Raw genomic sequence first — 55,799 nt, 5'->3', positions numbered from 1 at the left:
AGCAGACCCTGACGATGCTCCACAGGGACGAGGGGCCGTGGTTCGCCGCGATCATGCACGCCACGCTGGCCCACCTGGTCATGCAGCTCGGCGACCGCCGGCGGGCGGTCGGGCACGCGCGAATCGCCATCCCGGTGCTGAGCCGGCTCGGCGCCACCGACGACGAGACCCAGCTCCGTGCGGTGCTGCTGGTCGCCGCGCTCGCCGACGGCGACCTCGACACCGCGGAGGCCGAGCTCGCCGTGATCACCCGGATCAACGACAACGAGGCGGTGCTCGGCGGGACGGCGCTCGTCCTGGGGTGCACGGCCGAGTTCGCCCTCGCCCGCGGCGATACGGCCGCCGCGCTCGCGCATTACCGCCTGGCCGTCCAGCGGGCGCGCGACCTGCGGCTGCCCGGGATGCCGCCCGAGGAGACCACGATGTGGACGATCAGCGCGGAGTCGATCGCCCTGACGGCGTACGCGTACCACGCCCCGCAGGAAGACGTCCGGTACGGCGAGGAGCTGTTCTCCACCGTCATCGGCTACGACCTGCTGACCGTGAAGAACCCGGTCCTCGACTACCCGGTGTGCGGCATGATGCTCTTCGCGCTCGGCGCCTGGGGGCTGCTGCGGGGAGCCCTGGCCCCCCGCGACGCGATCGAGCTGCTGGTGCTGGCCGAGCGGTTCTCGTACAACAACAGCCTGCCGAGCATGGCCTTCGAGCGGATCGAACCGCACGCGGAGCGGGCCGCGCCCGGGATGATCGCCGCCGTGCGGGCCGGGTACGGCAGCCGGCGCGGCTCCGACCTGCTCGACGAGGCGCGAAGTCGCGTCGAACAGGTCCGCGGCCGTCACGGGCGGCGGTCACATGTGCCGTTTGTAGCTGCTCACCGACAGCGGCGCGAAGATCGCGATGACGATCACGCACGCCAGGAGCGTCCAGGCCACCTCTCCGCTGACGGTGGCGTTGTTGGCGAGGTCGCGGGCGGCCGTGACCAGGTGTGAGACCGGGTTGATCCGGACGAACGCCGCCAGCCAGCTCGGCAGGGTCTCGATGGGGACGAACGCGTTCGACAGGAACGTCAGCGGGAACATGATCATCATGGAGATGCCCTGCACGGCCTGGGCGCTCCGGGCGATCGTGCCGACCCAGGTGAAGACCCACGCCAGCGACCAGCCCGTGATGATCGACAGCAGGATCGCGGCGAGCACGCCACCCGCGCCGCCGCCAGGGCGGTAGCCCATCACCAGGCCCATGCCGAAGGTCAGCGTGGCCGCGATCGTGTAGCGCAGCAGGTCGGCCACCATCGGACCGGCGAGCGGCGCGATCCGGGCGATCGGCATCGACTTGAACCGGTCGAAGACGCCCTTCTCCATGTCCTCGCGAAGTTGGGTGCCCGTGGCCATGCACGTCGTCAGCACGGTCTGGGCGAGGATGCCGGGAATCATCAGGGGCAGGTAGCTCTGCACGTCGCCGGCGATGGCGCCGCCGAAGATGAAGGCGAACATCGCGGTGAACAGGATGGGCTGCAGCGCCACGTCGAAGAACTGCTCCGGATTGCGTCGCATCTTCTTGAGCGCCCGCCACGCCATCGTCAGGGTCTGACTGAACGTCTCGCCCGGGGAGACGCGCCGGCGCGCGGCCGCCACGCGCTCGGCGGCGCGGACCGCCTCGCGGGCGGGTGCGATCGTGGTGCTCATCGGTTCTCCTCCGTGCCGGTCTCGTCGTCCCCATCCGTCCCGTGGCCGGTGAGGACGAGGAAGACCTCGTCCAGGCTGGGCTTGTCCACGCTCACCGAGGAGATCGACACCCCGGCGGTACGCAGCGCGATCAGTACGTCGGCGGCCAGGTCGGCCTGGTCGAGCGCGACGTTGAACCGGCCCGGCTCCCGGCTGAGTACCGGGTCGGAGCCGAGCACGCGCCGCACGACCTCCACTGCGACGGGCACCTCGGCCGGGTCGGCGAGCAGCAACTGCAGGGCGGAGTTGCCGACCGCGGTCTTCAACTCGTCGGGGGTGCCCTCGGCGACTTTGCGGCCGTGGTCGATGACGGCGATGCGATCGGCGAGCTGGTCGGCCTCGTCCAGATACTGCGTGGTCAGCAGCACCGTGCAGCCGTCGGCGACCAGGCCGCGGATGGTGTCCCACATCTGGCCGCGCGTGCGGGGATCGAGACCGGTGGTCGGCTCGTCGAGGAAGATCAGTGGTGGCTTGGTGATCAGGCTGGCCGCGAGGTCGAGGCGCCGGCGCATGCCGCCGGAGAACTGCGCGATCGGCTTGTCGGCGGCCGCCTCCAGACCGAACTGGCCCAGCAGCTCGCCGGCGATCCGCCGGGCGCGTGGTGCGGCGATGCCCTGCAGGCGGCTGAAGAGCCAGAGGTTCTCGCGGGCGGTCAGGTTCTCGTCGACCGACGCGTACTGTCCGGTGACGCCGACCAGCTGGCGGATCACGTGCGGGTTGCCGGCCACGTCGACCCCGAAGATCTCGGCCCGGCCCGCGTCGATCGGCAGCAGGGTGGCCAGCATCCGGAGCATGGTGGTCTTGCCGGCGCCGTTCGGGCCGAGGACGCCGAAGATCTCACCGGGGTGTACGTCCAGGTCGATCCCATCGACGGCACGGTGCTCCCCGAAGGTCTTCACCAGCCCTTCCGCACGTACGGCCAGCTCTGTGCCCCTGCCGGGGGCCGGGCCGCCCCCGGTGCGTCCGAGTTCTGTGATGCTCATGGCTTCACTGTCGGGGGCGCCAGTTTCACGGCACCCTCGACCAGGTTTCACCGGTTGCCGGGAGCCGTCACGCGGCAGCGGCTCGGGGATCCACGCGTCAGGAGGTCAGCGACAACCCGACCGAAGCCGCCACCCGCTCCTGGTGCTGGAGCAGCTCCGTCAACGCCCCCAGGTCGTACGCGGTCACCGTCTGGTGCAGCCCCAGGTGGATGTCGGCTTCGCGAAGCCGGACCCCACGCCTGGTCGCGTAGAACACCGCCTCGTCGCTGCGGAAGAACGACCAGCCGGGAAACGTGGCTTGGAGCGTCTCGACGTCGTAGCTGAGAGTTGTCATGCGGTCACTCTAGCCAGCACGCCAAATCGGTGGATATCCCATGGTCAGGAGTTAACGGAATTATGGCTGTTCCGCGTTGCCGGCACATCGAGGCTGGCATACTCGCCGCGTGCCATCCCGTGTCCCCCGCGAGCATGTGCGCCATCTCGGCGGTGCCATTCCCACCCTGGTGCTCTATTCGGCCGAGCCAATCGTGCAATTCCCCATATTTCGGCTTTCGACGGGCCGGCCGGCCGTCTGCACGGGCTGGACGTTCCGCGCCGGCCTGACGGTCTCGATCATCAACGGGCCGGGCACGTTCGAGCTCCTGGTCGACGGGATCAGCGAACCCGACGAAGTGGACATGGGCCTGGCCTGGAGCAATGCTGTGGAGCGGGCCGGCGGCGCGGTGGTGATGGTCGTCGACCGGCGGTGCATGACATTCGATTGGACGGCCGCGGCCGGCACCGGACGGGTGCGGGGCGGATTCGTGCCGGCCATGAGAAAGTCACGCTGAAGCGAGCCACGCAACGGGAGCATAAGAGCGAGCCCACCTGTCGACTATCGACTGGCATATCCCCTGTAAATCCTCCCCTATTCTCTAACTGTATGCATTAACCTAAACACCGTGGGTAACGAAGTCACCGCTCGTGTCCTGCGCCGCATCGGCAGAAGAGGCGCCTCCCTCGCGTTCGTCGGGCTGGTGAGCCTGGTGATCGCCGCCTCGCTGGCGTTCGCGCCGCCCGAGCAGCGCGCCACCCCCGCCTACGCCATGCTCGCCTCCATCGCCCCGCTCATCGTCTGGGCCGTCGCCTGGGGCGCCATGGGGTTCCTCTGCCTGGTGCAGACGTTCATGCGCTCCGACCGCGTCGCCTTCGCCGCCGCCACCGCGCTGATCCTGCTGTACGGCCTGGTCAACCTGATCTCGACCTTCACCGGCGCCAACCCGCGCGGCTGGGTCGCCGGGGCGGTCTGGCTGGGGTTCGGCGGCTGGATCGCGCTGATCGCCACCTGGCCGGAGGCCGCGGCGACCATCGACCGCCTGCCGGGAGCGGACTCGTCGGCCGTCATCGTCGCCGACTCGGCCGGGCTCATCCAGTCCTGGAACCCGCAGGCCACCGGCTTATTCGGATGGAGCACGGAGGAGGCCGTCGGGCGTCCGATGACGTTCCTGATGCCGAGGCGCTTTCGGGCGCAGCACGCCGCGGGCCTGACCCGGGTGCGCGACTCGGGCCGCTCCGAGTTGTCCGGGCGGATCATCCCGCTGGTGGGCCTGCATCGTGACGGCAGCGAGTTCGCCATCGCGCTGACGATCAACGCCTGGCACAGCGACGACGGCATCACTTACACAGGCGTGATCCAGGCAGTCGGAGGTGGCGATGCCAGCACTGAGTGACATTCTGCTCCAGATCTCCGTCGGTGCCGTCCCCCTGGGCGTGGCCTATCTCGCCTTCCGGTCGGCCACCGACGCCAACAAGAAGACACAGCAGACCGCGCTGCTCCAGGCCGAGCGCCAGGCCGAGCTGGAGCACTCCAAGGTCGACGCCGAGGCCTTCCTGCGGGCCAAGACCATCTACGAGGACGCGCTGAGCCAGCTGGAGAAGCAGCTCGCCCGGATGCAGGGGCAGTCCGACCAGGTGACCGCCGACCTGGCCAGCGAGCAGAGCTCCGCGACCGCGATGCGCGACCAGATCCGCCGCCTCCAGGCCCAGATCCGCGCGCTCGAACGTACCGTGGTGGCGTTGCGGGCGCAGCTCGTCTCGGCGGGGCTCGCCCCAGCGCCGGTCTCCGAGGCCACGGGTCCCTACGTGACCCGGCCCAGAGCCTCGGACTAGACATCGGCCGCGCCGATCTGTCACCATTCGTGCCATGATCGTGAGAAAGGACGACGCCACCCTCATCTGGTGAGCGTTCTCTTGCAGCGGGAAGCTGCAGACATCCGCGAAGAATGGCTGGGCTCGGCGTTGTCGACGCTGCCCGCCGACCGTCCGGCCGCCGAGGCGGCCATCTCGGAGCTCTATCGCCTGATCGGGCTCGCTCCACCACGTTTCCACTGGGTGCCGTCGCCGCTCGCCGCCCTGATGACCCGGCCCGCAGGGGTACGACCGGCCGAAAGCGCCGAGCGTATGCCCGCCTGGCCGCTGCCCGCCCGGTTCACCACGCTGATGAACGAGCTGTGCCGCGAGCTCGACAGCCAGGTCACGTGGGTGCAGCGGCCACTGGACCAGGTCATCCGGCAGACCGTCCGCGGCTCACTCACCCAGTCCGTCGCCCGCGCGCTGCTCCCGGCGCTGGAGGCGGTGCACGACACCCCGTTCTACCAGGTCAGCCGCTGGTACGGCACCTTGTCCCCCGCGTGGGTCGCCCACTACGACGCCCTGCGCCGGATCGCCGGCGCGGTCTTCACCGCCGAGCAGCTCTGGCGGCTCGGCCTGTGGGTGGCGGCGGCCAAGTCGTGCTCCTGGTGGTGGCCCCATGAAGGCGTGTGCGTAATCGCCGAACGGCCTGTCTCCCTGCGGACCGAGGTGGCGGGCGACGACGGGGAGGTGCGGCTGCACTGCCCGGACGGCCCCGCGATCCGCTACACCGACGGCTGGGACCTGCACTCCTGGCACGGCACGCGGGTCCCCTCCTGGGTGGTCACGGATCCGACCGTGCGGCGCATCGCCGAGGAGGCGAACGTCGAGGTCAGGCGGTGTGCGATCGAGAGCCTCGGCTGGTCCTCCTACATCGAGCAGGCCGGGCTCAGGCTCGTCGGCTCCGCGCCCGATCCCGGCAATCCCGGCTCCGAGCTGCGGCTCTACGACATGCGCGGGGCCACTCGGGTGATCCTGGCGGTCAACGGGTCACTCGAACGCGACGGGCTGCGCCGACGATACGGGCTGACCGTTCCGGCCTTCCTGGACGACCCGGTGGCCGCCGCCGGCTGGACCTATGGACTGTCCGCCGGGCAGTACTCAATGCTTCTCCGCCGAACCTGAGGTGATTCCCATGACTGTGACGCTCGCTTCCCTTTCCCGGCAGACCGGACTCACCGTGCTCGACCATCTTGAGCAGTCCGTCCGCATCCCCGTCGTCGACGGCCTCCAGGCCCAGGGCGACCTGATCGTCATCCCGCTCTCCGTCGTCGCCACCTCCGTGGAGTGGCCCAGGGACGGCTGGCACGAGGTGCCTCCCGAGGGGGTCGAGCTGCTGCGCGGCACGGCCGGGGGCAACCCGCACACGCTCGTCGCCGAGCCCGGCACCTGCCGGTGGACCAGGCGGGTGACGGACAGGGACCTGCTGGCCATCGGCATGTTCATCGCCTCGGCGGTCGTCTACCTGCTACATCCCGAGCACGGCGCGACAGGCTGCGCGCCCGGCACGTACGTGGTGCGCCGCCAGCGCGAGCACGACGGCCGGCGGACCCGCCGGGTCGCCGACTGATACGTCCGATCTCTACGGCGTCAGGCCGTGCGCCTCCGCCAGCAGCTCGGCCGAGCGCAGCCACGCCTTCCTGTCGACCGCGGAGAACACCACGATGAGCTCGTCGGCCTGGACCCGCTCGCCGAACCTGGTCAGGTAATCCTCGACCTCACCCGGGTCGCCGACCGCCGAGTACTTCGCCATTCCGGCGATCTGCTGCCCGGCCGGCGACTCCAGGATCATGTCGGCCTCCTCGGGCGTGAACGCGCGTCCCCGCCCGAGGAACCGGCTCACCCGGTAGCGCATGGCCTGCACGAACTGCTCCTGCGCCGCCTCGGTGGAGTCCGCGGCGACCACGTTGAGCGCGGCCATGACGTACGGCCGGTCGAGCTGCGCCGACGGCTGGAACTCGCGCCGGTACAGCGCGACGGCCTCCTCCAGCGCGGCGGGCGCGAAGTGCGAGGCGAACGCGTACGGAAGCCCGAGCGCCGCGGCGAGCTGCGCGCCGAACAGGGAGGAACCGAGGATGTAGAGCGGCACGTTGGTGCCCTTGCCGGGCGTGGCGTGAATGCCGGGAATCCGGGTGTCGCCCGTCAGATACCCCTGGAGTTCCAGAACGTCCTGCGGAAACGCGTCCGAGGAGGCGGGGCTGCGGCGCAGGGCGCGCATGGTCGGCTGATCACTGCCGGGAGCACGGCCGAGACCGAGATCGATGCGTCCTGGATGCAGCGTTTCGAGGGTGCCGAACTGCTCGGCGATGGTCAGCGGAGCGTGGTTCGGCAACATGATGCCACCGGCGCCGAGGCGGATCGTCCGGGTATGAGCGGCGATGTGAGCGATGAGAACGCTGGTCGCCGAGGAGGCGATGCTGTCCATGTTGTGGTGCTCGGCGTACCAGATGCGCTGGTAACCCAGCTCCTCGGCCCGCTGGGCCAGGGCCACGCTGGCGGTGAAGCTGTCGCTCGCCGTCTCCCCCTCGCCGATGTGCGCCAGATCAAGGATGGACAACGGCAGAGCCATGAGTACGCGCCTTTCACAGAGCGATTCGACCTGGCTCTGTGCAACAGCCGGAAAGGTGGCGTTATTTCCGGCGTGAGCCCCTGCGCGTGGTGCGCAGGGGCTCACGGGGTTTCAGGAGGCCGTGCAGGTCACCGTGGAAGGGGTGCCGTTCTGACCGGTGTGGTTGGCGAGGAAGCCGAACGTGGCCGACGCGCCGGCGGCGACGGCGCCGTTCCAGGCGAGGTTCGTGACGCTCACGGTGCCGGTGCCGGACAGGGTGCCGTTCCAGAGTTGCGAGATCGTCTGGCCGTTGGGGAAGGACCAGCCGACCTTCCAGCCGCGGATGCCGGACGAGCCCGTGTTCTTGACGCTCACCTCAGCCTGGAAGCCGTTGTTCCACTGACTCGTCACCTTGTACGTCGCCGTGCAGCCGCCGGGACCCGTGGTGGGGGTCACGGTCGGGGTGACCGTAGGCGTCACGGTCGGGGTCACGGTCGGGGTGACGGTGGGAGTGACCGTCGGGGTGATCGTGGGTGTGGGCGCCGCGATGGCCAGGTCGTACGCCCGCTGCGGCACGAACTGCCCCGCCCCCGCGATGCACCCGTCCGCCTCGCCCGGAGGCTTGGCCCAGAGGTAGGCGTCGATCGCGGAGTCACCCGTGCTGGTGGTGCTCCAGATCCCGGTCGCGCGGCCCGCCGGGTCGCACCACTCGCTGCCCGCCGGACCGTTGCCGTTGCGGCTCGTGTCGATGACCGCCTTGAGCCGGGACACGCCGGTCGCCGCGATGATGCTCTTGGCGTACGACACCAGCCCAGGGGTCGCGCGGTAGTTGGAGGTGTTGACCGCGATGCCGTCCGCGCTGTTCGCCACGTCGGCCCCGTTCAGCCTGGACGCGGCCTCGGAGGCGGACAACCAGGCGTCGTGCCCGATGTCGAAGTAGACCTTGGCCTGCGACGACGTGGCCCTGAACCGCTTGCCCGCATACGCCATGGAAGCCTTCACCTCGGCCTGCTGGGCGGCGTTCATGCAGTTCGTCATGATCGCCAGGGCGTCGGGCTCCAGGACGATGCTGGCCGGCCGGCCGCCGAGCCCGGCCGCGATCTCGTCGATCCAGGCCCGGTAGGCGGCGTGGTCGGGCGCGCCGCCCGCGCTGGCGCCGCCGCAGTCACGGTTCGGCATGTCGTACACGATGACGATCGGGATCTTGCCCGCCGCCGCGGCGGCGCCGACGTACGCGTCCACCTGGCCGCGCACGGCCGCCGGGTTGTACGTGGCGAACCACCGGCCCTGCGGCACGGCGGCGATCCGGTCTCTGATCACCGCGGTACGGCTGTCGCCGGGGTTCGCGGCGACCCACTTGGCCGCGTTCGTCTGTGGATCCACGTAGAAAGCGGAGTCGGCGGCCTGGGCGGTGGACGACGTCAGGACGACCGCGCCGGCCGCGGCCGTGGCGGCCGCGGTGGCGAGCAGCGCCAACATGGACCTTCTGCGAGACATGAAATCCACTCCGTCCGTTGTGTGGGAGCGCTCCCACCGGCACCCGGATGGTAGGTAGACGTCACCGCCCGCTCAAAGACCTCCGATCGTTGCCCAGAACGTTTCCGCAGGCCAGCCCCCGCTTACCCGGTGAAACTTTCACTCGGCCAAGCAGGCTTCGAAGATCGCGGTCAGGCGGTCGACGTCGGCCTCCGTAGGCGTCTCCGGGCCGACGCGCCGACGCATGGCCCCGATGCCGAGCACCATCGCGGTGGCCATCCGAGCCCTGGCGCGCGCGTTCTCGTTCTCGCCGAGCTGGGCCTGCAGCGGCTGGAGCACCGCTGTGAGCAGCCGCTCGCGGGCCACCTCCTGCACCTCCGGATGGCGGGCGGAGCGTTCGAGCGTGCGCAGGATCGGGCTCTCGGGCGGATACTGCATGCGCTCGGCCGCGTACTCGGCCAGCCGCCTCGGCAGCCCCTCCCTGCCGCCCTCGAACAGCGCGGTGAGCGTGGGCTCGCCCTGCAGAACCGCGCCGAACAGCCCGGCCTTCGACCCGAAATAGCGGCCCACCAGCGCGATGTTCGCCTCCGCCGCTGCGGCGATCATGCGGACGGTCACCTGCTCGTAGCCCTTCTCACCGAACAGCGTCCGGGCCGCCTGCAGGATGCGCTCGCACGTGGCCTCGCGGTCGCGTGGCCTGGCCTCCGTCACCTGGAGATTCATGCCCGCACTCTACAGAACGGACACCCACTTACCGCGCGGCTAGTAAACATGCGTATACTCAGCTCGGTCAATTGTGTAAGAAGGGGATGTGTTGTCTTGGTAGCCCAAGCGCAGGACGCATCCTCCACGAAGCGGCAGTACACACACCGCGAGATCCTCGAGGTCATGTCCGGGCTCATGCTCGCGATGCTCACGTCGATGATCTCGACCTCGGTGGTGGGCACGGCACTGCCGACGATCGTGGGGGAGCTCGGCGGTCAGGATCAGTACTCATGGGTCGCCTCGGCGACCATGCTGACGATGACGGTGTCCACACCGTTGTGGGGCAAGCTGTCCGACCTGTTCGGTCGCAAGCTGCTCTTCCAGACCGCGTTGGGGCTGTTCGTCGCGGCTTCGCTGGTGGCTGGACTCTCGCAGGACATGGGCCAGCTCATCGGGGCGCGGGCCGTGCAGGGTCTCGGTGTGGGTGGTCTGTCGGCTCTGTCGCAGGTGATCCTCGGGGACATCGTCTCGCCCCGCGAGCGCGGCCGGTACTCCGGCTACATGGGGGCCGTCTTCGGCATCTCCACGGTCGCGGGACCGCTGCTCGGCGGCTTCATCGTGGACGCCGACTGGCTCGGCTGGCGCTGGTGCTTCTACGTGGTCGTCCCCTTCGCCATCGTTGCCTTCCTGGTGATCCAGAAGGTGCTCAAGCTGCCGGCGGTCAAGCGGAACACCTCGATCGACGTCTGGGGCGCGACGACGATCACCGCCGCCGCGAGCGCGCTCATGTTGCTGCTGACGCTGGGCGGCAACGAGTTCGAGTGGAACTCGTTCTGGACGTACGCCCTGTCCGCGTTCGGGCTGCTCATGCTGGCCCTGGCGGTGTTGTCGGAGCGGACCGCGCGCAACCCGATCCTGCCGCCCCGGCTGTTCCGCAACCGCACGTTCGTGCTGACCAGCGCGGCCTCGCTGTTCGTCGGCATGGCGATGTTCGGCGCGATGATCTACCTGCCGCAGTACCTGCAGATCGTCAAGGGGCTCAGCCCGACCAACTCCGGGTTGATGACGCTGCCCATGGTGGTGGCGCTGTTCGTGTCCGGCGTGATCTCCGGCAAGATCGTCACCCAGACCGGCCGGTGGAAGATCTTCCCGGTCGCCGGCCTGCTCATCGTGGCCCTCGGGTTGTTCCTGCTGTCCCGTCTGCACGTGGACTCCAGCCAGTGGCTCATCGGGCTCGACGTGGCGGTCCTGGGCGTCGGGCTCGGCCTGTCCATGCAGATGCTCATCCTGGCCGCCCAGAACGGCTCCGAGCTGCGTGACATGGCTTCGACCACGTCCGGCGTGTCGTTCTTCCGCTCGCTGGGCGGCGCCGTCGGCGTGGCCGCGTTCGGCGCGATCCTGACGAGCCGGCTCAAGGACGAGATGGCGAGCATGCTCGCGGCGGCCGGCATCTCGGTGCCCGGCGGCTCGGAGGTCAAGCTCGGCAGCCCGGCCGCCATCCAGCAGCTCCCCACGCCGATCAAGAACATCGTGCTGGAGTCGTTCACGCGGGGCCTGGAGACCGTGTTCATGGTCGGCGTGCCCATCGCCGTGCTCGGCTTCGTGGCCGCGCTCTTCCTCAAGGAGCTGCCCCTGCGCGGCTCCACGACGACGCCCGCACCCGTGGCCGCGCCGCTCAACAAGGACGACCTGGTCCTGGCCGGACTGCTGCTGGAGCTCATCGCCCAGCGCATCGAGCGGGCCAACGGCGAACGCTCCGCGCTGCTCACCGCGGTCGCCGGCATGGCGCCGCCCGACGATCGCACCGAGCGCGAGCGCGCCAGGTCGGTCGCCCAGGACGTGTTGCGGCCCACCTCGCGCGCCTTGATCGCGCAGGCCACACCCCCGCAGAAGGACCTCGTAACAGGAGGAATCTCATAATGATTCGCAAGTTTGTGGGCGCCGTCGCGGCAGCCCTGGCCGTTCTGGCCGGGTTGTGGCTGACGATCGCGCCCTTCGCCCTCGGCACCCAGCCGGAGGACGCCGACTGGACGAATGCCACCCAGTCCGAGTTCTTCACCGGCTTGGCCGTGGTGGTCGTCGGCCTGATCGGCGCGATCAGCTTCGCGCTGGCCATCTATGAAGACCTGGTCGTACGCGAGCTGGTGGTCGTCAAGCCACGCCGGGCCGAGCCCGAACCCGAGCCCGAGCCCGTGCCGGTCGCGCCGCAGGCGTCGTCCGCCGAGCTGGCGACGTTGCTGGCCCCGCTGGTCGAGGCGCTGCGTGAGGACATGAACAAGGCCGGCCGCAGTGGCGAGCACCGCCAGAACGGCAAGACCGCCCTGGTCGGAGTGGAGGACAACTGATGAAGGCCAAGCTGGGTGTTTCCGCGCTGATCCTGCTGTTCGCCGGCGGTCTGTGGCTGATCGCCGCCCCCTTCGCGGTCGGCTACCAGCCGAGGGGCGGAACGTACGTGGACGCCACGTTGAACGACCTGTGGCTCGGCGGCGCGCTCTCCGCGCTCTCGTTCGCCGCACTGGTGGTCTACGCCGCCGACGCCCTGCGCGAGCTGGCTCGCCGCGGCAAGCACGCCGACAACTAACGCGAGCGATGCCGTGTTCGGCGGTGACACAGAGCCGGGCTGGGAGCCGCTCGCGGGCAGGCTCCCAGCAGGACGGTTCGAAATCGGTAAGGACGGCGCCGGCCTGCTCGTAGTGGGTTTCGACGGATCGGGCCCGAGCCGCAACGCGCTCGCGTACGCGGCCGGGCTGGCCCGCAGGGACCACGCGGCGCTGCTCATCGCCTTCGTGGAGTCGCTCAACAGCGCCTCCCTGTGGTTCTTCGCCGGGTCCCCGATCATTCCCGACTCGGCGGCCGACCTCACCGATGACCTGCGGGACGAGCTGCGGGGCGCGGGAGTGCCGTGGCGGTTCGTCAGCGTGCGCGGTGACACCGCCCGGGAGCTGGAGACGCTGGCCAGCGCCCACATGGCCGACGCCATCGTGGTGGGCCGCTCGCGGTCCACGTGGCTCGGCTCGGTGGCGGCCAGCCTGGCGAAACGGTCTCACCGTACGGTGCTGATCGTCCCCTGATCGTCCCCGACCTCGCGCCGCACCGCGCGATAGCCTGCTGACCAGGTGAGACGTCGCATATGGTGGCCAGATGAAACGAGCTGCTGCCATGGCGTTCGTGGTGCTCGCGTCTGTTTCGTGCGGCGCGGGAGATCCGGTCTCCTCGGCCCCGCCCGCGCAGGAGCCCGTGACGTCCGCTCCCATGGGTGACACGCCCGAGCCGACGGCGCCCGCCTCGCCGGCGCCGAGCGCCACGGCGCCGCCGGCGTTCCAGGCCAAGGTGTCGAAGGTCTCCCGAGACCGGCTGCCGTACTCCTGGCAGACCGGGTGCCCGGTGCACTACCGGGATCTGCGGCTGGTCACGCTGACGTACTGGGGCTTCGACAACAAGGCGCACACCGGTGAGCTCGTCGTGCGCAAGACGGTGACCGACGACATCGTGACCGTGTTCAGGAGACTGTACGGCTGGCGGTGGCCGATTTACCAGATGAAGCTGGTTGACGCGTTCAAGGCCGACGACTTCGACTCGATCGACGCCAACAATACCTCGGCCTTCAACTGCCGCCGGGCGACCGGGTCCAGCAATTGGTCCAATCACGCCTATGGCCAAGCAATCGACATAAACCCCCGCGAAAACCCATATGTCACCGCAAGCGGCAGCACAGCACACCAAAACGCCAAAAAGTTCACTAAGCGCCCAATGAAGGGAAAAGGTGTTATCAATCCAGGTGACAAGGTTGTCAAGGCGTTCGCCGCGGTCGGCTGGGAGTGGGGCGGCTACTGGTCCGGCACCAAGGACTTCCAGCACTTCTCCAAGGGCGGCGGATGAGCGGCGCGCGCGAGGACTGAGAGAATCACCCCATGGTGGCTAAGGACGGTGACGGCTGGGCCGAGTGCGCCCAAGGCCACAGGCACTGGGGGCTGCACGGCGCCTCCGGGCTCCTCGTCGTCCATCATGACGACCTCGGCGTCCCGTACGTGCTCATGCAGAAACGCTCCTGGTGGAGCCACCACGGCAACACGTGGGGGCTGCCCGGCGGCGCCCGGGACAGCCACGAGGACGCCGTCGCCAGCGCGCTGCGCGAGGCTCACGAGGAGGCGGCGCTCCAGGGCGAGATGTTGCGCGTGCAGGGCGTCTACCTCGACGACCACGGCGGATGGACGTTCGAGACGGTGATCGCCGAGTCGGCCGAGCGGGTGGCCGCCGCGCCGGCCAACGGCGAGAGCACCGAGCTGCGCTGGCTGGCGCTGCCCGAGATCGCCGACCGGAAGTTGCATCCGGGCTTCGCCGCGACGTGGAGCGAGATCCAGGAGACGATCAAGCCGGAGACGATCGTGCTCGACGTGGCCAACATCGTCGGCGCGCAGGCCGAGCACGGCTGGTGGAACGATCGGCTCGGGGCGGCGACCCGGCTGCTCGACGCCGTCTCGAAGCTCCGGCTGACGCATCCGGTGTTGTCGCAGTGGTTCCCGCGGGTGGTGGCCGTCGTGGAGGGCGCCGCCAGGACCGCGCCGGCCGTGCCCGGGATCCAGGTGGTCGCGGCCACCGGGAGCGGCGACGACGCGATCGTCGACGCGGTGCGGCAAGCCCGGCCGTGGGAGCGCGTGGTGGTCGTCACCGCGGACCGGGGCCTGAAGGAGCGGGTGGGCGAGCTGGGAGCCGAGACCGCCGGCCCGAAGTGGCTCCTGGGCCAGCTCGGCGGATGAGCGCCCAGGTCGCGCGGCTGAAAGCTCAGCGACCGGGACCGGAACGCCCGCAGCTTGAAGCTCAGCGACCGGAGGCCGGCGCGCCCGAAGCTCGAAGCTCGATGTTCAGCGACCGGAGGCCGACGGGCCCGAGGTTAGAGTTCGGCGGGCTGGACGCTGTCGAAGGCCGGTTTGAGGCCCGTCACGTCGAGCACGCGTTGCAGCACCCCGTGCACGCCGACCAGGCGTAACGATCCGGCGTGCGCGGCCACCCGGCGCTGGTGCTCCACCAGCACCCACAACCCGCTGGAATCACAGAACTCCAGCTCGGTCGCATCGACGACGACCTCCACCCGCCCTTCGCCGAACAGCTTCACCAGACACTCTTTGAGCAGCGGCGCCGTCAGCTTGTCGAGGTCGCCGTCCAGGCGCACGCGCGTGCTCGCCGGACCGCGCTCCGCCTCGACGTTGAGATCCGCCACCTCCTGAACGTACACCCCCGTCATCACAGCCGCTATCGTGGTTTCCGCACGGGAGGGTTCGCATAGTGGACGAGTGCAGCCGCCTTGAAAGCGGCCAGGTCAGCGATGGCCTCGTGGGTTCGAATCCCACACCCTCCGCTCACTCGCGGATGCCCGCGAAGCCGTCGCCCACGCAGGCGGCGAGCTGGAGATAAGCATCCCGGGTCGGCTCCTGCAGCCGGTCCAGGTCGATCTCCGCGCCCTCCTCCAGATGCGGGTCGTACGGCACCCGGATCACCGCGCGGCACCTGGCGGCGAAGTGGGCCTCCAGCTTCTTGATGTCGACCGCCGACTTCGACCGCGGCCGCACGCTGCACAGCACCACGGTGGCGTTCTTCACCAGGTCGCCGTAGTGATGCGCCTCCAGCCAGTCGAGCGTCGCCGAGGCCGCCCTGGCGCCGTCCACCGAGGGTGAGCTGACCAGCACGATCTGGTCGGCGAGACCCAGCACGCCGCCCATGGCGGAGTGGAGCAGGCCGGTGCCGCAGTCGGTGATGCAGATGGAGTAGAAGTTCTCCAGCACCTGGGAGACGTCCTGGTAGTCGGAGCCGCTGAACGCCTCGGACACCGCGGGATCGCGGTCGGAGGCCAGCACTTCGAGCCGCGAGGGCGCCTGCGAGGTGAACGCCCTGATGTCGACGTAGCGCCTGACCTGGTCGCGCTCGTTGAGCAGGTCGCGCACGGTGGCCGAGGTCTCCAGGACGAGCTTGTCGGACAGGGTGCCTCTGTCGGGGTTGGCGTCCACGGCGATGACGCGGTCGCCGCGCGTCGCGGCCAGGGTGGCGCCGAGGCCGACCGTGGTCGTGGTCTTGCCCACGCCGCCCTTCAGGCTCAGCACGGCGACGCGGTGGTGCCCGGCGGTCACGGGGGTGCGGGCCCTGCTCAGCAGTCCGCGGCGGCGGCGTACCTCTGGGGGCTCGCCCGGCTTGATCCAGCCTCCCGACGCCTTGTACACCATCCGGCGCCAGCCCTTGGAGGGCGCGTTACGCCTTCCGCGCAGCAGGAACTCCGGGTCGAGGCTGTCGGCGGTCGGCTTGCCGGTGACCGGCGGCCTGGGCGGGGCGGTGAACACGGGGATGGGGGCGGGACGGCGGCGGCGCTCAGGGGGCGGCGGGATCTCGCGCTCCGCCGGGCGCCATTCGGGCTGCTCCGTCCGCTGAGGGCGCTCGTGGGCGCGCTGTGTCCACTGGGGGCGCTCGTGGGGGGACTCGGTCCACTGGGGGCGCTCGTGAGCCGGCTCGGTCCACTGGGGACGCTCGTCGGGGGTGGCGCTCCGGGGGTGCTCCTCGGGCTCCGGCTCCGGGTCACTCCACTGAGGCGGCTCGTTCCTGGGCAGGGTTTCCGGATCTCCCCAGAGCGGACGGTCAGTGCTCGTGCCAAGAGCGGGAGTGGCGGACGCGGCGGGCTCGGCGGGTTCGGCGGGCTCCCTGGGTTCGGGGGACTCGGTGAAAGCCCACTGCGGGCGCTCGCCGGCCGCGATCGAGTCCCACTGCGGGCGGTCGATGCTGGGGACGGTGTCCGAAACCCATTGCGGACGTTCGCCGCTCGGCAGCGCGTCCGAAACCCACTGCGGGCGCTCGTTCCGCGGCTGCGTGTCCGCCCACCCGTCCCGCTGCTCCTCCTGAGGAGGCTCCTCCTCCGTGGGCTCCTTGACCGCCTCGGGCTCGTCGGCCGTCGCCGGCTCAGCGGCGGGCAGGTCGACGGAGCGCAACCACGGCTGCTTCACGGCCTCCGGCTCCTGCGGGAGCTCCTCCGGCTCCTCCGGCCGCTCCTCCGGCTGGAGTCCCGGCTGGTGCTCCGACTGCTGCTCCGGCTGTGCGGGCGGGGTGAACGAGAGCGTGTGGTGGGTCTCGGTGTCGTCGGGACGCGGCAGCGGCTTCAGCGGAGCCAGGAACGGGTCCTCCACGGGGGCCGTCGGCGGCTCCTCCTTCGTGGCGGCCCCGGACTCGCCGAGCCACTCAGCGGCCTCGCTCTCCCGCTCGGGGAGCTCCTCGGCGCCGTACACGGAGTCGGCGGCGGCGCGGAACAGCGGCGGCGGCGGCGTGTCGTGCTGAGTGGGCACCAGCAGCCAGGGGTCCTGAGGGTACGGCGAAGCGATCGGATCGTCGGCAGCGGCCGCCGCCGACGCGCCGACGGAGACGGGGGTCTCCTCCGTCTCCTTGATCGCGTCAAGCCAGGCGAGCTGTTCCTCAAGCGATTCTTCTCGATCGTGTCTTGCCACCGTGTTCCCCCTCGGGTGGGTCTAAAGGGGCAGCAAATACCTTGCAGGTTAACGCCCTGGGCAACCGGGGATCCCGCCAACCCACAACTTCTTTGCCCGGCTACCGTGGTTCGCATGCGAGCCATCGAGATCGCCCGGCCGGGCGGACCAGAGGTGCTGGAGTGGCGCGAGGCGCCGGAACCGCAGGTCGGACGCGGTGACGTGCTCATCGACGTGGCCGCCTCGGCGGTCAACCGTGCTGACGTCCTGCAACGTCAGGGAGCGTACGAGCCGCCTCCGGGCGCGCCCCCCTACCCGGGGCTGGAGGTCGCCGGCGTGGTCGCGGCGGTGGGCGCGGACGTCGAGCAGTTCAAGGTGGGGGACGAGGTCTGCGCGCTGCTCGCCGGCGGTGGTTACGCCGAGCGCGTAGCCGCTCCGTGGCAGCAGGTCATGCCGGTGCCCGAGGGAGTGTCGCTGCGGGAGGCCGCGGGGCTGCCCGAGGTGGCCTGCACGGTCTGGTCCAACGTGTTCATGGTCGGGCGGCTGCGCAGGGGCGAGACGCTGCTGGTGCACGGCGGAGCCAGCGGCATCGGGACGTTCGCGGTGCAGCTCGCCAAGGCGCTCGGCTCGTACGTGGTCACGACGGTCGGCTCGGCGGCCAAGGGCGAGCGCGTCAAGGAGCTGGGCGCCGACGAGGTCATCAACTACCGCGAGGAGGACTTCTCCGACAAGACGCAGGCCGACGTCATCCTCGACATCATGGGCGCGAAGTACCTTCAGGGCAACGTCAAGGTGCTCCGCACCGGTGGCCGGCTGGTCGTCATCGGGCTGCAGGGCGGCCGCAAGGCCGAGCTCGATCTCGGCGCCCTGCTCGCCAAGCGCGCCTCCGTGCACGCCACCGCGCTCCGCTCGCGTTCCGTGGACGACAAGGGCGTCATCGTACGCAGCGTCGTGGACAACGTGTGGCCGCTGGTCAGCGCGGGAGCGGTGCGCCCCGTGGTGTACGCGGAAGTGCCGATGCAGGAAGCCGCCGAAGCACATCGAATGTTGGATTCAGGGGACCACGTCGGCAAGATCCTGCTAGTACGGTGAGTGTTATGAATGCTGAGGACAACAACACCCCCCACATCGTGGTGGTGGGCCCCGACTTCCAAGGTCAGGGCGATAGCGGCGAAGAGGACCGCTCGGTGACCAACCTGGTCGAGCAGCCCGCGAAGGTGATGCGCATCGGCAGCATGATCAGGCAGCTCCTTGAGGAGGTGCGCGCGGCTCCGCTCGACGAGGCCAGCCGCAAGCGCTTGAAGGAGATCCACGAGTCCTCCATCAAGGAGCTTGAGGACGGCCTGGCGCCCGAGCTGGTCGACGAGCTGGAGCGCCTGTCGCTGCCGTTCACCGACGAGAACGGCACGCCGCCGAGCGAGGCCGAGCTGCGCATCGCGCACGCTCAGCTCGTCGGCTGGCTCGAAGGGTTGTTCCACGGCATCCAGACCACGCTGTTCGCGCAGCAGATGGCCGCGCGTGCCCAGCTTGAGCAGATGCGCAGGGCGCTTCCCGGTGTGCCGGGAGACGACCAGCCGCAGCGGCCGCACGGCTCGGGCCCCTACCTGTAGTGGCGCAAGCGCCTACTGCGACCGGCCGCTGGACGCGACCACCCGCGGTGGCGCATCGCGCCTGCTGCGATAAACCGCTGGACGCGGTCATTCGCAGCGGCGCCTGCTGTGGATAACCGCCGGCCGCGGTCATCCATAGAGTTCTTCGATGACTTGGGCGACGCCGTCGTCGTCATTGGAAGCGGTCACGTGATCGACCGCCGCCAGCACGGTGGGATGCGCGTTGGCGACCGCGTACGACGTGCCTGCCCAGCTCAGCATGGGCAGGTCGTTCGGCATGTCACCGAACGCGACCACCTGCGAAGGTTTGACCTCGTGCTGCCCGGCGAACGCCGCCAGGGCCGTCGCCTTCGTCACGCCCTGTGCGCTCATCTCGATCAGCCCCCGGCCGCTGGAGTGAGTGGGGGTCACCAAATGACCCACCAGCTCATGCACGGTCGCCTGTAGCTCGTCCGGGTTCATGCCCGGATGCAAGGCCAGCAACTTGGCGCATGGGCGCGCACTCACCGACTCCACCCGTACCGCTCTCCCGGCCTTGTCCAAGCCGCCGATCGGGAAATCCGACTCATGCGCAAATCCGGATTCATACTCGACCGAAAATACGAGGTCGGACACGTTCGCTCTTAGCTGAGCGACGACTTCCCCGAGTACGTCCGCAGCGATGAGGTGAGATTCCACTATCCGTTCGGTATGAAGATCGTAGATCAGGGCTCCGTTTGCACAGATGGCGACGCCGCGGTGACGTACGGCACCGGCCACTCCGCCCATCCAGCGGGGCGGACGACCTGTGACGAACACCAGCACGGACCCGGATTCCTCGACTTTGGCGAAGGCGGAGACCGTGCGGGGAGACACGGTTCCGTCGGTGCGCAGGGCGGTACCGTCGAGGTCGGTGGCCACTAGGCGCGGTGCGGGAAGGCTCTGCATAACACGTTCCAGTTTGCCCGGTGATGCCGTCTGACAGAAATCTTCGTTGGGACGGGAACACGTAAGCGCCAGAATGGTGTTAGATGGCATGGCGTTGTATTAGCTGATCCCGTAGTGAAAACCAGCATGACTTTGTCTGAGCCACCCCGGGTGCTTGCTGTATACGACACACCGGGATCCACGAGGTGTGGTTCCCATAGATTCACATCCTGAGGGAGAGCTTTTATGGCTCAGGGAACCGTCAAGTGGTTCAACGCCGAGAAGGGCTTCGGCTTCATCGCGCCGGACGGCGGTGCGCCGGACGTGTTCGTGCACTTCTCCGAGATCGTCGGCAACGGCTACCGCAGCCTTGAAGACGGCCAGCGGGTCGAGTTCGAGATCACGCAGGGCCAGAAGGGGCCGCAGGCCTCTCAGGTCCGAGCCATCTGACCTGTAGCAGCGAGATAGACCGGGGTCCGCATTCCAGCGGGCCTCGGTCTTTTGCTTGTGTCGGGTTGGTCACGGATGCGACAACCCTTGAACCACAGGGCCCTCCCATCCATCGACCTGTATATGAAGTCCGCGTGGTCATGTCACCCGGCTACCATCGCCGGGGCGATCCTGCTCCTGGTCAACGATCACCTGCTCAAGCAGGTCTGGCCCGGGTTCCTCACGGGCAAGCTCAGTGACGTCGCCGGGCTCGTCGTGGCTCCCGCGCTGCTGGCACTGCTGTTCTGGCGGCGGGCCGACCTGGCCGCCATCCTGCTCACCGGAGCCCTCTTCACGCTCGTGAAGACCACGGAGACGGGCGCCGAGATCGCTTCCCATGCCTGGACCCTCGTGGCGGGCCCTTCGCGCGTCCTGGCGGATCCCACGGACCTCCTGGCCCTGCCGGCGCTGGCGCTGGCGTGGTGGGTCCGCCGGCGCAGCCTCCACGAGCGCTCCCCCCGCTGGCGGATCATCGCCACGATGCCGCTGGCCGTGCTCGCCGTGACCGCCACCGCGGCCGCTCCCGCGCCCCCCTACGCCGACGCCGTGGAGGTGAACGAGAGCGGCGGCCGGATCACCGTCCACTCGGCCGACGTGACGGCGTGGTCCTCGGAAGACGGCGGGCGCACCTGGTCGCGGGGAGGCGACCACGAGGGCCAGGTCATCCGCAGCGCCCAGTGCGTGCCCTGGCAGGTCGCGCGGTGCTACCGCGTCACCGACGGCCGGCTGGGCGTGGAGCAGTCGGACGACGGCGGCACCACCTGGGAGCCGTCATGGGCGCCGTCCGCGGACGACCTGCGCCGTCTGGGCAGGCGGTACGAGGATCAGGCCGCCCTGCGTTCCGTCGCCCTGGCCGTGCAGAAGCAGCCGGACGGGCACATCGTGGTCGTCGCGAACGGCCTGGACGGCATCCTGATCCGCGACCCGTCCGGAACGTGGCGGCGCGTGGGCTGGCCGGGCGAGGATCCCGCCGAAGCGGTGGACGTCAGCCCCGAGCTGAACGTGGCGCTGGGCCTGGCGGCGTGCCTGCTGTTCGGCAGCATCGGCGCGGGGCTGCGGCGGCACCAGCGCGCCTACCTCTGGTTCGCCGGGGTGGGCAGCGGTGGCGTCTACCTCATCCTGCTCGGATGGGACAGGTTGTGGGCCGACGGGCCGCAACTGCTCCTGCTGGGCGGGCTGATGACCGTGGTGGGCGTGGTGGTGTGCCTGGCCCTGATGTTCGCCGGCCGGGCGAGACCGGCGCCCGTGGCCGTCGGGATCCTGGGCGCGCCGGTGCTCTTCGCCGGTGTTTTCACGCCCTTCTACGGCTGGTCGATGGGCGTGCCGGGGCCCTACTGGCTCGCCGTCGCCCTGGCCGCGCTCATGGCCGTCCTGGTGGTCGGGGCGAGCGCCGCCCTCATCAGGAGAGACGCCCGCCACGCGCACACCTATCTCTTCGACGGCTCCAGCACGTCGAGCCCCACGTAGGGGCGCAGCGCCTCGGGAACCACCACAGAGCCGTCGGCCTGCTGGTGGTTCTCCAGGATGGCCACGATCCAGCGGGTCGTGGCCAAAGTGCCGTTGAGCGTGGCCACGTGCTGCGGCTTGCCGTCCTTGTCGCGGAAGCGGACGGCGAGCCTGCGGGCCTGGAACTGCGTGCAGTTGGAGGTCGAGGTCAGCTCGCGGTAGCGGCCCTGGGTGGGAATCCACGCCTCGCAGTCGAACTTGCGGGCGGCCGACATCCCGAGGTCGCCCGCCGCCGTGTCGATGACGCGGTAGGGGACCTCGATCTTGGCCAGCATCTCCCTCTCCCACGCGAGCAGGCGCAGATGCTCCTCGTGCGCCTCCTCCGGGCGTACGTAGGAGAACATCTCGACCTTGTCGAACTGGTGGACCCGGATGATGCCCCTGGTGTCCTTGCCGTACGAGCCCGCCTCACGACGGAAGCACGACGACCAGCCCGCGTAGCGCAGCGGCAGCTCGTCGCCGCCGAGGATCTCCTGCCCGTGGTAGCCGGCCATGGCCACCTCCGAGGTGCCGACCAGGTAGAGGTCGTCGTCGGGGAGGCGGTAGATCTCCTTGTCGTGGGCCACGTGGAAGCCGGTGCCCTGCATGGTCTCCGGCTTGACGAGCACCGGCGTGATCATCGGCGTGAACCCCGCCTCGATCGCCTGCTGCATGGCCATGTTGAGCAGGCCGAGCTGCAGGCGGGCGCCGACGCCCTTGAGGAAGAAGAAGCGGGAGCCGGACACCTTGGCGCCCCGCTCCATGTCGATCGCGTTGAGCGCCTCGCCCAGCTCAAGGTGGTCCTTGGGCTCGAAGTCGAACACCCGCGGCTCGCCGTGGGTCTCCAGCACCACGTAGTCGTCCTCGCCGCCCGCCGGGGCGCCCTCCTCGACGATGTTGGGCACCGTCTGCAGGAGCTCGTCCAGCTCGGCGGCCAGCTTTTCCGCCTCCGTCTCGGCGGTCTTGACCTGGCTTGACAGGTCCTTGGCCCGCTGGAGCAGCGCGGCCTTCTCCTCGCCCTGCGCCTTGGAGACCGACTTGCCCAGACTCTTTTGCTCGGCGCGCAGCGACTCGAACGAGGTGAGCGCGGATCGGCGGCGCTCGTCGAGGTCGAGCAGCGTGTCGACGACGGAGTCGTCCTCACCGCGGGCACGCTGCGACGCCCGTAGCCGGTCGGGATCCTCACGAAGGGTACGCAGGTCAATCACAAAGAAAGGCTACCGGCGGATGGAGGCGTTCCGCCCCCGGATTACCGGGCACCGCCGACCGCCTTCAGGCCAGGCCGGCCCGCACCCTCGCGAGCCAGTCGCCCGCCTCGGCGAACTCGGCGTCGGCTGTGCCCCGCTTGATCAGCGGCGCGACACCGTCGGCCCGCGGATAGCTCCCCAGGAAGCGCACTTCGCCGCAGATGCGATGCAGCCCGGAGATGGCCTCCCCGACACGGGCGTCGGCTACGTGCCCCTCGAAGTCGAAGTGGAAGAAGTAGCGCCCGATGCCGTCACCGGTCGGCCGCGACTCGATGCGCGTCAGGTTGACCCCGCGCACGGAGAACTCGGTCAGCATCTCCAGCAGCGCGCCTGGATGGTCGTCAGCGAGGAACACGACGAGCGTGGTGCGATCGGACCCGGTCGGCTCCGGCAGCGGCCCGGGACGGCTCACCCTGATGAACCTGGTCACGGTGTCGGACCTGTCGCCGATGTCGCCGGCCAGCTCCACCAGCCCGTAGTGCTCGCCGGCGATGCGGGCGGCGATGGCGGCGTCGTACGGGGAGCCCGGCAGCGACACCTCCTGAGCAGCCGCCGCCGTCGAGGGCGCGGACACCACGACCGCGTCGGGCAGCTCTCGGGAGATGAAGGCGCGGCACTGGGTGATGGCGGCCGGATGCGTGTAGACCCGCTTGATGTGGGGGATCTCGGTGTCGGGCCTGGCCAGCAACGAGAACTGCACGGGCAGCAGCAGCTCGGCGGTGATCAGCAACGGATCGCCCCAGGCGAACTCGTCGAGCGTCGTGGTGATCGCGCCCTCGATCGAGTTTTCCAGCGGCACCACGGCACCGTCGGCGTCACCCGCGCGAGCGGCGTTGAGCGCGGCGCTCACAGTGGCGCAGGGCAGGCGCTCCGCAGTCGGGTCAAGGAGCCGCAGGGCCTCTTCGGTGAAGGTCCCTTCCGGTCCGAGATAGGCGAGTCTGGGCATGCTTCCAGGGTATCCGCAGGTGGACGTAGCACGCGGTCTTTCGGCCAAGCGCATGCGCCGAGCAGCACCATCCTGCCCCTCGCCACACGCTTGACGCTGGACATGCCAATTCGGTCACAGCAGTCCAGACGCCTTGGATGCGATGAGAGGCCCGATGCCCAGCCTGGCCGCGCGTACCGCCTCTTCCTCCTCAGGAGACAACGGCTGCTGCCCCTTCCCACCCACCACGGGCCGCACGTATGTCCGCGTCTCGCTCCGCCCGTTGATCGAAGTCAGCACGATGCCGTCCCCCAACCCGTTGATCATCGCCACGGAGAACGACAACCGCCCGGTCATCTCCGAGAGGGCGTCGTACCGGCAGACGGCCACGTCCCTGATGGCCTTGAGGTCGCCCATGCCCTCGCTCGTCTGTCTGGCGAGCATCCGCTGAGCGTCCTCCACCGTGGCTCTGGCCTGCCGGAGTGCCAGATATCCGATGAATACGCCACTGACCCCGGCGACGACGCCCACGATGACCCATGTCGTAACGAGCACGGCACAGAGGGTAATGGTTCGATCAGGCGAGCTTCCGCCGTTTCGGCAACCAGGACACCAACAACCACAACAAAGCCAGCGCTCCCAGCCCGAACCCGTTCTGCACGATCTTTCCGAGCACGACGCTGACCCCGGGTATGTTCGCGGCCTTCAGCGAGACCCCCCACCAGGGGATCGGCACCACGTAGTACAGCCACACCCCCGCCGCCACCCACACCCTGACCCGATCGCGCCCATCGCCCACGATCGCCCCGAGCACCACGACGACCCAGGCCAGGTGGTGGATCCAGGCGACAGGCGAGAGCAGCACCGCCATCAGGCCGACGAGTGCGACCGCGGTGACCGGATCGTCCGCCTTGTACGCGTCGCGCGCACCCCGGAACCCGTACCAGCCCACCACGGCCACGATCACGATCCAGATCGCGGAGGTCAGCAGATCGGGCATGTACAGGCGGATCAGCATGCCGCGGACCGACTGGTTGGTGGTGGCGGCGTTCGCGCCGAGCCGTTCGGGATCGAGCAGCGCGCTGAACCAGAAATCGGCCGCGTCCTGCGGGATCACCGCGAACGGCAACAACGTGAGCACCGCCGCCGCGAACGCCGCCATGAAGAACGTCCGCCACTGCCTGGTGACCAGCAGATAGATCAGGAACACCCCGGGCGTCAGCTTGACCGCCGTGGCCAGCCCGATCAGGAACCCCCGAGGCCACCACGGCCGCTTCACCACGCAGTCGGCCAGGCAGAGCGCGACCAGCAGGATGTCCACCTGCCCGAAACGCACCTGGTCCCGGATCGGCATCAGGTACGTACAGGCCACCATGAGCACCGCGAAGACCCACGGCGCGTACTTCCGCAAGGTCGTCCAGAGCACCGGCCGGAACGACAACGCCACGGTCACGGCCAACGTGACGAAGATCCCGGCCGTCCACGCCCACTGGGCCGTCTCCCAGGACATCTTGGCCAGGACCACGGCCAGCATGGCCGCGATGGGCGGATACGTGAACGGCAGCAACTGCGGCGCCGGCGTGAAGTAGTCGTACACCGGCCGCCCATCGAGGAGCATCTGCCCGCCGGTACGGTAAACGTCCAGGTCGACCAGCCGTTGATCGTCCGCATTGGTGAGCCACAGGTGAACCAACGGCGCCACGGCCGCCACGACGACGAGGGCCGCGACCCCCCACGCCCACCACTGCCGCCGTATCACCTGGACCTCGCCACTTGTCACGATGTGGCAGGTTACCGTGGCTGTTGTTGATCGAGGGGCACACACCGGGAGTCCGTACATGCCGAACGCCACACCGTACCCGCCTCCTGGCCGGTACGGGGAGCGCCCTGAGCACGGCGAGAGCCTCCGGAACGAGCGGCACCACGCCCACGAAAAGCCCCCTCGCTCCCCGAGCAGCCGAACGGCCATGCGCACCCTTACCGTCCTTCTCCTGAGCTGTGTGGCCTTCATCACCACCGTCCTGGCTCCGGCGGCAGCCAGGGCCACGCAGACGGAAGCGGCGCAGGGGCGGGTAGCCCTCATCGGCGTGCCCGGCCTGGAGTGGAGCGATCTGGAGCAATCTCGAACTCCCCATCTCTGGCGACTGGTCAGCCAAGGCGCCTCAGCCTCGCTCTCGACACGAGCCGTACCACCCCCGAATCGCGGCACCACCTGCCCCGCAGCCGGCTGGCTGACCCTCTCAGCAGGCCAACGAGCCGGTACGGGCGGCAAGGGCTGCACCCCACCCCCCGCTCCCCGACCCACAGGCGGCCAGGGGGCGACGATCCCCACCTGGCCGGCCCTGACCTCCTACCAGTCCGAAACCGGCTACGACGCCCGGCTCGGCACCTTGGGCCAACTGGTGACGGACGCGGGTGGCAAGGTCGCGGCCATCGGCCCTGGAGCCGCACTCGCCGGAGCCGATAAGTCCGGAAATATCGCCACCTATGCCCCCACGCTCGACGGCCTCGACGACCTCTCCCCGTACAACCTGATCGTCTTCGAGGTGGCGGACCTCGCGAACGCCTGGATGCACCGGCCCCCCGACGAGCAGGGTGTCCCGGCCCCTCTGCCCACCGCGACCCGCCAGGCAGCCGTCACGCAGGCCGACCAGCGGATCGGCGCCCTGGTCGGCAAGTTGCCGGCCGGCACGACCATCCTGCTGGCAGGCGTTTCCGACGTCACGCCGAACGCCCACCTCCACGTAGCCATAGCCAGCGGCCCGTCGCCGAACGGCCAGCCGTACCAGCGTGGCTTCCTCACCGCCACCTCCACCCGCCAGGACGCCCTGGTCGCCATCACCGACCTCACGGCCACCACCATCCAGCTCCTCGGCCTGCGCGCCCCACGCGAGGTCGTCGGCCGCCCTTGGCAGCCTGACGGCCCCGCCCCGGCCACCCCGGCCGACACGGTGACGGAACTCGCGGACGGAGACCTCGCCAGCCAGATCCTCCGGGAGGTACGCGGTCCGTTCTTCACCGTCCTCGTCACCGTCCAGCTCCTCTTCTACGCCTGGGCCGCCCTCGCCCTCCGCCACCGTTCCCGCCGCCGCACCCACGCCCTCGACCCGACCCCCTCCCCCGAGACCCACCCCAGCGCGACCCAGGCCGACACCTCAGCCCAAGACCGTCCCGATACAACCGACGCCGCAGCCCAAAGCCACCCCGACCCGACCAGCCACGCGCCCCAAAACCATCCCGACACAACCGGTACCGCACCCCAAAGCCACCCCGACCCGACCAGCCACGCGCCCCAAAACCATCCCGACGTAAGTGGTGCTGCAGCCGAAAGCCACCCCGACACAATGAGCCACACGGCCCAAATCCGCCCCGACGTAACTGGTGCCGTCGCTGCCGCCGATCGGCGGCACACGTCTGGTCAGGGCTCCATGGCCATCGATCTGGCGAGCGCCTCAAAGCTGCTGAAGGCCGTGCAGATCGTGGCGGTGGCCAGCGGGGCCATTCCCGTCTCCACGTTCCTGGCGCAGCTGGTGCCGTGGTGGACCCTGCCGGTGCCGATGTTGTCGGTGATCGTGACGATCCTCGGCATCGCCGGCCTGATCACCGCCGTGGCATTCGCCGGTCCGTGGCGTGCTCATGTGCTGGGCCCCTTGACGGTGGTCGCCTCCATCACCTCCCTCGCGCTGCTCATCGACGTCATGACGGGCTCCAAGCTGCAGGTGAACGCCGTGACCGGGTATGAGCCCGTGACCGGGGGGCGCTTCTACGGGTTCAGCAACATCGCCTTCGCCGTCTACTCCACCGGCACCGTTCTCGGGCTGGCCGGGGTGGCTCAGTGGCTGCTCGGCAGGGGTTTGTCCAGGGTCGTGGTCGTCACGGTGTGCGCGTTGTACGGGGGGTTCGCGGTCTTCGCGGATGGGTGGCCTTCGTGGGGCGCCGACTTCGGCGGTGTGCCGGCTTTCGTGGTGGGTCTAGCCGTCTTTCTCATCCTGCTTTCGGGCAGGCGCGTGTCGATCCTGAGGCTCTTGTTCGTTGCTTTGCTAGGGGCCGTGCTGGTGGGCGCCCTTTCGGTGTTCGACTGGCTGCGTCCCGACGATCAGCGGACCCACCTGGGCAACTTCGTACAGCAGATCATCGACGGGCAGGCGTGGACCGTGGTCGCCCGCAAGTTCGGTGCCATGATCGGCGTAACCGTCGGCAACTGGTCACTGACCCTCCTTTCCCTGGTCGCGCTGTCCTTTCTGTTCCTGGTGCTCGCCCGCCCCTCGCGCTGGGGCGCCTCCGCGCTCGGCCAGGCCTACCACCTGGCTCCGACGCTCAGGGCGGGCTTGTTCGGCGCCCTCACGTGTGCCTTCGTCGGCTTCCTCATGAACGACTCGGGCATCGCCATCCCCGCTATGGCGCTAACGGTGGCGGTGCCGCTGACGCTGGCTGCCTGTGTCCGCGCCCTGCAGCTCGCCACGCCCACAGAACCAGAGCCGCCGTCAGAGCCAGCAGGACCCACGCGAGCTGAGGCCTGACCACGGTCCTGAGCCATTCGAGGTCCGCAGGCTGGCGATCCACCCGCGCGGGCAGATAGGCGAGCGACAGGACCAGCAGGTGCGCGACCACGAACTGATCCACGGCGGAGGCGGTCACCAGCGCCAGCAGCCCGAGCGCGAGCCCGTCGTACCAGGGCAGGATGTAAGGGGTGGCGAACAGATATGCCACCACCAGCGCGGTGGCCACGACCGGCGCCTCCAAGCCGCCCGCCGTCGCCGATCCCTGCGATCCCTGCGATCCCTGCGATCCGATCGTGTCGTTCCGCGCCTGCAGAGCTCCGGTACGGCTCGCGGCCAGGCGGAGCAGAGACCAGGCCACCAGCACGAGGATCAGCACTGAGCCGATCTGGATTTCCGCCCGGTAGGCGCTGCCGGTGCCGACCACGGACTGGAACCAGCCCTGGACGAGCTTCCAGAACGAGGCGTGCGAGATCGACTTGCTGGTGCGCGTCACCGGAGTGATCGCCTCTGGCCCTGCGATCGCGTACCCGATGATCACGACCGCCAGGGCGGTCACCGCCACGAGGGCCAGGCGGGCTGGGCGGCGACGTAGCTCCCAGGCCGGCCCCAGGGCCACGAGGCCGGCGTTGATCTTGATCGCCACGCCGAGGCCGAGCAGGAAGCCGGAGCCCATGGGACGGCCTCTGGCCAGGAGTGCTGCGACCATGCAGGCAATGGCGAGGGTGTCCACGTGCAGACCTGCCACGAGGTGGTAGAGCAGGAGCGGGTTGGCCGTCCAGAGCAGCGCCGCTCGAAGGCGCCTGGCCGGGTCATCCCTGGTGAACCGATCGATCAGGAGGCCTGTCGCGATGAAGGCGGCGGCGTTGAAGAGGGCCAGCATGAAGATGGTCAGCCGGAGGGAGTCTCCGCCGATCCAGCTCGCCGTTGCTTGCAGGGCCGTGGCCACCGGGCCGTAGACGCTCGGCTCCTCACGCCACGGCTTCTCGACGGCGTCGGCGATCGGGTCGCCGGGCAGGTCGATCGCGCCATGGGTATACGGGCTGAGGCCCAGGGTCACCATGCGGCCGTAAGCCGCGTAGTTGAGGTGGTCACCAGAACCTGAGGGTGGCAGGAACGCGAGAATCGCGGCGGCCGCGCAACCGACGAGCACCAGGAGCCGGGCGCTGGGCAGGGTGAAGGCGACCCCTCCAGGGGTCCGGGCCAGGAGTCTTGGGCCTCGGCCCGTGCCGGACCCGCTGCCGGGTGGAGTGGCGCCGGCATCGCCTGTGGTCTGCGCCGCCGGGTCCGTCGTGGCTGTCGTGGCTGGGGCGCGGAGCATGGTCAGCGCGATGAGGAGGCCGAGGGCGCCGAGGAGGAGCGAGGCCGCGGCGAGGGCGATCACCAGATGCTCGTCGGGGTGGGCGTCGAACGAGTAAGGCGGGTGCCAGGCGGGGCCGCTCAAGGCGGGGATCATCGGTGAAGGGCCCAGCAGGCCGATGATGATCGTCAGCAGGATCGAGGCGCCGATCGCCGTCGTGGCCAGCCTGGGGAGCCAGCCTCGTGCCTTTTGCTGCCGCGTCTGCGAAGTCACCGGGAAATTCCAGCACACTCGCGAAGGAGTTTCGGCTGGATGGTGGCTTCCTGTGGATGAAGGGACGCGAGACACGCTTCCTGTGGATAACGTCTTCCTGCGGTGCGGGTGGCCTGCACAGGCGATCTCGCTTCTCGAGATCACATGATGGGGCTTGCTCACTGAGGGTGGGAGCTATCGCGCTATGTGCTCGGCTTTCGGCTCCCCCGCCGCTGCAACGGCCGGTTCTTTCGCGCTACGTGATCACTCTCGGCCTCCCCGCCGCTGCGGAGGCCGGTTCTTTCGCGCTACGTGCTCGTTGTCGGCTCCCCCGCTCCGGCGGGAGCCGTGTCTCTTGCGCTGCATGCTCGCTTTCGGCCCCCGCTCAGGCGAAGGCCGGGTCTCTTGTGGCGAACCAGCACTGATTCACGTGAATCAGTGCGATCACATGGATTTGCGCTTATCAGCGAACCAGTGCGGATCAGCCTGAACCAGCCGTCCACAGCAAGCCCGGCACAAGACCGGGCCGGCCGCTGGGCGGCCCGGCGGGGAAGCGGGGCATGGACCTGGGCGTCCGTATCCGCGTTGACGGGCGGTCACACCTGTTGCCGGCCGGAGGTGGGACGGATCTTTCGGGGTACGAAGGCCGCCCCAGACGTGGGGATGCGGGCGACCTCGTTCATGGTGGGCGAACCCACACCGTCGGCACGGCGCATGGCGGCATGGAGGCATGGGCGTGACGGTCAACGGGTGGGGCGCAGTTTGTTGAGGTTCTGGACGATGAAGGGCTCCCGGGTGGCCAGTGCGCGTGCCACGTCCCGCAGTTGTCTCGCGCGGTGAAGCTGCGCCCGCCAGTCCGTTCCGGTGGCCCGGTGCGCCATCTCCACCTCGACCTCGGCGATCCGGTACCCCTTGCGCAACAGGTCGATCGTCAGCGCCGTCTCCACGCCGAACCCATGCGCCAGCGGCTGCGCCGCCTCGAAGGCGGCTCTGGTGAGGCAGCGTTGGCCGTTGAGCGGCTGGGCCGGGTCGAAGCCGGTGGCCCGGCGGATTCCCTCTTTCGACAGGCGTACGACTAAGCCGTGGCCGCCGAGTTTGACCCTGGTCGTGAACACGGCGATGGTCATGTCGGCTTCGGCCGCGCGTACGGGCTCGATGAGGGGCGCTGCGGCTTGGGCCGTCTCGCCCAGGTCGGCGTCGAGGAAGAGGAGGTGGCGAGGAGCGGCGTCCTCTTCGTCCAGAATGCGGACTGCCTCCGCGCCGGTCTCCATCGCGGCGGCCTTGCCCCTGTTACGGCTGTGCCGCACCACTCGGGCACCGGCCGCGCGTGCCACCCTGCCCGTCTGGTCCATGGAGCCGTCGTCCACGACCACGACCAGGTCCACGCCCGGCAGAGCCGCGGCTGCCGTGACGGTGTCCGCGATCCTGTCGGCTTCGTTGGCGGCCGGGATGATGACCGCGGTGTCACCGCTCATCGGGCCGTCACCTCCGCGAAGGTTGCGGCCATCGCCGTGCGCGAGAAGGACACGGCTCTAGCCGTGCACGAGACACCGTTCCGAGCGTGCGGCACGGAACCGCTGCCGCCACTTCCGTCCGCGCCTCGACGCCACCACACCTCTCCCGAACACGAGGGCCGCCCGTGTCCAGCATGCGGAGTGCGATGGGCCCGGAGAGCCCGAGTGGCCCCCCGGCGCGCGCGTGCGAATCCCGTCATGATCCCTCGGTTATGAGGAACTCCTGCGGCACCTCATCATGCACGGTGAACACCGAGTCAAGCCCGGTCACCTGCAGAATCTTGCGTACGGCAGGACGTGGCGCGGCGACGTCGAGCGCCCCTCCCTGCTCCTTCATTCGTTTGAGTGCCGACAGCAGTACGTTCATCCCCGTGGAGTCGCAGAAATCCACGGCGGACATGTCGATGACCACCCGGCTTGGCCCCTCCTGCAGCAGCCGAGTGAACTCGGACTGCAGGTGAGGCGCCGTGTACAGGTCGATTTCTCCGGTGATGGCAACGAGTGCGCATCCGGCATGTGATCGAGTCGAGACCTTGAGCTCCACATGGGCAGGCTAGCGGCGCGGAGGCTTCCGGTCACGTTGTCACGCCGATAGGGCAACCACAGGTTTTTGTCCTCCGTTTGGGCTCCATGAAAACGGAGAGTACGCGAAGCTTGACAGCGTGACACTGCGACCGGCGTCGGTTCATGGAGAAGGAGGGGCTGGGGCACGACTGGCGGGCCCCGCATCGATGAAAGCCGAGCAACCTGAAGATCCGCAGCGCCAAGGACTCCGGGAACATCTGGAGACCATCCTCATCCGCACAGATAAGGCCACTTCATGGCATGACGAAGCCGGGCACCTCCGCGGCCTGGTGAACCACGAAGGTTATGTCCCCATCCGCACCCGCCTCGCGGTCGACGACCTGGACTTCCTCGCCGGTGCTCGGACGGACTTGCTCAGATTCGCGGAGCTCGGGCTCAGGTTGCTCGATCTCCATCAGCCGCGCGACGCGGGCGGCATCACCAGCGACACCGCCCATCCGATCTTGCGGTGCCGGAGCTGCATGTGGCGCTGGCCCTGCCCGACATTTCGGGCGATATCGGAATCGTTCGGGAGCACCAAGGACAAGCCGGAGACCACACTCCCGGAGAGCGCCTGAGCCCGGACAGGGGGGCGATCGTCAGCCACTGACCAGGGGGAGCCGGATCTCGAACCGGCACCCGGGCCCGTCGTTGACCACCTCGATCACCCCGTCGTGCGCCTCCACGATCCCTTGCGCGATGGCCAGCCCCAGTCCGGCCCCACCGTCAGCACCAGGAGTACGAGCAGCCTCCCCCCGGAAAGCCACCTCGAACACCCGAGTCAGATCCTCCTCGGGAATCCCCCCGCAACAGTCGGCGACCGACATACAGGCCATCCCCGAGTCATCCACCCCGGCCCGCAGCAGCACGGTCCGGTCGGACGGCGTGTGCCGGATGGCGTTGACCACCAGGTTGCCCAGAGCCCGCCCCAGCGCCCCCGCGTCGGCCTCCACCGGCACGGCTGCCGCCGCCTCGGCCGTGAGCCGTACGCCCTTGGCCCTGGCCAGTGGCTCGGCGCCGGCCAGGGTGTCCGCGACGAGGTCGGCCAGCCCGATCCTGGCCCGGGTCAACCGCAGGGCCCCGGCGTGGATGCGCGACAGCTCGAACAGGTCGTCCACCATGGACGACAGCCGCTCCACCTCCAGCTTGATCTGCGCGTGGTAGCGAGCGACGGTCTCGGGGTCCGAGACCACCCCGTCCTCCAGCGCCTCGGCCATCGCCCGCATCCCGGCCAGCGGAGTGCGCAGGTCGTGGCTCACCCAGGCGACGAGCTCCCGCCGCGCCCCCTCAAGGGCCTGCTCGCGGGCGTAGGCCTCCTCCAGGGTGCCGGCGATCGTCTGCAGCTCGGCCGGCAACCCCTGAGGCGCGGCGAACGGCATCTCGCGCACGGCGGCCACCAGCCGCCTGCTCTCCCCCACCACCCGTCTGGCCACTACGAACGCCACCCCGAGCCCCACCAGCCCGCCCACGGCCACCACGCTGAGCACGGTGTCCTTGACCGGACCCGCGATGATCATCTTCATGGTGATCGCCACGACCCCCGCCAGGGTCGCCGTCACGGCCACCACCACGACCACGGCCAGCATGACCCCGATGGACCGCGTACGCAGGCGCCACATCACCCCGATGCCCGCGAGCGCCACGATCAGCCCGAGCCCGGCCGTGACGGCCACCACCATCGGCAGGTCGACCACGGCGACCACAGACGACGCAGACGGCTCCTCGACCGCGTACGACACCGGCCGGCCGCCGATCCCGGCCATCGCGGACGACACCGGCAGCCCGCCGACCCCGGCCACCCCATACAACGCCGGCAGCATGGCGGCCATCAGGAGCCCGCGAAGGGCTCATACCGGTATCCGACCCCCCACACCGTGACGATCCTCCGCGGCTCGGTCGGATCCGGTTCGATCTTCTCCCGCAGCCGCCGGACGTGCACGGTGACGGTCGAGGAGTCCCCGAACGACCACCCCCACACCTGACTCAGCAGCGCGGCCCGGCTGAAGGCCTGCCGCGGGTTACGCATCAGGTGAGCGAGCAGGTCGAACTCCCGAGCCGTCAGCAGCACCTCCTGCCCGCGCAGGCGCACCTCGTGCGCCCCCACGTCCACCACCAGGTCCCCGTCACGCAGCACCCCGGTGCCGCCCGTCACGGAGGCCCCACGGGCCCGCCGCAACACCGACTGCACCCGCAGCGCCAGCTCGCGCGGGCTGAACGGTTTGGTCACGTAGTCGTCGGCCCCGGTCTCCAGCCCGACCACCCGGTCGATCTCCTCGCCGAGCGCGGTGAGCATGATCACCGGGACCGGCCAGCGCTCCCTGAGCTTCCTGCACACCTGTAGCCCGTCGATCTTGGGCAGCATCAGGTCGAGCACCATGAGGTCGGGCGGATGGGCGAGGGCCCGGCGCAGCGCCTCGACGCCGTCGCCCACGCACTCGACCTCGTGCCCGTCCCGCTCCAAGTAGCGCGCCACGACCTCGGAAACGGTCGGATCATCATCGACCACCAGGATGCGCGTGTTCACTCCATCACGGTACGGCCGCAGGGCCGCCACAGGACGCCGCAGGACCCTGATGGGACAAGGACGTCATTGGTTCGTAAGCCTCGCGGATCATGCCCGGACGACGTACGGTAGCCCCATGGGTAGAGTCGTGATGCTTGTGCTGGGGACCTTGCTGGGTCTCTTCGTGCTGTTCAATTTCGTCCTGCCGATGCTGGTGGGCCTGGTCCAGATCGCTCTGATCATCGGAGCGGTCGCTCTGCTCGTCTTCATCGCGGTCGCCGTGGTCGGCAAGTCCTCGCGTTCGCAATGACCTTGCTGTTCGACCCGTGGCTGGTCGGGATCACCATGGTGGCGATCCTGCTGCTGGCCACGTGGGCGGCCACGCTGCTGCCCATCCTCGGCGGTGAGCCGGCCGGCTTTCCGCTGATTTACGCGCGCCGAACGGCCTTCCAGCGCCAGCGCGACCCCGACGCCGCCGGACGGCCGCGTCCACGAGCTCCGTGAGCCTGCCCCGCTTCCGGTCAAGCGGGGCTCCTCGGCACGAGTGAGCCCTTTCCTCGTCGCGTGAGAAATCAGGGCTCATGATCGATTCTCTTGTCACGTTCGTCATCAGCATGTCCGGCGGCCACGCCGCACTCGGGATCGTGCTGTTCACCCTCGCCGTACGCCTCCTGCTGCTGCCGCTCAACGTCCGCCAGGCCAGGACCATGAAGCTCCGCGAGCGGCTGGCGCCCAAGCTTCGCGAGCTGCGTAAGCGCTACGAGCGCAATCCCGAGCGGCTGGTCAAGGAGACGTCAGCGCTCTACGCCAAGGAAGGCAGCTCGCCGTTCGCGGGGTTCCTGCCGATGCTGGCGCAGTTGCCGTTCATGTGGCTGATGTACCGGGTGGCCACGCATCCGACCGCGCTCGCCGGTCATGACCTGTTCGGGGCTCCGCTGGGACAGCAGGTGGCAGGCGTGGTGGCTAATTTCGGTCTGGCCAGTGCACCGGTTTTGGTCTTTGTTGCGGTCATTCTGCTGGTCGCAGCGGTGGCCTGGCTCTCCGCCAGGCAGATCAAGGTCACGGAGGAGCAGCCGGAGCTGATGCGGAAGCTCATGCCGCTGATGCCGTACGGCTCCGTGCTGGCCGTGCTGGTGCTCCCCCTGGCGGCCGGCGTCTACCTGCTCGCCTCCACGGCGTGGGCTGTCAGCGAGCGCGCCGTGCTCTCGGCCCGGCCGCTCGGCACCGCCTGACAGGCCGGCCTAGCCGGCCTCGCGCAAGGCTGCGACCTGCCCGTTCATCGACCCTTTCGGAGCGGGCAGGATCGCCCACACCGTCGTCGTGTCACCGTCGTGCCGAACCCCCCAGCTCTCAGCCACGTATTCCACGATGCCCAGCCCACGGCCCCCGAGCGAGGACAGGGTCGGGCGTCCCGCCCGCGGCTCCGTCGCCGCACCCCCGTCGCTCACCGCCACTTCGATGTGATCGTCGCTGCGCAACCAGGCGACCCGAACCATGCCCGACGGCAGCGGATGCGCGTGCCGGAGCGCGTTGCTCAGCAACTCGCTCACCACGAGCACGGCATCGTCGATCGCAGCGGTAAAGACCCCATTTTCCTGCAGGTCAGTGCTCAGACGCTGGCGGGCAACGGCGACGCTGGACGGCGCGTACGGCAGCAGCACCACGCTTGACACACCCACCTCCCCGTTACCTGTGCCCCCGCGGGAACACTCCCCGGTACGACCGAAATGCCCCGTTACTCAATCCCAGAAACCGCATCTCGATCACAGCTTGTACACATTGGACGATAGATCAGCTCAACCGTGACCACCTCGTTACCGCATCGGTGTGTCGGATCCGATAGGGGAAGCACAGCCGAGAACGAGACGCATTCTCGTGCCGCCCCCAGGTCTCGGATGAGCACTCACATCTCCCCCCTGCGCCCTGGCGAGGCTGCGGACGATGTAAAGCCCGAGCCCCACTCCACCAAACCGTCTCCGGTCCCCGCTGTCCACCTGGACGAACCGCTCAAAGATCCGCTCCCGGTCAGGCGGGGCGATACCGACTCCCTCGTCATCCACGACCACGACCACGTCGTCGTCCTCCGGCCAGGCCTCAACGCTGATCAATCCACCCGCAGGTGAATATTTGAACGCGTTCTCCAGCAACTGCCCCAGAACGATGTCCGTAGCCAGCGCGTCCCCCAGCACCCGCGGCAGGCCGTCGGGGATGATCACCTCAACGCGGTGCTTGTCCGACAACACGGGCAGTCCGAGCGTGGCCGCGTGGATCCGCTCGGCCAGATCGAACACCTCGATCCGCACCTTCAGCTCATCCGCGCCCGCCCGGGAGCCGAGGAGCAGGTGGTCCATGAGCCGGCCCAGCGATCTGGACCGCTCGGCGATCGTGTGCACGGCCGAGCGGCGTTCGAGGTCGGTCAGTTTGTCCCAGCGCGCGTCCAGCGTGCTGGCGAACCCCCGCACGATCGTGATCGGCGTCCGCAGCTCGTGGCTGGTCGTCGCCAGGAACAGGTCCTTGGCCTCCTCCAGCTCCTTGGCCGTGGTGACGTCACGGAAGTCGATGACGACCTCGCCGGTCTCCTCGATCCGCGCGCTCACCACGTCCAGCCACCGGCCGGTCTCCATCTGGAACGTCACCTTCTCGCCCGGCTCGGGCAGCGGGAACGGCGGCGGCCCGCCGATGACGGCCTCGGCGGGAAAGGCGGTCAGCTCGGCGGCGGCCGGGTTCCAGCGCACCACGCGACCGGCGCCGTCGAGCACGGCGATCCCGTCGGCGCTGGCGTCGAACACCGCCCGCTCGTGCGCCCGCTGCCGCACGGCCTCCTGGTAGGCCACCGCGTTGCCCACGGCGATGCCCGCATGGCCGGCCAGCAGCTCCAGCAGCTCCAGCTCCAGGTGTCCCGGCGTGCGCCGGGCGAACAGCGCGTACAGAGCGCCGTACGGCCGCCCGCCGACGGCGGCCAGGCCCAGCGCGATGGTGTGCAGTCCGCTCAACCGGGCCCAAACCAGGTCGTCCAGCCCGTCCGACTGCAGCAGGACGGTTTTGCCGGTCCGTAAAAGTTTGTCCACGAGGCTGGTGCGGAGATCGGTGGTGGTGCCGCGGAGCGTTTCCGGCAACTGGTACGTGCTGACCAGCCGCAGCCGATCCTCCTCGATGAGCACGAACCCACCCGCGTCGGCCCCGGTGAGCTCGGTCAGATTGGCCGAGATCCGGTCGAGCACGGCGGGCAGCTCCAGCTCGGAGTTGATGTCGCCGACCACGTCGGTGAGCCGGCGCACCAGCCGGTCACGGCGGGCCATCCGGCTGCGCGCGACGTCGTCGGCCTGGGCCAGGAAGTGCACGCAGACGTAGCCGGCCACGGCGCTGCCCAGGCGCAGCGCGGAGATGTCGACCCGCACGTCGAGCGCGGTTCCGTCCCGGCGCAGACGCTTGGTGCGCAACGACACCTGGCCCCCGGTGCGCACCCGTTCCAGCACGGCGTTGTGCTCGGCGCTCAGCTCGTCCGGCACGATCGCCGCCCGCCGGCCGAGCATCTCCGCAGCCGTCCAGCCGAACAGCCGTTCGGCCGCGTCGTTCCAGACGAGCACGCCCTGGTCCCTGTCCAGCGCCACGACGGCGTTGGGTGAGCTGGCGAGCACCGCACGAGCGATCTCGTCGTCACTACCGGCCCATTCGTCCCCCACTACTCCATAGTGCACGCGGCACGGTGAGTGCGGCGGGCGATCCGTCCGATACGCTGCGGTCACGGTGATTCTCGGCGGCTGGGGAGGGTGAGAGGTATGTCGAGCGGCGATCTCGATGCCCTGCTGCGGGTGACCTCCAGCACCTACCGGGGCGACACCCCGCCGGACATCGCGTTCGGCACCTACGACGGCGCGGTGGGGCAGTTGGTGCTCGCCGTGACGGGCAAGGGCATCGCGGCCTGCAGCTTCGAGCCGGAAAACGACGTCTTCGAGCTGGTCACCCGGCATGTGGGCTCCTACATCGGGCCGGACGCCCGCCGCCTCGACCCGGTGCGCAGGGAGCTGGACGCCTACTTCTCCGGCCGGCTGCGCGCCTTCACCACGCCGGTCGACCTGGCGCTCGCCACCGCGTTCGCGCGCACGGTGCTGCAGAAGACGATGGCGGTCCCCTACGGCACCACCACGACGCTGGAGCGGATCGGCGAGAGCATCGGCCGGCCGCGCGCGCTGCGCGCGATCGGCAACGCGCTGGCCTCCAACCCCGTCTGCGTGGTCGTGCCCTGCCACCGCGCGGTGCGCGAGGACGGCGCGCTCGGCGACTACGCGGGCGGCCCGGCCGCCAAGCAGCATCTGCTCAACGTCGAGCGCCGCGCCGCCGCAGCGACCCGATGAGCAGCGTGACCAGCGCGGCCACCAAGGCCCCGCCGAGCGCGCCGTTCATCCACGGTTGCCGGGTGAAGCCGATCGCGTCGCGGACCGCGGCCCAGAAGCCGTCCCACGGCTCGATCGTCAGCGTCGAGGTCGTCAGCCAGTAGGCGGCGAAGCCGAGCGCCCACGGCACCAGCATCGACCAGCGTGAGGGCGCGTTCTCCTCGGTGTTCCAGCGGTGGGAGCCGCCGAGCACGAAGTAGTCGACGGCCAGCACCGCGAACATCGGCACGAACACCGCGCCGATCACGCCGAGGAACGCGCCGTACGACGTGACGTCCACGATCAGGGCGATCGCGACGGTGAGCACCCCGATGGCGACGGAGAAGACCCGCCGGTCCACGCGCGGCATCAAATTCTGCAGCGAGACCGTGGTGGAGTAGACGTTGGCGAAGGACTGGTCGGTCTCGCGCAGCACCAGGATGCCGAAGAACAGCGCGCCGGCGGGCACCGCCACGAAGGGGGCGAACACCGCCGTGCTGTCGGCCAGCACCGCGTCGGCCCCGGCGATCGCCACCGCGTAGACGCCCAGCCCCAGGCAGGCGACCTGCGCCAGCGTGTAACCGCCGACCACGCCGGTGAACGCGGCCCTGCTGGACCTGGAGTGCCGGGCGAAGTCGGCCGCCATCGGCACCCACGACACCGACAGCGCGATCACGTAGTCCACGGCCGGCGCGAACGCCGTCCAGGACCCGCCGGTGTGCGCGGGGGCCTCGGTCAGGAAGAACCAGGCGAACCAGACCATCGACACGACCACGCCGGCGGTGACGTACCGCCGCAGGATGCGTACCGAGCCGAGCGGCCAGATCGTCAGCGCGGTCGTGAGCACGCCCGCCACGATCACCCACACCTGGTACGGCACCGCGCCGAAGATCGCGGTGGCCGCCTTGGCGATCACCCACAGCTCGAACGCGCCCCAGCCGAGCATCTGCACGATGTTCAGCACCGTGGGAACGTAGGAGATCCTGGCCCCGAACAGCCCCCGGAGCAGCACCATCGCCGGCTGTCCCGTGTGGGTGCCGGGGATCGCCGAAAGACCCACCATGGCCGTGCCGACCAGGCTGCCGACCACGGCCGCCACGAGCGCGGCGGCCAGGCTGAGCGGGGCGTTGCCGAGCGGATCGAGCAGGAACAACGCCCCGGAGAAGCCCAGGAGGCTGACGCCCAGGTTCGCCCAGAGCGCGCCCTGGTCGAGCACGCCCAGGGTTTTGGGCGGCTTTCCTGCGAGAGTCAGGGGAACTTCGTCGGCGACATGCGACATCGCACACTCCCTACGCCGGCATTACCCGGACAGGTTCAGGCGGTCGGCAGCGGATTTCTAGCTGCCCTCTCAGCCCGGCACCCCGAGCTCCCGCGACGATCTGTAGTTTTCGCCCTCATCATGTCATAGAGGGGCGTGTCAGGCGACGAACGGCTCCTGCCCGGTCTCACTGACCATCGGGCGCCGCGCGGCCTCCCACGACTGCATGCCGCCGCCCACGTTGACCGCGTCGCGCCCGCCCTGGTCGAGCCAGGAGGCGACCTGCCACGAACGCCCGCCGACCCGGCAGACGACGTAGACCGTCTGGTCGGCCGGCACCTCGTCGACCCGCTGCTGGATCTGCGTCATCGGGATGTGCACGGCCTCGGGCGCGTGCCCGGCGAGCCATTCGTCCTGCTCCCGGACGTCGAGCAGATAGGCATCTGCGGGAACGGCGCTGGCCTCGATCTCACGAACGGTCATGACTCCATCATCTCGCGCCGCACGTCGTGCCTGGTACGCGCGCCGGACCGGGTCATTTGAGCAAGCGGGACAGGCGGCGGTCGGCCAGCGGCTTGCCGCCCGTCTGGCAGATGGGGCAGTACTGCAGCGAGGAGTCGGCGAACGACACCTCGCGGATGGTGTCGCCGCACACGTCGCAGGGCTGCCCAGCCCGGTTGTGGACCCGCAACCCGGACTTCTTCTCCGCCTTGAGGTCCTTGGCCGCCAGCCCGTGCGCCCGCTCGACCGCCACCCGCAGCGTGTCGACGATGGCCTCGTGCAGGTCGGCGATCTGCGCGTCCGTCAGCGTCGCCGCGATCTTGAACGGGGACATTCTGGCCGCGTGCAGCACCTCGTCGGAGTAGGCATTGCCGATGCCGGCGATGATCTTCTGGTCGCGCAGCAGGCCCTTGATCTGGGTGCGGTTGCCGCCCACGATGCCCTTGAGCGCGGCCACGGTGAAGGACTCGGCGAGGGGGTCGGGGCCGAGGGCGGCGACACCGGGCACATCATCCGGATTTTTCGTGACATAGACGGCTAGGCGCTTCTGCGTCCCCGCCTCGGTCAGCTCGAACCCCGGCGCCAGGCCCTCGTCGTCGGGCGTCAGCCGGACGCGTACGGCGAGCGGGCTCTTGCCAGGACGGACGGGCTTGGCGCCCGTGAGGTCCTCCCGCCAGCGCAGCCACCCCGCCCTGGCCAGGTGGATGACCAGGTGCAGCCCGTCGCAGTCGAGGTCGAGGAACTTGCCGTGCCTCGACACGCCGGTGACGGTGAGCCCGCCGAGCGCGGTCACCGGCGGATCGAAGGTCTTGAGCGCCTGGAAGCCGACCACGTCGACGCCTGCGATCGTGCGGCCCACCGCCCGCTCGCGCAGAAAGTGGGTGAGAGACTCCACTTCGGGAAGTTCCGGCATGGCACCAGAGTACGATGCGCGCCCGGCTGTCCACAGCCTGTGGAAACTACGGCACGTTCCAGAAGGCCAGCTCGTGCGCCATCCCCTCGGCGAACAGAGCCTCCGCCCGCGCGGGGTCAGGGTCGGCCTCGTCGATCATCTGCCCGATCCGCACGGTGAGCGCCGCGAACCCGGGATCCGCGTACGTGTCCACCCAGGCCCGATATCTCGGCTCAGCAGGCGGATTCTCCGCCAAAATCCGTCCAAGACTCGAATATCCCCACATGCACGGATACAGCGCCGCCAGGCCCTCCCCGTACGACCCCGCCGACTCCAGCAGGAACGCCGTGTACGCCGCACACGCCGGCCCCTTCACCGCCCCCTCCAGATCGGCCCCGAACTCCGCCGACATCGACCGGTGCAGGCTCAGCTCGTCGTGGTAGGTCGTGTGCGCCAGATCCACCAGGTCGCCCAGATGCGCCGCGGGCGCCCGCCAGGCCAGCCGGGCGAACACCCGCACGTAGTCCAGCAGGAACAGGTAGTCCTGCTCCAGCCACGACCGGAACACCGGCTCCGCCAGGTCGCCCCGCCCGATCCCCACCACGGTGGGATGGTCGAGCTGCGCCTTCAGCAGCGGCCGGCCGATGGCGTGCAATCTCTCCGAGACACTCATGGCTGGGAGGTTAGCCGGGCGCCGTGACAGCGCCCGGCCAAGGCCGCGGGGCTCAGTTCGCGTCGAGGATGTTCTTCGGCACCGGCTTGTCGTTCTTCAGCGCCTCGAACAGGGCCAGGGCCTTCGTCCTGTCCCACTTGACCGCAGCGCCGCCCCCGGCCACGATCTCGTTGCCGCCGAACGGCACCACCGTCGTCACCGGGCTGTCGCCCATCGCCAGCCCCAGCGAGAGCAGGTCGAACGCGCCCGTGGTGGAGTCGACCTCGACCGCGTCCGTGGCGCTCATCGCCAGCGGGATCGAGGTGAAGGGGTTGATCAGCACGCCGGGGCTGGCCGCCTTCTTCACGACCGCCCCCAGGAACTGCCGCTGCCGCTTGGTGCGCTCGAAGTCGGGCAGCGCGCCGCCCTTGCGGGTGCGTACGTAACCGAGGGCCTGGGAGCCGGTGAGCGTCTGCGTGCCCTTCTTGAGCTTCAGCCCCGCCTTCGGGTCGTCCACGTCGGCGCGGACGTTGATCTCGACCCCGCCGATGGCGTCCACGATGTCCACGAAGCCGGCGAAGCCGATCTCCATGTAGTTGTCGAGGTGCACTCCGGTGGCGCTCTCCACGGTGCGGACCAGGAGCTTCGGCCCGCCGATCGCGTAGGCGGAGTTGAGCTTGTCACGCCCCTTGCCGGGAATGGTGACCGCCGAGTCGCGCGGCAGGCTGACCAGGGTCGGCTTGTCGCCGCCGTCGGGGACGTGCAGCAACATCATGGAGTCCGTGCGCTGGCCGACGGCCCGGCCCGTGGCGAGCTTCTTGCGCTGGGCCGCCGTCAGGCCCTTGCGGCTGTCGGAGCCGACGAGCAGCCAGTTGGTGCCGGGGGTGTCGGCGGGACGGCCCTCGTATTCGTCCAGCACGCCGTCGATCCCGGCCAGCCGGGAGTCGATCCAGAAGAACATCCCCACGGCCGCCACCAGGAGCACCACCAGCACCCCCGCGACGATCTTCAGGATCGTCCGGCCCGACATCCGCTTGCGCGGCCCTCTGGGCGGCCGGCCGGCCGGCTCGTCCTTCGACCGCAGCGGCTTGACGGGGCTGCCGCCGGAACGTTCCCTGCCGTAGACGCGCGCGCCGCTCTTGGGCGGCGGCGACCCGGACGGGGACGCCGCAGGGGCCGGGGACGCGGCCGGAAGCTTGTGCGTGGGCGCGGCCCCGCCGGACGGGGCCTGGTGTGCGGGCGCACCCCCCGAGCGCAGGCCGTCGGCGGGCCTCGGCGGCAACGGGCGGCCGTCGCCTGGCGAGCGCATGGCCCTCGTCCGGTCGTCCTCAGACACGTTCGTCTCCCCTTCGGCTTGCCATAGACGCTACGTCCAACCCCCAGCCAGTGCAGACGTCTGACCAAGATTCGTCTAGGGAAAAGTACCCGGAACCAGCACCTCGGCACGGATTCCGCAAAATCCGCGGGATCCGGCGAGACGTCATCGATGCGGAGAACACACCACCGGACGGCCGGCGCCGGGTCCCGACATATTCGTACAGCGGGACCGGCTGGATCCCCGGCCCAGCAGCCCCGCCGTGTTCGGAGGCCACCGCGGAAACATAGACGCCACCTGTTTCGTTACGGTTATGGACGACCTCTATCGAAGGGAAGATCGTGTCCGCTCCGGACTCATGGAGTCTTTGCCCGTGCGCGGGCACGGGTTCCTCTGAGAGCGGCTCACTCCGGTGAGCGCTTATTTGGGCCTTCTGGCCCTCTTCATTCTTACTGCGGCGACCGGTTACTTCGTCGCCCAGGAATTCGCCTTCGTCGCCGCCGACCGCTCCCTGCTGCGTGAGCAGGCCGCCGCGGGCGACGCGGCCGCCGAGAAGGCGCTCAAGGTGACCTCCCGGCTGTCCTTCATGCTCTCGGGCGCGCAGCTCGGCATCACGGTGACGGCGCTGCTCGTCGGTTTCCTCGCCGAGCCGTCGATCTCGGTCATCGTCCGGCCCTGGCTCGACGGCCTGGGCCTGTCCGAGGGCATGATCTCCGGTCTCTCCGTGGCCGCCGGCGTGCTCGTGGCCACGGTGGTGCAGATGGTGCTCGGCGAGCTGGCGCCCAAGAACCTCGGGATCGCCAGGCCGGAGCCGGTGGCCAAGTTCCTGGCCGGCTCGACGCTGCTCTATCTGGCGGTGGTCGGGCCGGTGGTCCGGCTGTTCGACTCGGCCGCCACGGGCCTGCTCAGGCGTCTCGGCATCGAGCCCGTCGAGGAGGTCGAGCACGGCGCGACGCCGGAGGAGCTCTCCCGCATCATCGAGGAGTCGACCCGGGCGGGCGAGCTGCCGCCGAGGCTGTCCGAGCTGCTCGAACGCGCTCTGGAGTTCGGCGACCGCATCGCCGAGGAGATCATGGTGCCGCGCCCCCGCGTGGTGGCCCTGCGCGACTCGCAGCCGATCTCCGACCTGCTGGAGGTCATGCGCCAGTGCGGCCACTCCCGCTACCCGGTGCTCGGCGCCGACGGTGACGTCGTGGGCGTGACGGGCGTGCGCGAGCTGCTCTCGTACGGGCTCGACGAGGGCCTGATCGCCGCGATCAGCCGCCCCGCCCTGCTGATCCCCGATTCGGTCCCGCTCCCCGCGGTGCTCGACAGGATGCGGGCGGCCAAGGCCGACATCGCCTGCGTCATCGACGAGTACGGCGGCCTGGCCGGCGTGATCACGGTGGAGGACCTGGCGGAAGAGCTCGTCGGCGAGCTGGTCGACGAGAACGACCCGGAGCCCGCCGGCGCGGTCGGTCATCCGGACGGCATCTGGGAGGTTCCCGGCCGTCTCAGGCTCGACGAGGTGGAGCGCGCGACCGGCGTCGCCCTTCCCGAGAGCGACGACTATGACACCCTCGCCGGTCTCATCCTGGCCAGGCTCGGCAGAATGCCGAACCCCGGCGACACGGTGACCGTCCCGCTGAACCCGGACCCGGATCCCTTCATGGAACGCCCGGAGGAGCACCAGGCGGAGCTGACCGTCATGTCCCTCAACCGTCGCGTGCCCGAATGGGTCAGGGTGGCCCCGGTCGAGCACGCGGGGGTGATCCGATGACCATGATCATCATAGGTCTCGTGCTGCTCGGGTTCAACGCGCTGTTCGTGGCCGCCGAGTTCGCCTTCGTCTCCGCCAGGCGCCACCGCCTGGAGGAGATGGCCTCCAACGGCAACCGATTGATCCGGATCGCGGCTAAGTCCGCCGTGGGCGGCGGCCGCCAGCTCTCGCTCATGCTGGCCGGCGCTCAGCTCGGCATCACGCTGTGCACGCTGGGTCTGGGTCAGGTGACCGAGCCGGCCATCGAGCACGCCCTGGAGCCGGTCTTCGCGGCCGTGGGGGTGCCGGAGGCCCTGCGCCTGCCGATCGCGCTGGCGATCGCACTGGCGCTGATCACGTTCCTGCACATGGTGGTGGGCGAGATGGCCCCGAAGTCCTGGGCGCTGACCCATCCCGAGCGCTCGGTGCTGCTCCTGACCCTGCCGTTCCGCGCCTTCACGTCGCTGATGCGCCCGCTGCTCTCGGCGCTGAACGGTGTGACGAACCTCATCCTGCGTCTCTTCGGCGTGGAGCCCCGCAACGAGCTGGCCACGACGAGAACCCCGCGCCAGCTCGCCATGCTGGTCGGCGAGTCGGGCCGGATGGGCCTCCTGGACCGGGAGGAGCACGACCTCCTGACCCGGGCCCTGCGCCTGGACGGCCAGGGCATCGAACGCCTGATGGTCCCGATCGACCGGGCGGTCAAGGTCGCGTCCACGGCCGACTCGGCCCAGATCCGCGCCGCCGCGGCGGCCAGCGGCCACCTGAGGCTGCTGGTGGGCGGCCAGGAGCACGTAGAGGGCGTCCTGCACGCCCGCGACGCCCTCCTCCAGCCCACCCGCAGAGCAGGCGACCTGGCCCGCCCGATCCCCAGGCTCGCCTGCGTCACCCAGGTCCCCGAGGCCGTGACAGCCCTCCAGGAGGCGAGAGCTCACCTGGCCCTGGTCATAGACCAGACCGAGGCGGTCATCGGCATGGTGAGCCTCACCGACCTCCTGGGAGAACTTCTGGACACCAAGGCGGCCTGAAAACCGGGGCAGTCACAACGTTTGGGCTGGGCCGACGGGCCCAGCCCACTAATGTGACCTAAAACACATCGGCCGAGATCGCAAGCCACCCGAAACCAGCCTGCAACCCCTCAGACCTACATTCCGAACGCGGCCAAGCCGCACAAAGACCTTCTTGCAAAAGAAAAGGGGCCCGACCCTTGCGATCGAGCCCCTACTTCGTCAATGTGGGTCTGCGCCAGCGAGCAACCACAACCAGGTTTTGACAGGGGGCCCGGGGGAACTCCCCCGGAAGCTTTCCCCCTGGGGGTCCGGGGGTTATCCCCCGGATAGACATGGCGAGGGGACCCGTTGGAAGCAAGCCGTTAGGCTAGCGACCAAGAGTCCCCAGTTACCGAGGTGGGCGAGGAGGGATTTGAACCCTCACGTCCTTTCGGACACACGGACCTGAACCGTGCGCGTCTGCCGTTCCGCCACCCGCCCTTGTGGGTGCGGAAAGAACAGTAGCACGGAACAGTCACTGGTACTGAACCCGGATACGATCGCATAAGACACGGGAGCGGAGGAGCTGGGCGCGACAGCCGACGAGCGCCGGCACCAGCCGCGACGTGGGACGAGCGGGCACCGGGCGCGGGAGCGTCTGGGGGCCGCGATCATATGCACGGAGGAAGGGAGGTACCCGGTGGGAGTCCTTCAGCGCTTCGAGCGAAGGCTCGAAGGCTTGGTTGAGGGGGCCTTTGCGCGGGCGTTCAAATCTGACCTTCAGCCGGTCGAGGTCGCCAGCGCGGTTCAGCGGGAGATGGATGAGCGTGCGGCGATCGTCGCGCAGGGTCGCACGCTCGTGCCCAACGACTTCGTGGTTGAGCTGTCCACGACCGACAGCGAACGGCTTGAGGTTTACGCCGACAGCATCAGCCACGAGCTGGCCAACCTCGCCAGGGAGTACGCCAAGGAACAGGGCTACTCCTTCGTGGGACCGGTCCGGGTGCGCTTCGAGACCGCCGGCGACCTGGCCGTGGGGCTGTTCCGCATCAGATCGGGCGTCATCCGCGGCGCTACGGTGGAGCAGGACGAGATTCGCCAGCCGGCGAGCGACCTGCCTCCGTCGAGGCCGGGCGCTTTCAACGGGCGGCCCCGGCTGCTCGTCTCCACTCAGGACGACCCGCAGGGCGACCGTTCCTACGAGCTCACCACTCCGGTGACCTTGCTCGGCAGGGGCACCGACTGCGATCTTCGTCTGGTGGATCCCGGGGTTTCGCGTCATCACGCGGAGCTGCGGGTCGAGGGGCAGCTTGTCGTGCTCGTCGACCTGGGGTCGACCAACGGAACTTTCGTCAATGGCCAGCCGGTACGCAGAATCGAGCTCCAGAATGGCACGCGAGTGACCCTGGGGCGTACGACTCTGGTGTTCCGGCGCGATTAGAGGTAGACAAACGGTCCATGTCCGAGCTCACGCTGCTGCTGATCCGGCTAGCCTTCCTGGCGGTGCTGTGGTTCTTCGTCATTGCCGCAGTCGGCGTGATCCGGACTGACTTGTTCGGTTCACGCACGGCTCCCGTGGGTCCACGCAAAGGCGTGAAACCCGCCAAACCCGTGGCCAAGCCCAAGAGCAAAAAGGGCGAGCCACGACAGCTCATCGTTACCGGTGGCCCGCTGCAAGGCACCACCATTAACCTCACGGAGACGCCCATCACCATTGGCCGGGCGAATGACGCCACGCTGGTAGTCAGCGACGACTACGCTTCCAGCCGGCATGCCCGGCTCTTCCCTCAGGACGGTCAGTGGATCGTGGAAGATCTCGGTTCGACGAACGGCACGTATCTCGACCGCTCGAAAGTCACCCGCCCGACCCCGGTGCCGCTCGGTGTTCCGATCCGCGTCGGCAAGACAGTCATTGAATTGCGCAAATGACCATCGCACTCCGCTACGCCGCCCGCTCGGACGTCGGCCTCCTCCGCGAAGGAAACGAGGACTCGGCGTACGCCAGCGGCCGCCTGCTCGCCGTCGCCGACGGCATGGGCGGGCACGCACACGGTGAGGTGGCGAGCTCTGTCGCCATCGCATCCATGGCCTCTCTCGAAGAGGCCCAACAGGGCGGCGACCTGCTCAACGCCATCGAGGCAGCGGTACGCGACGCCAATCGCAGGCTGCACGAGATGGTGGGGCGGGACCCCAGCCTCAAAGGCATGGGCACGACTCTCACGGCCATGCTCTGGCACGGCACCCAGGTCGCACTGGTGCACGTCGGCGACTCGCGCGCCTACCTGCTCAGGCGCGGGGAGCTCTACCAGATCACGCATGATCACACGCTGGTGCAACAACTCGTCGACGACGGGCGCATCACGCCGGAAGAGGCGGCCACGCATCCGCAACGCTCGATCCTGCTGCGCGCGCTCGACGGCAGCGGCGAGGTCGATCCCGATCTCACGCTCCGCGAGGCGCAGGTGGGCGACCGCTACCTGCTCTGTTCCGACGGCCTGTCGGGCGTGGTCAGCGCGGAGACGTTGCATGCCACGCTCACCAACATCGACGACCCGGAAGAGGTCGTGCGCCAGCTCATCGATCTGGCGAACCGAGGTGGCGGGCCTGACAACATCACGTGCGTGCTGGCCGACGTGATCGAGGTCACCGATGGGCAGCAGGTGCCGGGCGACGTCTCCATCGTCGGCGCCGCGGGCATGACCCGCCTGCACACCAGCCCTCCGGAGACCTCTCCGGGGCGACCCGGCGCGGTGACCGCACCCCAGCCGGCGATCGCCGACGACGACGTCGATGAGCCGGTCGCGCGAGCGACCCGGCGCTCGGGCAAGCGTCGTCGTCTGTGGCCCGTGCTGCTCACCGTGCTCGGTGTTGGAGCCGTAGTCGTCGCCGTCGGCGGTTACTTCGGCTATCAGTGGACCCAGGAGCAGTACTTCGTCGGCGCCAGGGGCGACGAAGTGGTCGTTTTCCAGGGGGTCAAGCGGGAGGTGGGGCCGTTCCCGCTCTTCCACGTCTCCAAGCCCACCGGACGGCAGCTCTCCCAGCTGTCCGAGGCCGACCAGGCCCTGATCAGGAGTGGCATCCCCGTGACCACCGTCACAGAAGGCATGACCAAGATCAACGCTTTGAAGTTCGCGGAAGCCGAGGACCAGAAGAGCGAGACGCCCGCGACCGTGACCGCGTCGCCCACGCCGACCGCGAGTGCGACCAAGACGAAGCAACAGTAGATGAGCGAAGTCGCCCCTTCCCCCGTCCCGATGCCGGCCAAGCGCCGCGCGGCCCAGCTCATCATGCTGGCCCTCGCGGTGGCGATCGTCATGGGCGCCTACGCCAACGTGGGCCTGGCCATCGACGGCACGATCCCCGCGGGGATGCTGACGTACGGGCTGGGCCTGGGCGGGCTGATGCTGGCCGCCTACTTCGTGCTGGCCAAGTTCGCCCCGTGGGCCGATCCGCTGATCCTGCCGGTGGTCACCGTGATCAACGGCCTCGGCCTGGTGATGATCTACCGGCTCGAATCCGCCAAGATGGGCGGGGCCTCGGCCGCCAACCAGATCATGTGGACGGCGGTCGGCGTCGTCATGTTCGCGGTCACCCTGATCGTGGTGCGCGACCACCGCATGCTCCAGCGGCTCACCTACACCGCGGGCGCCGTCGGCCTGGTCCTGCTCGCGATCCCCGCGCTGCTGCCCGGCAGCCTGAGCGAGGTGCAGGGCGCCAAGATCTGGATCCGCATCGGCGGCTTCTCCATCCAGCCGGGCGAGTTCGCCAAGCTGGCGCTGGTCGTCTTCTTCGCGGGCTACCTCGTCGCCAAACGCGACGTGCTGGCCCTGGCGGGGCGGCGGCTGCTCTTCATCGACCTGCCACGGGCCAGGGACCTCGGCCCGATCCTCGCGACCTGGGGGCTCAGCCTGCTGGTCCTGGTCTTCGAGAAGGACCTGGGCACCTCGCTGCTGCTGTTCGGCACGTTCATCGCGATGCTCTACATGGCCACCCAGCGCACCTCGTGGGTGCTGATCGGCATCCTGCTGTTCGTCGGCGGCGCCTTCTTCGCCGGGCAGTTGTTCGACCACGTCGGCGCCCGCTTCGACGCCTGGCTCGACCCGGGCAACCCGATCTACTACGGCAACGACCCCGTCTGCCTGACGGACCCGCCGGGCGATGCGATGTGCAGCAAGAGCTACCAGATCATGCAGGGGCTCTTCGGGTTCGGCGCGGGCGGCATCCTGGGCACCGGGCTCGGTCAGGGGCACCCCGACCTGATCCCGCTGTCCTTCTCCGACTTCATCTTCGCCGCGACGGGCGAGGAGCTGGGCCTGACCGGGCTGATGGCGCTGCTCATGCTCTACGCGCTGCTGGTCGAGCGGGGTCTGCGGACCTCGATCGTGGCCCGCGACCCGTTCTCCAAGCTGCTGGCGGGCGGCCTGTCGTTCATTCTGGCCTGGCAGGTCTTCATCATCGTCGGCGGTGTGACGAACCTCATTCCCCTGACCGGCCTGGTCACCCCGTTCATGTCACAGGGTGGCTCGGCACTGCTGGCTAACTGGGTCCTTATCGCGCTCCTGGTACGCATGTCAGATGCGGCCCGGCGCCCCCCGCCCCAGGCGATCCAGAACGAAGGAATGACGCAGGTGTTCCAGCGATGAACAGCACCCTGAAGCGCGCGGCCGTGGCGTGCCTGGCCATGTTCGCGCTGCTGATGATCAACGTGAACTTCCTGCAGGCGGTGCGGGCGGAGGACCTGCGCTCGGACACGCGCAACACCCGTAACTACTACGAGCGTTACGCGATCGAGCGCGGTCGCATCACCGCCGGCGGCAAGGTGATCGCGCAGTCCGTCGAGACCGACAGCAAGAACTTCAAGTTCGTCAGGCAGTACCCCGACGGCAAGCTCTACGCGCACGTCACCGGCTTCTTCTCCCCCGAGAGCGCGAGCGCGATCGAGGGCACCCAGAACAGGCTGCTCGACGGCTCCAGCGCCGATCTGCTGCTGCGGCGGAGCATCGACCTGTTCACCGGCGAGCCGACCAAGGGCGCCAACGTCGACGTGACGATCAACCCCAAGGCCCAGAAGGCCGCCTACGACGCGCTGCGGGACAGCGGCAAGCGGGGCGCGCTGGTCGCGATCAACCCCAAGACGGGCGCGATCCTGGCCATGGTGTCGCTGCCCACCTACGACCCCGCCGAGTTGTCCGGCACCGACAAGGGCAAGGTTTTCAGCCGCTACGACGAGCTGGCCAAGGAGAAGGGCCAGCCGCTGCTCAACCGGGCCATCGCCCAGACCTACCCGCCCGGGTCGACGTTCAAGGTGGTGACGGCGGCGGCGTACCTGGAGGACGACCCCTCACGCGGGCCGCAGACGACCGTGGACGCGCCGCAGCGGCTGCCCCTGCCGGGCACGAACATCAGCCTGCCCAACTACGGCGGCGCGGCCTGCGGCTCCGGCTCGGTCACGCTGATCTACGCGCTGGAGCGGTCCTGCAACACGCCGTTCGGCAGCATCGGCATGGACCTGGGCTTCGAGAAGCTGAAGGACCAGACCGAGAGGTTCGGCATGGGCCGGCAGATCGGGGTGCCGATGTCGGTGGCGCAGAGCGACTTCGGCGAGAAGGAGGACAAGGCCGCCCTGGCCATGGCCTCCATCGGCCAGCGCAGCAACCGGATGACGCCGCTGCAGATGGCCATGATCGCCGCGGGCATCGCCAACGACGGCAAGGTCATGAAGCCGTACCTCGTCAACAAGATCAGTGACGCCCAGGGCGACGCGATCGAGGAGGCCAAGCCGGAGGAGCTGACCGAAGCGGTCAGCTCCGAGACGGCGGGCAAGTTGCGCGAGATGATGGTGAGCGTGGTCGCCAACGGCACGGCCAACCTGGCGCAGGTGCCGGGCGTCCAAGTAGCGGGCAAGACGGGCACGGCGGAGACGGCCGACGGCGCGCCGCCGCACGCCTGGTTCATCTCCTTCGCGCCCGCCGACGACCCGCAGGTGGCCCTCGCGGTCATCGTCGAGTCGGGTGCGGCGAACGTGGGCGCGGAGGCGACCGGCGGCCACACCGCCGCGCCGATCGCAAAAGCTGTGCTGGAGGCGGTGCTGAACAAGTGAGTGGCGGCGCTGAACAAGTGCGTCACGGTAGCGTGACGAGTCATGCGGCTCGGTAACCGCTACCTCCTGGTCTCCCGCATCGCCACGGGCGGTATGGGTGAGGTCTGGCGTGCCCGGGACGAGTTGCTCGGGCGCGAGGTCGCGGTGAAAATCCTGCGCAGCCACATTTATGCCGATCCCACCTTCCGCGAGCGGTTCCGCAACGAGGCCAGGCTCACCGCGGCGCTGGCCGACCCCGGCGTGGCCCAGATCTTCGACTACGGCGAGCAGAGCGACCTGGCCTACCTCGTGATGGAGCTGGTGCACGGGGAGCCGCTGTCGGCCATCCTGGCGCGCAACGGCGCCATCGGGCCCGAGGTGGCGCTCGACGTGGTGCACCAGACCGCCAAGGCGCTGCACGCGGCCCACTCCTCCGGGATCATCCACCGCGACATCAAGCCCGGCAACCTGCTGGTCACCCAGGAGGGGACCATCAAGGTGACGGACTTCGGCATCGCGCGGGCCCTGGAGGCGGCGCCGGTGACGCAGACCGGCACCGTGCTGGGCACGGCCCAGTACGTCAGCCCCGAGCAGGCGCAGGGCTTCCAGCTCACGCCCTCGACCGACCTCTACTCCCTGGGCGTCGTCGCCTACGAGTGCCTGTCGGGCCGCACGCCGTTCCGCGGCGACAACCAGGTGGCCATCGCGCTGCAGCACCTCAACGAGCTCCCGCAGCCACTGGGCGTGGACGTTCCCGCGGCGGCGCGGGAGCTGGTCATGTCACTGCTGGCCAAGGAGCCGGCGCAGCGGCCCGCCTCGGCGCTCGAGGTGGCCGACCGGGCCTACGTGCTGCGCGAGTCGCTGGCCAGCGCGCCGCACGGCGCCGATCTCAGCATGCTCACCGACCCCGGCGGCTTTCGTGTGCGCGAGTCCGGGGGCTTTCACGGACACGAGTCCGAGGGCTTTCCCGTACGCGAGTCCGGAGGCTTCCACGGGCGTGAGTCCGAGGGCTTTTACGGACGCGAGCGAGCGCCCGAGGACGAGCGGGAGACCGACAACCTCAGCCCCGCCACGACGCTGCAGCCACCGCCTGCCCCCGTCAGGCGCCGCAAGAGCGGCAGGACGCTGGCCGTGGTCGCCGCGGCCGGCTGCGTCGCGGCGGTGGGGCTCAGCGCCATCACGCTCGCGAACCGCCAGCCTGAGGGTCCGGCGCCCCAGGTCGCGGAGCCCACGGGCTCGGTCGCGCCGACTCCCGACCAGATCCGCACCACGAAGACGAAGAAGCCCACGCGCAAGCCCACCGTGGTTCCGGTCAAGTCGCCGAGGATTACACCCTCACCGTCGGCTACGGTAAGCAGGTCGGCAACTCCTTCCAAGAAACCGACACCTACACCGAAACCAACCACCCGGACCCCTACGCCAACACCTACCCCGACGCCCACCACTACTCCGACCACTCCGACACCTACCGCCTCGCCGGACCCGGGTGAATCCAACCCGCCCAAGGAGGAGACGTGATGCGCAAATGGGGTCGATGATGGACACCGGCTGCCCCCCGAGCAGGCCGGTACCCAAGATGAACGGTAAGGGACAGTGCAGGAAATGACTCAGCCTCGGCTACTCGGTGGTCGCTACGAGCTCGACGGTGTCGTCGGGCGCGGTGGCATGGCCGAGGTGTATCGCGCCCGAGACATCCGGCTGGACCGCATAGTCGCGATCAAGACCCTCCGCTCCGACCTGGCGCGCGATCACACCTTCCAGGCCCGGTTCCGCCGCGAGGCGCAGTCGGCGGCCTCGCTGAACCATCCGGCGGTCGTCGCGGTCTACGACACCGGCGAGGACGTCTCAGAAGGCGCCCCCGTACCGTACATCGTGATGGAGTACGTCGACGGCCGCACGCTGCGCGACCTGCTCCGCCAGGATCGGCGGTTGCTGCCGGAGCGCGCGACCGAGCTGGTCGACGGCATCCTGCGGGCGCTCGACTACAGCCACCGCGGCGGCATCGTGCACCGCGACATCAAGCCGGCCAACGTGATGATCACGCGGGCCGGCGACGTCAAGGTGATGGACTTCGGCATCGCCCGCGCGATGGCCGACTCCGCGGCCACGATGACGCAGACGGCGCAGGTGATCGGCACCGCCCAATACCTCTCTCCCGAGCAGGCGCGGGGCGAGCGGGTCGACGCGCGCAGCGACGTCTACTCCACCGGCTGCGTGCTGTACGAGCTGCTGACCGGGCAGCCGCCGTTCACCGGCGACTCCCCCGTCGCGATCGCCTACCAGCACGTGCGCGAGGAGCCGATCCCGCCGTCGCAGATCGATCCCGAGATCCCGGCGTGGGCCGACGCGATCGTGCTCAAGGCCATGGCCAAGGACCCGGCTCACCGCTACCAGAGCGCGACCGAGATGCGGGCCGACATGCAGCGGGCGATGTCCGGCCAGCCGGTCGACGCCCAGACGATGGCGATGACCGGCAACTACGGCCAGGGCACGCGCATGATGACGACGACCCAGGCGGCTCAGGGCCCGGCCACGCAGCGCCAGGGCGCTCTGCCCGGTTACGAGTACGGCGACGGCGAGGGTGGCGGCCGCGGGCGGCGCCGGGCCCCCGGCGGTGGAAACTCCGCCGTCAAGACCGCGCTGTGGATCATCGTCCCGCTGCTGATCATCGGGGCGTTCGTCACGGTGGGCTACCTGGTGTTCGGCGCCAAGGACACGCCCAGCGACACGACGGTGACGATTCCGTCCCTCGCCACGCAGGAGGGCAAGTACGCCGAAGAGCAGCTCAAGCTCCTGGGGCTCACTGTCCAGGTGGAGCGGGAGTTCAGCGACGAGGTCGACAAGGACTCGGTGATCAAGACCGACCCCGACGCGAACGCCAAGGTCGACAAGGGCTCGACGGTCAAGCTGTTCGTGTCCAAGGGCGCCGAGAAGATCAAGGTGCCCGCCGGGCTGGTCAACCTGTCGCAGGAAGACGCCATGAAGCTCCTGGAGGAGGCCGGCCTGCGTGGCACGGTCAAGGCCAGGGCGTCCGGCAAGCAGCAGGGCACGGTCATCGCCACCGACCCCAAGGCCGGCGCGGAGATCGAGAAGGGCGGCACGGTCACCCTCTACGTGCCCAAGGAGCTGGGCGAGGTGCCCAGCCTGATCGGGCTCACCGTGGAGGACGCCACGGCGCAGCTCAAGGCCTCGGGCTTCAAGACCAAGGTCTCCGAGCAGCCCAGCGACCAGCCCGAGGGCACGGTCATCCAGCAGAACCCGGGTGAGGGCACCAAGCTGCCGCCGGGCACGACGATCACGATCGTGGTGTCCACCGGTCCTCAGGACACGCAGCCGCCGCCCACCTCCGACTTCCCGTCGGACGAGCCCACGGACGACGGGGGCGGCGACTTCCCGTCGGACGAGCCGACCGAGGACAATCCGATCGGCGACGAGGGCCTCGGCGGCTGAGCGACCGGGACGAGGGCTTCGGTGGCTGAGCCACCGGGACGACAGTCTCGGCGGCTCAGCCACCGGCACAGGCCCGCAGGACAAGGCGAAGGGCCGCCCCCTCCCCCCGCGGGGGGGGGGGGGGCCGTGGGGGTGGCGGGCAAGCGGGGCGGGCCCGCGGCGTCGGGGGGCGGGGGGGGGGGGGGGCGCCCCCCCC

General features: G+C 69.4%; 54 protein-coding genes, 2 tRNA genes, 1 pseudogene and 1 riboswitch. Of the genes and pseudogenes, 31 read left to right on the top strand and 26 right to left on the bottom strand.

The window, feature by feature from the left end; all coding sequences use genetic code 11:
• Positions 1-848: 848 nt before the first annotated feature.
• The 3 genes from ACWD0F_RS29270 to ACWD0F_RS29260 all read right to left on the bottom strand — a co-directional run bounded on the left by ACWD0F_RS29270 (position 849) and on the right by ACWD0F_RS29260 (position 3,041).
• Complete coding sequence (locus ACWD0F_RS29270; protein ID WP_449880864.1) at positions 849-1,685, bottom strand: ABC transporter permease; 837 nt, start codon at positions 1,683-1,685, stop codon at positions 849-851.
• Entirely contained in the window at positions 1,682-2,707 is a 1,026-nt protein-coding gene (locus tag ACWD0F_RS29265) for an ATP-binding cassette domain-containing protein (RefSeq protein WP_449880862.1), read from the bottom strand. Before ACWD0F_RS29265 ends, ACWD0F_RS29270 begins: the two co-directional genes overlap by 4 nt.
• 97 nt (positions 2,708-2,804) lie before the next feature.
• The gene (locus ACWD0F_RS29260; RefSeq protein WP_449880860.1) at positions 2,805-3,041 is read right to left on the bottom strand and encodes a hypothetical protein; all 237 of its coding nucleotides are present in this window, start codon (positions 3,039-3,041) and stop codon (positions 2,805-2,807) included.
• A gap of 109 nt (positions 3,042-3,150) precedes the next feature.
• Between ACWD0F_RS29260 and ACWD0F_RS29255 the strand changes: the two genes are divergently transcribed.
• The 5 genes from ACWD0F_RS29255 to ACWD0F_RS29235 all read left to right on the top strand — a co-directional run bounded on the left by ACWD0F_RS29255 (position 3,151) and on the right by ACWD0F_RS29235 (position 6,446).
• Positions 3,151-3,537, top strand: coding sequence for a hypothetical protein (locus ACWD0F_RS29255; RefSeq protein ID WP_449880858.1), 387 nt, complete (start codon positions 3,151-3,153; stop codon positions 3,535-3,537).
• A gap of 111 nt (positions 3,538-3,648) precedes the next feature.
• The gene (locus ACWD0F_RS29250) at positions 3,649-4,416 is read left to right on the top strand and encodes a PAS domain S-box protein (RefSeq protein WP_449880856.1); all 768 of its coding nucleotides are present in this window, start codon (positions 3,649-3,651) and stop codon (positions 4,414-4,416) included.
• Positions 4,400-4,855, top strand: a complete 456-nt coding sequence (locus tag ACWD0F_RS29245; protein WP_449880854.1) for a hypothetical protein — start codon at positions 4,400-4,402, stop codon at positions 4,853-4,855. The genes ACWD0F_RS29250 and ACWD0F_RS29245 overlap by 17 nt, the downstream gene beginning before the upstream one ends.
• A 69-nt stretch (positions 4,856-4,924) precedes the next feature.
• The gene (locus ACWD0F_RS29240; protein ID WP_449880852.1) at positions 4,925-6,001 is read left to right on the top strand and encodes a DUF6745 domain-containing protein; all 1,077 of its coding nucleotides are present in this window, start codon (positions 4,925-4,927) and stop codon (positions 5,999-6,001) included.
• 10 nt (positions 6,002-6,011) lie between these two features.
• Complete coding sequence (locus ACWD0F_RS29235; protein ID WP_449880850.1) at positions 6,012-6,446, top strand: hypothetical protein; 435 nt, start codon at positions 6,012-6,014, stop codon at positions 6,444-6,446.
• Between the two features lie 12 nt (positions 6,447-6,458).
• Here ACWD0F_RS29235 and ACWD0F_RS29230 read toward each other — a convergent pair whose 3' ends face one another.
• The 3 genes from ACWD0F_RS29230 to ACWD0F_RS29220 form a co-directional block, all read right to left on the bottom strand.
• The gene (locus ACWD0F_RS29230) at positions 6,459-7,445 is read right to left on the bottom strand and encodes an LLM class flavin-dependent oxidoreductase (protein ID WP_449880848.1); all 987 of its coding nucleotides are present in this window, start codon (positions 7,443-7,445) and stop codon (positions 6,459-6,461) included.
• A gap of 111 nt (positions 7,446-7,556) precedes the next feature.
• Complete coding sequence (locus ACWD0F_RS29225; RefSeq protein WP_449880846.1) at positions 7,557-8,921, bottom strand: glycoside hydrolase family 6 protein; 1,365 nt, start codon at positions 8,919-8,921, stop codon at positions 7,557-7,559.
• A 138-nt stretch (positions 8,922-9,059) separates the two neighbouring features.
• Positions 9,060-9,623 (bottom strand): TetR family transcriptional regulator, encoded by a 564-nt coding sequence (locus ACWD0F_RS29220; protein WP_449880844.1) that lies wholly within the window; start codon positions 9,621-9,623, stop codon positions 9,060-9,062.
• A 165-nt stretch (positions 9,624-9,788) separates the two neighbouring features.
• On the opposite strand from ACWD0F_RS29220, the gene ACWD0F_RS29215 reads away from it, so the two are divergent.
• From ACWD0F_RS29215 to ACWD0F_RS29190, 6 genes are all read left to right on the top strand, one after another.
• The gene (locus ACWD0F_RS29215) at positions 9,789-11,525 is read left to right on the top strand and encodes an MDR family MFS transporter (protein ID WP_449880842.1); all 1,737 of its coding nucleotides are present in this window, start codon (positions 9,789-9,791) and stop codon (positions 11,523-11,525) included.
• Positions 11,525-11,950: a hypothetical protein gene (locus ACWD0F_RS29210; RefSeq protein WP_449880841.1), complete on the top strand. Its 426-nt coding sequence runs from the start codon at positions 11,525-11,527 to the stop codon at positions 11,948-11,950. The genes ACWD0F_RS29215 and ACWD0F_RS29210 overlap by 1 nt, the downstream gene beginning before the upstream one ends.
• Positions 11,950-12,186 carry a hypothetical protein gene (locus ACWD0F_RS29205; RefSeq protein WP_449880839.1) on the top strand — a complete coding sequence of 79 codons (237 nt, stop codon included), beginning with the start codon at positions 11,950-11,952 and terminating at the stop codon, positions 12,184-12,186. Before ACWD0F_RS29210 ends, ACWD0F_RS29205 begins: the two co-directional genes overlap by 1 nt.
• A gap of 112 nt (positions 12,187-12,298) precedes the next feature.
• Positions 12,299-12,676 (top strand): universal stress protein, encoded by a 378-nt coding sequence (locus ACWD0F_RS29200; protein WP_449880837.1) that lies wholly within the window; start codon positions 12,299-12,301, stop codon positions 12,674-12,676.
• An 88-nt stretch (positions 12,677-12,764) separates the two neighbouring features.
• Complete coding sequence (locus tag ACWD0F_RS29195; RefSeq protein ID WP_449880835.1) at positions 12,765-13,484, top strand: M15 family metallopeptidase; 720 nt, start codon at positions 12,765-12,767, stop codon at positions 13,482-13,484.
• A gap of 32 nt (positions 13,485-13,516) precedes the next feature.
• Positions 13,517-14,362, top strand: a complete 846-nt coding sequence (locus ACWD0F_RS29190) for an NUDIX domain-containing protein (protein WP_449880834.1) — start codon at positions 13,517-13,519, stop codon at positions 14,360-14,362.
• Positions 14,363-14,496: 134 nt separating this feature from the next.
• Here the strand turns inward: ACWD0F_RS29190 and ACWD0F_RS29185 are convergent, their stop codons facing one another.
• Positions 14,497-14,847 (bottom strand): STAS domain-containing protein, encoded by a 351-nt coding sequence (locus tag ACWD0F_RS29185; RefSeq protein ID WP_449881153.1) that lies wholly within the window; start codon positions 14,845-14,847, stop codon positions 14,497-14,499.
• 27 nt (positions 14,848-14,874) lie between these two features.
• Between ACWD0F_RS29185 and ACWD0F_RS29180 the strand changes: the two genes are divergently transcribed.
• Positions 14,875-14,961 (top strand) — tRNA-Ser (locus ACWD0F_RS29180).
• A 1-nt stretch (position 14,962) separates the two neighbouring features.
• Here ACWD0F_RS29180 and ACWD0F_RS29175 read toward each other — a convergent pair.
• A complete protein-coding gene (locus tag ACWD0F_RS29175; RefSeq protein ID WP_449880832.1) occupies positions 14,963-17,083 on the bottom strand; it encodes a nucleotide-binding protein in 2,121 nt (706 codons plus the stop codon).
• 114 nt (positions 17,084-17,197) lie between these two features.
• Here ACWD0F_RS29175 and ACWD0F_RS29170 point away from each other — a divergent pair, with 114 nt between their 5' ends.
• Entirely contained in the window at positions 17,198-18,154 is a 957-nt protein-coding gene (locus tag ACWD0F_RS29170) for an NAD(P)H-quinone oxidoreductase (protein ID WP_449880830.1), read from the top strand.
• A 5-nt stretch (positions 18,155-18,159) separates the two neighbouring features.
• Complete coding sequence (locus ACWD0F_RS29165; RefSeq protein WP_449880828.1) at positions 18,160-18,672, top strand: bacterial proteasome activator family protein; 513 nt, start codon at positions 18,160-18,162, stop codon at positions 18,670-18,672.
• Positions 18,673-18,801: 129 nt separating this feature from the next.
• On the opposite strand, the gene ACWD0F_RS29160 is transcribed toward ACWD0F_RS29165, so the two are convergent.
• Complete coding sequence (locus ACWD0F_RS29160; RefSeq protein WP_449880826.1) at positions 18,802-19,572, bottom strand: HAD family hydrolase; 771 nt, start codon at positions 19,570-19,572, stop codon at positions 18,802-18,804.
• A gap of 252 nt (positions 19,573-19,824) precedes the next feature.
• Here ACWD0F_RS29160 and ACWD0F_RS29155 point away from each other — a divergent pair, with 252 nt between their 5' ends.
• Together ACWD0F_RS29155 and ACWD0F_RS29150 are read left to right on the top strand one after the other, a co-directional pair.
• Positions 19,825-20,028, top strand: a complete 204-nt coding sequence (locus ACWD0F_RS29155; RefSeq protein WP_043619750.1) for a cold-shock protein — start codon at positions 19,825-19,827, stop codon at positions 20,026-20,028.
• A 123-nt stretch (positions 20,029-20,151) separates the two neighbouring features.
• On the top strand, positions 20,152-21,534 hold the full coding sequence (locus tag ACWD0F_RS29150; RefSeq protein ID WP_449880824.1) for a hypothetical protein: 1,383 nt from the start codon (positions 20,152-20,154) through the stop codon (positions 21,532-21,534).
• Here ACWD0F_RS29150 and serS read toward each other — a convergent pair.
• From serS to ACWD0F_RS29130, 4 genes are all read right to left on the bottom strand, one after another.
• Positions 21,495-22,760, bottom strand: coding sequence for a serine--tRNA ligase (gene serS / locus ACWD0F_RS29145; protein ID WP_449880822.1), 1,266 nt, complete (start codon positions 22,758-22,760; stop codon positions 21,495-21,497). The two genes, ACWD0F_RS29150 and serS, sit on opposite strands and share 40 nt — an antisense overlap.
• Positions 22,761-22,824: 64 nt before the next feature.
• Positions 22,825-23,745: a prephenate dehydratase gene (gene pheA, locus ACWD0F_RS29140; protein WP_449880820.1), complete on the bottom strand. Its 921-nt coding sequence runs from the start codon at positions 23,743-23,745 to the stop codon at positions 22,825-22,827.
• Between the two features lie 114 nt (positions 23,746-23,859).
• Complete coding sequence (locus ACWD0F_RS29135; protein ID WP_449880818.1) at positions 23,860-24,279, bottom strand: DUF4446 family protein; 420 nt, start codon at positions 24,277-24,279, stop codon at positions 23,860-23,862.
• Between the two features lie 22 nt (positions 24,280-24,301).
• The gene (locus tag ACWD0F_RS29130; protein ID WP_449880816.1) at positions 24,302-25,504 is read right to left on the bottom strand and encodes a glycosyltransferase 87 family protein; all 1,203 of its coding nucleotides are present in this window, start codon (positions 25,502-25,504) and stop codon (positions 24,302-24,304) included.
• Between the two features lie 220 nt (positions 25,505-25,724).
• On the opposite strand from ACWD0F_RS29130, the gene ACWD0F_RS29125 reads away from it, so the two are divergent.
• On the top strand, positions 25,725-28,244 hold the full coding sequence (locus tag ACWD0F_RS29125) for a hypothetical protein (protein ID WP_449880815.1): 2,520 nt from the start codon (positions 25,725-25,727) through the stop codon (positions 28,242-28,244).
• Positions 28,245-28,551: 307 nt separating this feature from the next.
• On the opposite strand, the pseudogene mptB reads toward ACWD0F_RS29125, so the two are convergent.
• The 3 genes and pseudogenes from mptB to ACWD0F_RS29110 form a co-directional block, all read right to left on the bottom strand.
• Positions 28,552-29,544, bottom strand: a pseudogene (gene mptB / locus ACWD0F_RS29120) (polyprenol phosphomannose-dependent alpha 1,6 mannosyltransferase MptB); the annotation flags it as partial.
• A 974-nt stretch (positions 29,545-30,518) separates the two neighbouring features.
• A complete protein-coding gene (locus ACWD0F_RS29115; RefSeq protein ID WP_449880813.1) occupies positions 30,519-31,250 on the bottom strand; it encodes a glycosyltransferase family 2 protein in 732 nt (243 codons plus the stop codon).
• Positions 31,251-31,485: 235 nt separating this feature from the next.
• Positions 31,486-31,833, bottom strand: coding sequence for an STAS domain-containing protein (locus ACWD0F_RS29110; protein ID WP_449880811.1), 348 nt, complete (start codon positions 31,831-31,833; stop codon positions 31,486-31,488).
• Between the two features lie 187 nt (positions 31,834-32,020).
• On the opposite strand from ACWD0F_RS29110, the gene ACWD0F_RS29105 reads away from it, so the two are divergent.
• Complete coding sequence (locus ACWD0F_RS29105; RefSeq protein ID WP_449880809.1) at positions 32,021-32,431, top strand: hypothetical protein; 411 nt, start codon at positions 32,021-32,023, stop codon at positions 32,429-32,431.
• A 21-nt stretch (positions 32,432-32,452) separates the two neighbouring features.
• On the opposite strand, the gene ACWD0F_RS29100 is transcribed toward ACWD0F_RS29105, so the two are convergent.
• Positions 32,453-33,673 carry a sensor histidine kinase gene (locus ACWD0F_RS29100; protein WP_449880807.1) on the bottom strand — a complete coding sequence of 407 codons (1,221 nt, stop codon included), beginning with the start codon at positions 33,671-33,673 and terminating at the stop codon, positions 32,453-32,455.
• An 8-nt stretch (positions 33,674-33,681) separates the two neighbouring features.
• Positions 33,682-34,377: a response regulator transcription factor gene (locus ACWD0F_RS29095; protein WP_449880805.1), complete on the bottom strand. Its 696-nt coding sequence runs from the start codon at positions 34,375-34,377 to the stop codon at positions 33,682-33,684.
• Positions 34,378-34,492: 115 nt separating this feature from the next.
• Here ACWD0F_RS29095 and ACWD0F_RS29090 point away from each other — a divergent pair, with 115 nt between their 5' ends.
• The 3 genes from ACWD0F_RS29090 to ACWD0F_RS29080 all read left to right on the top strand — a co-directional run bounded on the left by ACWD0F_RS29090 (position 34,493) and on the right by ACWD0F_RS29080 (position 35,588).
• Positions 34,493-34,666: a hypothetical protein gene (locus ACWD0F_RS29090; RefSeq protein ID WP_449880803.1), complete on the top strand. Its 174-nt coding sequence runs from the start codon at positions 34,493-34,495 to the stop codon at positions 34,664-34,666.
• Positions 34,663-34,860, top strand: a complete 198-nt coding sequence (locus ACWD0F_RS29085) for a DUF6412 domain-containing protein (RefSeq protein WP_449880801.1) — start codon at positions 34,663-34,665, stop codon at positions 34,858-34,860. The genes ACWD0F_RS29090 and ACWD0F_RS29085 overlap by 4 nt, the downstream gene beginning before the upstream one ends.
• 77 nt (positions 34,861-34,937) lie before the next feature.
• Positions 34,938-35,588 (top strand): YidC/Oxa1 family membrane protein insertase, encoded by a 651-nt coding sequence (locus ACWD0F_RS29080; RefSeq protein WP_449880799.1) that lies wholly within the window; start codon positions 34,938-34,940, stop codon positions 35,586-35,588.
• 9 nt (positions 35,589-35,597) lie between these two features.
• Here ACWD0F_RS29080 and ACWD0F_RS29075 read toward each other — a convergent pair whose 3' ends face one another.
• Together ACWD0F_RS29075 and ACWD0F_RS29070 are read right to left on the bottom strand one after the other, a co-directional pair.
• The gene (locus ACWD0F_RS29075; RefSeq protein ID WP_449880797.1) at positions 35,598-36,020 is read right to left on the bottom strand and encodes an ATP-binding protein; all 423 of its coding nucleotides are present in this window, start codon (positions 36,018-36,020) and stop codon (positions 35,598-35,600) included.
• A gap of 150 nt (positions 36,021-36,170) precedes the next feature.
• The gene (locus ACWD0F_RS29070; RefSeq protein WP_449880795.1) at positions 36,171-38,039 is read right to left on the bottom strand and encodes an ATP-binding protein; all 1,869 of its coding nucleotides are present in this window, start codon (positions 38,037-38,039) and stop codon (positions 36,171-36,173) included.
• Positions 38,040-38,135: 96 nt separating this feature from the next.
• Between ACWD0F_RS29070 and ACWD0F_RS29065 the strand changes: the two genes are divergently transcribed.
• Positions 38,136-38,711: a methylated-DNA--[protein]-cysteine S-methyltransferase gene (locus ACWD0F_RS29065; protein ID WP_449880794.1), complete on the top strand. Its 576-nt coding sequence runs from the start codon at positions 38,136-38,138 to the stop codon at positions 38,709-38,711.
• On the opposite strand, the gene ACWD0F_RS29060 is transcribed toward ACWD0F_RS29065, so the two are convergent.
• From ACWD0F_RS29060 to ACWD0F_RS29040, 5 genes are all read right to left on the bottom strand, one after another.
• On the bottom strand, positions 38,674-40,008 hold the full coding sequence (locus ACWD0F_RS29060) for a purine-cytosine permease family protein (protein WP_449880792.1): 1,335 nt from the start codon (positions 40,006-40,008) through the stop codon (positions 38,674-38,676). The genes ACWD0F_RS29065 and ACWD0F_RS29060 overlap by 38 nt on opposite strands.
• Positions 39,999-40,112: riboswitch (TPP riboswitch) on the bottom strand. Its footprint overlaps the gene before it by 10 nt.
• Before the next feature lie 34 nt (positions 40,113-40,146).
• Positions 40,147-40,470 carry a rhodanese-like domain-containing protein gene (locus ACWD0F_RS29055; RefSeq protein ID WP_449880790.1) on the bottom strand — a complete coding sequence of 108 codons (324 nt, stop codon included), beginning with the start codon at positions 40,468-40,470 and terminating at the stop codon, positions 40,147-40,149.
• A 52-nt stretch (positions 40,471-40,522) separates the two neighbouring features.
• A complete protein-coding gene (locus tag ACWD0F_RS29050; protein ID WP_449880788.1) occupies positions 40,523-41,401 on the bottom strand; it encodes an Fpg/Nei family DNA glycosylase in 879 nt (292 codons plus the stop codon).
• Positions 41,402-41,447: 46 nt separating this feature from the next.
• Positions 41,448-42,053 carry a TenA family protein gene (locus ACWD0F_RS29045; RefSeq protein ID WP_449880786.1) on the bottom strand — a complete coding sequence of 202 codons (606 nt, stop codon included), beginning with the start codon at positions 42,051-42,053 and terminating at the stop codon, positions 41,448-41,450.
• Between the two features lie 52 nt (positions 42,054-42,105).
• Positions 42,106-43,368, bottom strand: a complete 1,263-nt coding sequence (locus tag ACWD0F_RS29040; protein ID WP_449880784.1) for an LCP family protein — start codon at positions 43,366-43,368, stop codon at positions 42,106-42,108.
• 391 nt (positions 43,369-43,759) lie between these two features.
• Between ACWD0F_RS29040 and ACWD0F_RS29035 the strand changes: the two genes are divergently transcribed.
• Both ACWD0F_RS29035 and ACWD0F_RS29030 read left to right on the top strand, forming a co-directional pair.
• A complete protein-coding gene (locus ACWD0F_RS29035) occupies positions 43,760-45,106 on the top strand; it encodes a hemolysin family protein (protein ID WP_449880782.1) in 1,347 nt (448 codons plus the stop codon).
• Positions 45,103-46,113 (top strand): hemolysin family protein, encoded by a 1,011-nt coding sequence (locus tag ACWD0F_RS29030; RefSeq protein ID WP_449880780.1) that lies wholly within the window; start codon positions 45,103-45,105, stop codon positions 46,111-46,113. The genes ACWD0F_RS29035 and ACWD0F_RS29030 overlap by 4 nt, the downstream gene beginning before the upstream one ends.
• Positions 46,114-46,492: 379 nt before the next feature.
• Here ACWD0F_RS29030 and ACWD0F_RS29025 read toward each other — a convergent pair.
• Positions 46,493-46,575: transfer RNA gene (locus tag ACWD0F_RS29025), tRNA-Leu, on the bottom strand.
• Positions 46,576-46,774: 199 nt separating this feature from the next.
• Between ACWD0F_RS29025 and ACWD0F_RS29020 the strand changes: the two genes are divergently transcribed.
• The 7 genes from ACWD0F_RS29020 to pknB all read left to right on the top strand — a co-directional run bounded on the left by ACWD0F_RS29020 (position 46,775) and on the right by pknB (position 55,603).
• A complete protein-coding gene (locus tag ACWD0F_RS29020) occupies positions 46,775-47,515 on the top strand; it encodes an FhaA domain-containing protein (protein WP_138694481.1) in 741 nt (246 codons plus the stop codon).
• Positions 47,516-47,532: 17 nt separating this feature from the next.
• Entirely contained in the window at positions 47,533-48,003 is a 471-nt protein-coding gene (locus tag ACWD0F_RS29015) for an FHA domain-containing protein FhaB/FipA (RefSeq protein ID WP_449880777.1), read from the top strand.
• Entirely contained in the window at positions 48,000-49,298 is a 1,299-nt protein-coding gene (locus ACWD0F_RS29010; protein ID WP_449880775.1) for a Stp1/IreP family PP2C-type Ser/Thr phosphatase, read from the top strand. The genes ACWD0F_RS29015 and ACWD0F_RS29010 overlap by 4 nt, the downstream gene beginning before the upstream one ends.
• Positions 49,299-50,717 carry an FtsW/RodA/SpoVE family cell cycle protein gene (locus ACWD0F_RS29005; RefSeq protein WP_449880774.1) on the top strand — a complete coding sequence of 473 codons (1,419 nt, stop codon included), beginning with the start codon at positions 49,299-49,301 and terminating at the stop codon, positions 50,715-50,717.
• A complete protein-coding gene (locus tag ACWD0F_RS29000) occupies positions 50,714-52,174 on the top strand; it encodes a peptidoglycan D,D-transpeptidase FtsI family protein (protein ID WP_449880772.1) in 1,461 nt (486 codons plus the stop codon). Before ACWD0F_RS29005 ends, ACWD0F_RS29000 begins: the two co-directional genes overlap by 4 nt.
• Before the next feature lie 42 nt (positions 52,175-52,216).
• Positions 52,217-53,671, top strand: a complete 1,455-nt coding sequence (locus ACWD0F_RS28995; RefSeq protein ID WP_449880770.1) for a serine/threonine-protein kinase — start codon at positions 52,217-52,219, stop codon at positions 53,669-53,671.
• 84 nt (positions 53,672-53,755) lie between these two features.
• The gene (gene pknB, locus ACWD0F_RS28990; protein WP_449880768.1) at positions 53,756-55,603 is read left to right on the top strand and encodes a Stk1 family PASTA domain-containing Ser/Thr kinase; all 1,848 of its coding nucleotides are present in this window, start codon (positions 53,756-53,758) and stop codon (positions 55,601-55,603) included.
• Positions 55,604-55,799 lie beyond the last annotated feature (196 nt).

The sequence above is a fragment of the Nonomuraea sp. NPDC002799 genome, from assembly GCF_053592075.1.
The sequence above is the reverse complement of the archived record's forward strand: the minus strand, read 5'-3'. Positions and strand labels throughout refer to the sequence as shown.

Bases quoted from the DNA above. Each gene is read 5' to 3' on its own strand.
- ACWD0F_RS29010 (WP_449880775.1), top strand. From the start codon at position 48,000: ATGACCATCGCACTCCGCTACGCCGCCCGCTCGGACGTCGGCCTCCTC.
- ACWD0F_RS29090 (WP_449880803.1), top strand. From the start codon at position 34,493: ATGGGTAGAGTCGTGATGCTTGTGCTGGGGACCTTGCTGGGTCTCTTC.
- ACWD0F_RS29260 (WP_449880860.1), bottom strand. From the start codon at position 3,041: ATGACAACTCTCAGCTACGACGTCGAGACGCTCCAAGCCACGTTTCCC.
- ACWD0F_RS29000 (WP_449880772.1), top strand. From the start codon at position 50,714: ATGAACAGCACCCTGAAGCGCGCGGCCGTGGCGTGCCTGGCCATGTTC.
- ACWD0F_RS29270 (WP_449880864.1), bottom strand. From the start codon at position 1,685: ATGAGCACCACGATCGCACCCGCCCGCGAGGCGGTCCGCGCCGCCGAG.
- ACWD0F_RS29195 (WP_449880835.1), top strand. From the start codon at position 12,765: ATGGCGTTCGTGGTGCTCGCGTCTGTTTCGTGCGGCGCGGGAGATCCG.
- ACWD0F_RS29205 (WP_449880839.1), top strand. From the start codon at position 11,950: ATGAAGGCCAAGCTGGGTGTTTCCGCGCTGATCCTGCTGTTCGCCGGC.
- ACWD0F_RS29230 (WP_449880848.1), bottom strand. From the start codon at position 7,445: ATGGCTCTGCCGTTGTCCATCCTTGATCTGGCGCACATCGGCGAGGGG.
- ACWD0F_RS29050 (WP_449880788.1), bottom strand. From the start codon at position 41,401: ATGCCGGAACTTCCCGAAGTGGAGTCTCTCACCCACTTTCTGCGCGAG.
- ACWD0F_RS29155 (WP_043619750.1), top strand. From the start codon at position 19,825: ATGGCTCAGGGAACCGTCAAGTGGTTCAACGCCGAGAAGGGCTTCGGC.
- ACWD0F_RS29055 (WP_449880790.1), bottom strand. From the start codon at position 40,470: ATGACCGTTCGTGAGATCGAGGCCAGCGCCGTTCCCGCAGATGCCTAT.
- ACWD0F_RS29170 (WP_449880830.1), top strand. From the start codon at position 17,198: ATGCGAGCCATCGAGATCGCCCGGCCGGGCGGACCAGAGGTGCTGGAG.
- ACWD0F_RS29060 (WP_449880792.1), bottom strand. From the start codon at position 40,008: ATGTCGCATGTCGCCGACGAAGTTCCCCTGACTCTCGCAGGAAAGCCG.
- ACWD0F_RS29100 (WP_449880807.1), bottom strand. From the start codon at position 33,673: ATGCTGCCGGCGTTGTATGGGGTGGCCGGGGTCGGCGGGCTGCCGGTG.
- ACWD0F_RS29210 (WP_449880841.1), top strand. From the start codon at position 11,525: ATGATTCGCAAGTTTGTGGGCGCCGTCGCGGCAGCCCTGGCCGTTCTG.
- ACWD0F_RS29190 (WP_449880834.1), top strand. From the start codon at position 13,517: ATGGTGGCTAAGGACGGTGACGGCTGGGCCGAGTGCGCCCAAGGCCAC.
- ACWD0F_RS29105 (WP_449880809.1), top strand. From the start codon at position 32,021: ATGAAAGCCGAGCAACCTGAAGATCCGCAGCGCCAAGGACTCCGGGAA.
- ACWD0F_RS29065 (WP_449880794.1), top strand. From the start codon at position 38,136: ATGTCGAGCGGCGATCTCGATGCCCTGCTGCGGGTGACCTCCAGCACC.
- ACWD0F_RS29085 (WP_449880801.1), top strand. From the start codon at position 34,663: ATGACCTTGCTGTTCGACCCGTGGCTGGTCGGGATCACCATGGTGGCG.
- ACWD0F_RS29165 (WP_449880828.1), top strand. From the start codon at position 18,160: ATGAATGCTGAGGACAACAACACCCCCCACATCGTGGTGGTGGGCCCC.
- ACWD0F_RS29265 (WP_449880862.1), bottom strand. From the start codon at position 2,707: ATGAGCATCACAGAACTCGGACGCACCGGGGGCGGCCCGGCCCCCGGC.
- ACWD0F_RS29015 (WP_449880777.1), top strand. From the start codon at position 47,533: ATGTCCGAGCTCACGCTGCTGCTGATCCGGCTAGCCTTCCTGGCGGTG.
- ACWD0F_RS29005 (WP_449880774.1), top strand. From the start codon at position 49,299: ATGAGCGAAGTCGCCCCTTCCCCCGTCCCGATGCCGGCCAAGCGCCGC.
- ACWD0F_RS29185 (WP_449881153.1), bottom strand. From the start codon at position 14,847: ATGACGGGGGTGTACGTTCAGGAGGTGGCGGATCTCAACGTCGAGGCG.
- ACWD0F_RS29220 (WP_449880844.1), bottom strand. From the start codon at position 9,623: ATGAATCTCCAGGTGACGGAGGCCAGGCCACGCGACCGCGAGGCCACG.
- ACWD0F_RS29245 (WP_449880854.1), top strand. From the start codon at position 4,400: ATGCCAGCACTGAGTGACATTCTGCTCCAGATCTCCGTCGGTGCCGTC.
- ACWD0F_RS29030 (WP_449880780.1), top strand. From the start codon at position 45,103: ATGACCATGATCATCATAGGTCTCGTGCTGCTCGGGTTCAACGCGCTG.
- ACWD0F_RS29150 (WP_449880824.1), top strand. From the start codon at position 20,152: ATGAAGTCCGCGTGGTCATGTCACCCGGCTACCATCGCCGGGGCGATC.
- ACWD0F_RS29080 (WP_449880799.1), top strand. From the start codon at position 34,938: ATGATCGATTCTCTTGTCACGTTCGTCATCAGCATGTCCGGCGGCCAC.
- ACWD0F_RS28995 (WP_449880770.1), top strand. From the start codon at position 52,217: ATGCGGCTCGGTAACCGCTACCTCCTGGTCTCCCGCATCGCCACGGGC.
- pheA (WP_449880820.1), bottom strand. From the start codon at position 23,745: ATGCCCAGACTCGCCTATCTCGGACCGGAAGGGACCTTCACCGAAGAG.
- ACWD0F_RS29225 (WP_449880846.1), bottom strand. From the start codon at position 8,921: ATGTCTCGCAGAAGGTCCATGTTGGCGCTGCTCGCCACCGCGGCCGCC.
- ACWD0F_RS29115 (WP_449880813.1), bottom strand. From the start codon at position 31,250: ATGAGCGGTGACACCGCGGTCATCATCCCGGCCGCCAACGAAGCCGAC.
- ACWD0F_RS29045 (WP_449880786.1), bottom strand. From the start codon at position 42,053: ATGAGTGTCTCGGAGAGATTGCACGCCATCGGCCGGCCGCTGCTGAAG.
- ACWD0F_RS29235 (WP_449880850.1), top strand. From the start codon at position 6,012: ATGACTGTGACGCTCGCTTCCCTTTCCCGGCAGACCGGACTCACCGTG.
- ACWD0F_RS29215 (WP_449880842.1), top strand. From the start codon at position 9,789: ATGTCCGGGCTCATGCTCGCGATGCTCACGTCGATGATCTCGACCTCG.
- pknB (WP_449880768.1), top strand. From the start codon at position 53,756: ATGACTCAGCCTCGGCTACTCGGTGGTCGCTACGAGCTCGACGGTGTC.